The sequence below is a fragment of the Nocardioides daejeonensis genome (assembly GCF_003194585.1).
Classification (GTDB): Bacteria; Actinomycetota; Actinomycetes; order Propionibacteriales; family Nocardioidaceae; genus Nocardioides; species Nocardioides daejeonensis.
The window spans coordinates 1-56,335 of sequence record NZ_QHKZ01000005.1; the positions used below are offsets into that span (position 1 = coordinate 1).

53 protein-coding genes and 1 pseudogene (1 of these 54 cut by a window edge) are annotated in these 56,335 nt (G+C 69.1%); 30 read left to right on the top strand and 24 right to left on the bottom strand.

Annotated features, from left to right (window positions below):
* The 3 genes and pseudogenes from DNK54_RS13530 to DNK54_RS13540 form a co-directional block, all read right to left on the bottom strand.
* Positions 1-266: pseudogene (locus DNK54_RS13530) on the bottom strand (2-oxoacid:ferredoxin oxidoreductase subunit beta); the annotation flags it as partial.
* Positions 266-583 carry a ferredoxin gene (fdxA, locus tag DNK54_RS13535; RefSeq protein ID WP_110207541.1) on the bottom strand — a complete coding sequence of 106 codons (318 nt, stop codon included), beginning with the start codon at positions 581-583 and terminating at the stop codon, positions 266-268. The pseudogene DNK54_RS13530 and the gene fdxA, both read right to left, overlap by 1 nt.
* Positions 580-2,499 carry a 2-oxoacid:acceptor oxidoreductase subunit alpha gene (locus DNK54_RS13540; protein WP_420846381.1) on the bottom strand — a complete coding sequence of 640 codons (1,920 nt, stop codon included), beginning with the start codon at positions 2,497-2,499 and terminating at the stop codon, positions 580-582. Before DNK54_RS13540 ends, fdxA begins: the two co-directional genes overlap by 4 nt.
* 48 nt (positions 2,500-2,547) lie before the next feature.
* On the opposite strand from DNK54_RS13540, the gene DNK54_RS13545 reads away from it, so the two are divergent.
* Entirely contained in the window at positions 2,548-3,324 is a 777-nt protein-coding gene (locus tag DNK54_RS13545; protein ID WP_110207543.1) for an SDR family oxidoreductase, read from the top strand.
* A 164-nt stretch (positions 3,325-3,488) separates the two neighbouring features.
* Here DNK54_RS13545 and DNK54_RS13550 read toward each other — a convergent pair whose 3' ends face one another.
* Positions 3,489-5,447 carry an oxidoreductase gene (locus tag DNK54_RS13550; RefSeq protein WP_204164601.1) on the bottom strand — a complete coding sequence of 653 codons (1,959 nt, stop codon included), beginning with the start codon at positions 5,445-5,447 and terminating at the stop codon, positions 3,489-3,491.
* 94 nt (positions 5,448-5,541) lie between these two features.
* On the opposite strand from DNK54_RS13550, the gene DNK54_RS13555 reads away from it, so the two are divergent.
* Entirely contained in the window at positions 5,542-7,632 is a 2,091-nt protein-coding gene (locus DNK54_RS13555; RefSeq protein ID WP_110207544.1) for an acyl-CoA dehydrogenase family protein, read from the top strand.
* A 40-nt stretch (positions 7,633-7,672) separates the two neighbouring features.
* Positions 7,673-8,509: an SDR family NAD(P)-dependent oxidoreductase gene (locus tag DNK54_RS13560; RefSeq protein ID WP_110207545.1), complete on the top strand. Its 837-nt coding sequence runs from the start codon at positions 7,673-7,675 to the stop codon at positions 8,507-8,509.
* Positions 8,510-8,564: 55 nt separating this feature from the next.
* On the opposite strand, the gene DNK54_RS13565 is transcribed toward DNK54_RS13560, so the two are convergent.
* Both DNK54_RS13565 and DNK54_RS13570 read right to left on the bottom strand, forming a co-directional pair.
* Positions 8,565-9,545 (bottom strand): NADPH:quinone oxidoreductase family protein, encoded by a 981-nt coding sequence (locus DNK54_RS13565; protein ID WP_110207546.1) that lies wholly within the window; start codon positions 9,543-9,545, stop codon positions 8,565-8,567.
* Entirely contained in the window at positions 9,542-11,242 is a 1,701-nt protein-coding gene (locus tag DNK54_RS13570) for an AMP-binding protein (RefSeq protein WP_110207547.1), read from the bottom strand. The genes DNK54_RS13565 and DNK54_RS13570 overlap by 4 nt, the downstream gene beginning before the upstream one ends.
* A 104-nt stretch (positions 11,243-11,346) precedes the next feature.
* Here DNK54_RS13570 and DNK54_RS13575 point away from each other — a divergent pair, with 104 nt between their 5' ends.
* The gene (locus DNK54_RS13575) at positions 11,347-12,360 is read left to right on the top strand and encodes an LLM class flavin-dependent oxidoreductase (RefSeq protein ID WP_110207548.1); all 1,014 of its coding nucleotides are present in this window, start codon (positions 11,347-11,349) and stop codon (positions 12,358-12,360) included.
* A gap of 165 nt (positions 12,361-12,525) precedes the next feature.
* Here DNK54_RS13575 and DNK54_RS13580 read toward each other — a convergent pair whose 3' ends face one another.
* Positions 12,526-12,984 (bottom strand): nuclear transport factor 2 family protein, encoded by a 459-nt coding sequence (locus DNK54_RS13580; protein WP_110207549.1) that lies wholly within the window; start codon positions 12,982-12,984, stop codon positions 12,526-12,528.
* A 14-nt stretch (positions 12,985-12,998) separates the two neighbouring features.
* The gene (locus DNK54_RS13585; RefSeq protein ID WP_110207550.1) at positions 12,999-14,228 is read right to left on the bottom strand and encodes an NAD(P)/FAD-dependent oxidoreductase; all 1,230 of its coding nucleotides are present in this window, start codon (positions 14,226-14,228) and stop codon (positions 12,999-13,001) included.
* Between the two features lie 122 nt (positions 14,229-14,350).
* Between DNK54_RS13585 and DNK54_RS13590 the strand changes: the two genes are divergently transcribed.
* The 17 genes from DNK54_RS13590 (at position 14,351) to DNK54_RS13670 (ending at position 30,374) form a co-directional block, all read left to right on the top strand.
* Positions 14,351-15,826 carry an aldehyde dehydrogenase gene (locus tag DNK54_RS13590; RefSeq protein ID WP_239460098.1) on the top strand — a complete coding sequence of 492 codons (1,476 nt, stop codon included), beginning with the start codon at positions 14,351-14,353 and terminating at the stop codon, positions 15,824-15,826.
* Complete coding sequence (locus DNK54_RS13595; RefSeq protein ID WP_110207551.1) at positions 15,823-16,692, top strand: SDR family oxidoreductase; 870 nt, start codon at positions 15,823-15,825, stop codon at positions 16,690-16,692. Before DNK54_RS13590 ends, DNK54_RS13595 begins: the two co-directional genes overlap by 4 nt.
* Positions 16,693-18,813: an acetate--CoA ligase family protein gene (locus DNK54_RS13600; RefSeq protein ID WP_110207552.1), complete on the top strand. Its 2,121-nt coding sequence runs from the start codon at positions 16,693-16,695 to the stop codon at positions 18,811-18,813.
* Positions 18,814-18,824: 11 nt separating this feature from the next.
* On the top strand, positions 18,825-19,013 hold the full coding sequence (locus DNK54_RS13605; RefSeq protein WP_162602460.1) for a hypothetical protein: 189 nt from the start codon (positions 18,825-18,827) through the stop codon (positions 19,011-19,013).
* Positions 18,992-19,777: an SDR family NAD(P)-dependent oxidoreductase gene (locus DNK54_RS13610; protein WP_110207554.1), complete on the top strand. Its 786-nt coding sequence runs from the start codon at positions 18,992-18,994 to the stop codon at positions 19,775-19,777. Before DNK54_RS13605 ends, DNK54_RS13610 begins: the two co-directional genes overlap by 22 nt.
* A 237-nt stretch (positions 19,778-20,014) precedes the next feature.
* Entirely contained in the window at positions 20,015-21,298 is a 1,284-nt protein-coding gene (gene dctP / locus DNK54_RS13615) for a TRAP transporter substrate-binding protein DctP (RefSeq protein WP_110207555.1), read from the top strand.
* 79 nt (positions 21,299-21,377) lie between these two features.
* Complete coding sequence (locus DNK54_RS13620; RefSeq protein ID WP_110207556.1) at positions 21,378-21,998, top strand: TRAP transporter small permease; 621 nt, start codon at positions 21,378-21,380, stop codon at positions 21,996-21,998.
* Positions 21,995-23,500 carry a TRAP transporter large permease gene (locus DNK54_RS13625; protein WP_110207557.1) on the top strand — a complete coding sequence of 502 codons (1,506 nt, stop codon included), beginning with the start codon at positions 21,995-21,997 and terminating at the stop codon, positions 23,498-23,500. The genes DNK54_RS13620 and DNK54_RS13625 overlap by 4 nt, the downstream gene beginning before the upstream one ends.
* A gap of 24 nt (positions 23,501-23,524) precedes the next feature.
* On the top strand, positions 23,525-24,730 hold the full coding sequence (locus tag DNK54_RS13630; protein ID WP_110207558.1) for a cytochrome P450: 1,206 nt from the start codon (positions 23,525-23,527) through the stop codon (positions 24,728-24,730).
* A gap of 3 nt (positions 24,731-24,733) precedes the next feature.
* Complete coding sequence (locus DNK54_RS13635; protein WP_110207559.1) at positions 24,734-24,949, top strand: ferredoxin; 216 nt, start codon at positions 24,734-24,736, stop codon at positions 24,947-24,949.
* A complete protein-coding gene (locus DNK54_RS13640) occupies positions 24,942-26,183 on the top strand; it encodes a CoA transferase (RefSeq protein WP_110207560.1) in 1,242 nt (413 codons plus the stop codon). Before DNK54_RS13635 ends, DNK54_RS13640 begins: the two co-directional genes overlap by 8 nt.
* Entirely contained in the window at positions 26,180-27,430 is a 1,251-nt protein-coding gene (locus DNK54_RS13645; protein WP_110207561.1) for a CaiB/BaiF CoA transferase family protein, read from the top strand. Before DNK54_RS13640 ends, DNK54_RS13645 begins: the two co-directional genes overlap by 4 nt.
* Positions 27,427-28,050: an FAS1-like dehydratase domain-containing protein gene (locus DNK54_RS13650; RefSeq protein WP_110207562.1), complete on the top strand. Its 624-nt coding sequence runs from the start codon at positions 27,427-27,429 to the stop codon at positions 28,048-28,050. Before DNK54_RS13645 ends, DNK54_RS13650 begins: the two co-directional genes overlap by 4 nt.
* Positions 28,047-28,535 carry a hotdog family protein gene (locus DNK54_RS13655; RefSeq protein ID WP_110207563.1) on the top strand — a complete coding sequence of 163 codons (489 nt, stop codon included), beginning with the start codon at positions 28,047-28,049 and terminating at the stop codon, positions 28,533-28,535. Before DNK54_RS13650 ends, DNK54_RS13655 begins: the two co-directional genes overlap by 4 nt.
* Positions 28,532-29,707 carry a thiolase C-terminal domain-containing protein gene (locus DNK54_RS13660; protein WP_204164602.1) on the top strand — a complete coding sequence of 392 codons (1,176 nt, stop codon included), beginning with the start codon at positions 28,532-28,534 and terminating at the stop codon, positions 29,705-29,707. Before DNK54_RS13655 ends, DNK54_RS13660 begins: the two co-directional genes overlap by 4 nt.
* A 5-nt stretch (positions 29,708-29,712) precedes the next feature.
* The gene (locus tag DNK54_RS13665) at positions 29,713-30,108 is read left to right on the top strand and encodes a Zn-ribbon domain-containing OB-fold protein (protein ID WP_110207564.1); all 396 of its coding nucleotides are present in this window, start codon (positions 29,713-29,715) and stop codon (positions 30,106-30,108) included.
* A gap of 32 nt (positions 30,109-30,140) precedes the next feature.
* On the top strand, positions 30,141-30,374 hold the full coding sequence (locus DNK54_RS13670) for a hypothetical protein (protein WP_110207565.1): 234 nt from the start codon (positions 30,141-30,143) through the stop codon (positions 30,372-30,374).
* Here DNK54_RS13670 and DNK54_RS13675 read toward each other — a convergent pair.
* On the bottom strand, positions 30,364-31,443 hold the full coding sequence (locus DNK54_RS13675) for a Zn-dependent alcohol dehydrogenase (RefSeq protein ID WP_110207566.1): 1,080 nt from the start codon (positions 31,441-31,443) through the stop codon (positions 30,364-30,366). The two genes, DNK54_RS13670 and DNK54_RS13675, sit on opposite strands and share 11 nt — an antisense overlap.
* A 112-nt stretch (positions 31,444-31,555) precedes the next feature.
* Here DNK54_RS13675 and DNK54_RS13680 point away from each other — a divergent pair, with 112 nt between their 5' ends.
* From DNK54_RS13680 to DNK54_RS13690, 3 genes are read left to right on the top strand one after another with little or no spacing between them, the layout of a single operon-like run.
* Positions 31,556-32,338 carry an enoyl-CoA hydratase/isomerase family protein gene (locus tag DNK54_RS13680; protein WP_110207567.1) on the top strand — a complete coding sequence of 261 codons (783 nt, stop codon included), beginning with the start codon at positions 31,556-31,558 and terminating at the stop codon, positions 32,336-32,338.
* A 13-nt stretch (positions 32,339-32,351) separates the two neighbouring features.
* Entirely contained in the window at positions 32,352-34,019 is a 1,668-nt protein-coding gene (locus tag DNK54_RS13685; RefSeq protein ID WP_110207568.1) for an AMP-binding protein, read from the top strand.
* A gap of 3 nt (positions 34,020-34,022) precedes the next feature.
* Positions 34,023-34,910, top strand: coding sequence for an HpcH/HpaI aldolase/citrate lyase family protein (locus DNK54_RS13690; protein WP_110207569.1), 888 nt, complete (start codon positions 34,023-34,025; stop codon positions 34,908-34,910).
* Between the two features lie 151 nt (positions 34,911-35,061).
* Here the strand turns inward: DNK54_RS13690 and DNK54_RS13695 are convergent, their stop codons facing one another.
* Genes DNK54_RS13695 through DNK54_RS13705 form a run of 3 tightly spaced genes read right to left on the bottom strand, consistent with a single transcriptional unit; the run spans position 35,062 to position 37,867 of the window.
* Positions 35,062-35,832, bottom strand: coding sequence for a crotonase/enoyl-CoA hydratase family protein (locus tag DNK54_RS13695; protein ID WP_110207876.1), 771 nt, complete (start codon positions 35,830-35,832; stop codon positions 35,062-35,064).
* Positions 35,833-35,882: 50 nt separating this feature from the next.
* Complete coding sequence (locus DNK54_RS13700) at positions 35,883-36,641, bottom strand: SDR family NAD(P)-dependent oxidoreductase (protein WP_110207570.1); 759 nt, start codon at positions 36,639-36,641, stop codon at positions 35,883-35,885.
* A 35-nt stretch (positions 36,642-36,676) separates the two neighbouring features.
* Positions 36,677-37,867 (bottom strand): thiolase family protein, encoded by a 1,191-nt coding sequence (locus DNK54_RS13705; protein WP_204164604.1) that lies wholly within the window; start codon positions 37,865-37,867, stop codon positions 36,677-36,679.
* Between the two features lie 130 nt (positions 37,868-37,997).
* On the opposite strand from DNK54_RS13705, the gene DNK54_RS13710 reads away from it, so the two are divergent.
* From DNK54_RS13710 to DNK54_RS13725, 4 genes are read left to right on the top strand one after another with little or no spacing between them, the layout of a single operon-like run.
* The gene (locus DNK54_RS13710; protein WP_110207572.1) at positions 37,998-39,149 is read left to right on the top strand and encodes an acyl-CoA dehydrogenase family protein; all 1,152 of its coding nucleotides are present in this window, start codon (positions 37,998-38,000) and stop codon (positions 39,147-39,149) included.
* A 25-nt stretch (positions 39,150-39,174) separates the two neighbouring features.
* Positions 39,175-40,302 (top strand): acyl-CoA dehydrogenase family protein, encoded by a 1,128-nt coding sequence (locus DNK54_RS13715; RefSeq protein WP_110207573.1) that lies wholly within the window; start codon positions 39,175-39,177, stop codon positions 40,300-40,302.
* Positions 40,302-41,051, top strand: a complete 750-nt coding sequence (locus DNK54_RS13720; RefSeq protein ID WP_110207574.1) for an SDR family NAD(P)-dependent oxidoreductase — start codon at positions 40,302-40,304, stop codon at positions 41,049-41,051. Before DNK54_RS13715 ends, DNK54_RS13720 begins: the two co-directional genes overlap by 1 nt.
* 23 nt (positions 41,052-41,074) lie before the next feature.
* Positions 41,075-41,881 carry an amidohydrolase family protein gene (locus DNK54_RS13725; protein WP_110207575.1) on the top strand — a complete coding sequence of 269 codons (807 nt, stop codon included), beginning with the start codon at positions 41,075-41,077 and terminating at the stop codon, positions 41,879-41,881.
* A 158-nt stretch (positions 41,882-42,039) separates the two neighbouring features.
* Here DNK54_RS13725 and DNK54_RS13730 read toward each other — a convergent pair whose 3' ends face one another.
* The 6 genes from DNK54_RS13730 to DNK54_RS13755 form a co-directional block, all read right to left on the bottom strand.
* Positions 42,040-42,780 (bottom strand): FadR/GntR family transcriptional regulator, encoded by a 741-nt coding sequence (locus tag DNK54_RS13730; protein WP_204164605.1) that lies wholly within the window; start codon positions 42,778-42,780, stop codon positions 42,040-42,042.
* Between the two features lie 51 nt (positions 42,781-42,831).
* Positions 42,832-43,764: an alpha/beta hydrolase gene (locus DNK54_RS13735; protein ID WP_204164606.1), complete on the bottom strand. Its 933-nt coding sequence runs from the start codon at positions 43,762-43,764 to the stop codon at positions 42,832-42,834.
* A complete protein-coding gene (locus tag DNK54_RS13740; RefSeq protein WP_110207576.1) occupies positions 43,757-44,953 on the bottom strand; it encodes a CaiB/BaiF CoA transferase family protein in 1,197 nt (398 codons plus the stop codon). Before DNK54_RS13740 ends, DNK54_RS13735 begins: the two co-directional genes overlap by 8 nt.
* On the bottom strand, positions 44,950-46,575 hold the full coding sequence (locus DNK54_RS13745; RefSeq protein WP_110207577.1) for a flavin-containing monooxygenase: 1,626 nt from the start codon (positions 46,573-46,575) through the stop codon (positions 44,950-44,952). Before DNK54_RS13745 ends, DNK54_RS13740 begins: the two co-directional genes overlap by 4 nt.
* 62 nt (positions 46,576-46,637) lie before the next feature.
* Positions 46,638-47,069 (bottom strand): hypothetical protein, encoded by a 432-nt coding sequence (locus DNK54_RS13750; RefSeq protein WP_110207578.1) that lies wholly within the window; start codon positions 47,067-47,069, stop codon positions 46,638-46,640.
* Between the two features lie 34 nt (positions 47,070-47,103).
* Entirely contained in the window at positions 47,104-47,496 is a 393-nt protein-coding gene (locus DNK54_RS13755) for a hypothetical protein (RefSeq protein WP_110207579.1), read from the bottom strand.
* A gap of 23 nt (positions 47,497-47,519) precedes the next feature.
* Between DNK54_RS13755 and DNK54_RS13760 the strand changes: the two genes are divergently transcribed.
* The gene (locus tag DNK54_RS13760; protein ID WP_162602461.1) at positions 47,520-48,173 is read left to right on the top strand and encodes a DUF3592 domain-containing protein; all 654 of its coding nucleotides are present in this window, start codon (positions 47,520-47,522) and stop codon (positions 48,171-48,173) included.
* A 1-nt stretch (position 48,174) separates the two neighbouring features.
* Here DNK54_RS13760 and DNK54_RS13765 read toward each other — a convergent pair whose 3' ends face one another.
* The 3 genes from DNK54_RS13765 to DNK54_RS13775 form a co-directional block, all read right to left on the bottom strand.
* Complete coding sequence (locus DNK54_RS13765; RefSeq protein WP_110207581.1) at positions 48,175-48,960, bottom strand: NYN domain-containing protein; 786 nt, start codon at positions 48,958-48,960, stop codon at positions 48,175-48,177.
* A 66-nt stretch (positions 48,961-49,026) separates the two neighbouring features.
* Positions 49,027-51,387: an MMPL family transporter gene (locus DNK54_RS13770; RefSeq protein WP_110207582.1), complete on the bottom strand. Its 2,361-nt coding sequence runs from the start codon at positions 51,385-51,387 to the stop codon at positions 49,027-49,029.
* Positions 51,388-51,426: 39 nt separating this feature from the next.
* Positions 51,427-52,014 carry a TetR/AcrR family transcriptional regulator gene (locus DNK54_RS13775; RefSeq protein ID WP_162602462.1) on the bottom strand — a complete coding sequence of 196 codons (588 nt, stop codon included), beginning with the start codon at positions 52,012-52,014 and terminating at the stop codon, positions 51,427-51,429.
* A 107-nt stretch (positions 52,015-52,121) separates the two neighbouring features.
* Between DNK54_RS13775 and DNK54_RS13780 the strand changes: the two genes are divergently transcribed.
* Positions 52,122-53,513, top strand: a complete 1,392-nt coding sequence (locus DNK54_RS13780; protein WP_110207584.1) for an NAD-dependent malic enzyme — start codon at positions 52,122-52,124, stop codon at positions 53,511-53,513.
* A 76-nt stretch (positions 53,514-53,589) separates the two neighbouring features.
* Here DNK54_RS13780 and DNK54_RS13785 read toward each other — a convergent pair whose 3' ends face one another.
* From DNK54_RS13785 to DNK54_RS13795, 3 genes are all read right to left on the bottom strand, one after another.
* The gene (locus DNK54_RS13785) at positions 53,590-55,212 is read right to left on the bottom strand and encodes a TolB family protein (RefSeq protein ID WP_110207585.1); all 1,623 of its coding nucleotides are present in this window, start codon (positions 55,210-55,212) and stop codon (positions 53,590-53,592) included.
* A gap of 64 nt (positions 55,213-55,276) precedes the next feature.
* Positions 55,277-56,062, bottom strand: a complete 786-nt coding sequence (locus tag DNK54_RS13790; protein WP_110207586.1) for a protein phosphatase 2C domain-containing protein — start codon at positions 56,060-56,062, stop codon at positions 55,277-55,279.
* 16 nt (positions 56,063-56,078) lie between these two features.
* Positions 56,079-56,335 carry the end of a vWA domain-containing protein gene (locus tag DNK54_RS13795; protein ID WP_110207587.1) on the bottom strand. It continues 436 nt past the right edge of the window, so only the last 257 of its 693 coding nucleotides appear in the window; its start codon lies off the right edge, out of view; the stop codon is at positions 56,079-56,081.

Here is a 56,335-nt window from a genome sequence, read left to right on the forward strand (position 1 = left end):
ATGGAGTGCATGCCGTAGGTGTCGAGGTAGTAGGGGAACCTCGAGGAGCAGCCGATGCCGGAGATGAAGACGACGTTCTCGCGGCGGATGTTGAGTTCGGGGAGGAAGCCTTGGACGGCTTTGAGGACGGCGTAGTCGCCGCAGCCGGGGCACCAGCGGACTTCTTGGTCGCTGGTGAAGTCCTTGCCGGTGAGTTTCTCGCCCTCGGCCAGTGTGGGGACACCGTCGGTGCCCAGGGCGGGCAGGCCCAGATCGATGGTCGTCATCAGTTCGCCTCCTCGAGCGTGCTGACAGCAGGGTGGTCGTCGGTCAGCAGACCGTGCGCACCCGCGCCGCCGGGCGAGCCGATGGAGGCGAACACCTCGGCGTTGATGGCGAGATATCCGGTGCTGTCCTCGGGCAGGTCGTCCTCGTAGAAGATCGCCTCCTGCGGGCATACCGGCTCGCAGGCGCCGCAGTCGACGCACTCGTCGGGCTGGATGTAGAGCATCCGTGGGCCTTCGTAGATGCAGTCGACGGGACACTCGTCTACGCAGGCACGGTCCTTCACGTCCACGCAGTCCTGGTTGATGACGTAGGTCATGCCCGGGCTCCTTCGACATAGGTGAGCAGGTCGGCACAGAGGGCTTCGGCACCGAAGGGCAGTCCGCGGACACTGGTCAGGGACTGCACGTCGACCAGGTATTCCGCGCGCAGCATCCGGGAGAGCTGGCCCAGGTTCATCTCGGGGCAGACCACGCGGCTGTAACGGCGCAGGATCTCGCCGAGGTCATTGGGCAGCGGGTTGAGATGCCGCAGGTGCACCTGAGCGATCGAGTGGCCGGCCTTGCGTACGCGCCGGCAGGCGGCACCGATCGGACCGTACGTCGACCCCCACCCGATCACCAGCACCTCGGCGTCGCCGGTCGGGTCGTCGACCTCCAGCGGGGGCAGCGACGTGGCGATCGCGTCGACCTTGGCCTGACGGGTGCGGACCATGAGGTCGTGGTTGGCCGGGTCGTAGGAGATGTTGCCGTGGCCGTCGCCCTTCTCCAGCCCGCCGATGCGGTGCTCGAGACCCGGCGTACCGGGAATCGCCCAGGGGCGGGCCAGGGTCTCGGGGTCGCGAAGGTAGGGCCAGAACTCGTCCGGCTCGCCGGTGGTCGAGCCTGCCGAGACTCGGTTCGGTCCGGTCGCGAAGTCGGGCTCGATCTGCGGCAGGCTGCTCACGTCGGGGATCCGCCACGGCTCGGAGCCGTTGGCCAGGTAGCCGTCACTGAGCAGCATGACCGGCGTTCGGTAGGTGATCGCGATCCTGGATGCCTCGATCGCGGCGTCGAAGCAGTCGGAGGGGGACTGGGCGGCGATGACCGGGATCGGAGCCTCGCCGTTGCGTCCGTACATCGCTTGCATGAGGTCGGACTGCTCGGTCTTGGTGGGAAGTCCGGTGGAGGGTCCGCCGCGCTGGACATCGATGACCAGGAGCGGGAGCTCGGTCATCACGGCGAGGCCGATCGCCTCCGACTTCAATGCGACACCCGGCCCAGAGGTGGCCGTGACCGCCAATGAGCCGGCGAACGAGGCACCGACGGCAGCTCCCACTGCGGCGATCTCGTCCTCGGCCTGGAAGGTGGTGACGTCGAAGTCCTTGTGCTTGCTCAGCTCGTGCAGGATGTCGCTCGCCGGGGTGATCGGATAGGCACCGAGTAGCACCGGAAGGCCGGAGAGACGCCCCGCCGCCACGATGCCGTAGGAGAGCGCGGTGTTGCCGGTGATGTTCCGGTACCGGCCGGCAGGGGCAGCAGCGGGCTTCACGACGTAGGAGACGGCGAAGGTCTCGGTGGTCTCGCCGAAGTTCCAGCCGGCGCGCAAAGCCGCGACGTTGGCGTCGCGGATGGTGGGTTTGGTGCCGAACTTCTCGGCGAGGTACGACTCGGTGCCTGCCACCTCCCGGCCGTAGAGCCAGGAGACCAGGCCGAGCGCGAACATGTTCTTGCAGCGCGCGGCGTCCTTGCGCGAGAGCTCGAACTCCTTGACCGCCTCGACCGTCATGCCGGTCAGGTCGATCGCGTGCATCGCGAACTCGCCCAGCTCGGAACCCGGCTCGTCCAGCGTGGCCAGGGGGTCGGTGTCATAGCCGACCTTGGTCAGGTTGCGCTTGGTGAACTCGTGGGTGTCGACGATGACGGTCGCGCCCTTCGGCAGATCGCCCACGTTGGCCTTCAGTGCTGCCGGGTTCATCGCCACCAGCACGTCTGGTCGGTCGCCAGGGGTGAGGATGTCGTAGCTGGCGAAGTGCAGTTGGAAACTGCTCACGCCGGGGATCGTGCCCTGGGGCGCCCGGATCTCCGCGGGGAAGTTGGGCAGCGTGGACAGGTCGTTGCCGAAGACCGCCGCCTCCTGGGTGAACCGGTCACCCGTCAGCTGCATGCCGTCGCCGGAGTCGCCGGCGAAGCGGATCACGACCCGATCGAGCTCATTCACGGTGCGGGACACGGTGCTCCTATCTCTGATAATGATACTACGGTAAAGTCGTGCGCGGCGGAGTGTCAATGGAGGAGGTCCGGAATGGCACGGCAGGTCTCATCCGCGCTCGTGACCGGGGGAGCACGCGGTATAGGTGCCGCGATCGCCGAGGGGGTGATTGCTGGCGGCGGACGCGTCGTCGTGGCTGACGTCGACGACGAGGCGGGTCTGGCGCTGGTTGGCCGGCTCGGAGCCGCCGCGCGGTTCATCCACTGCGATGTGACCTCGGAGAGCCAGGTCGCGGCAGCCGTGGACCTCGCCGCCGAGGCAGCGCCGGTCGACGCCGTCTTCGCCAACGCGGGTGCGGTGGGCACCATCGGACGGATCGAGGAGCATGCGCTCGAGGACTACCGCCGCACCATGGACCTGCTGCTCACCAGCGTCTTCCTCACCGTCAAGCATGCCGTGCGGGTCATGCGTCCGCACGGAGCCGGCGCGATCGTCTGCACCGGCAGCGTCGCCTCGCTCCGTGGTGGTCTCGGCCCACACGTCTACACAGCCGCGAAGCATGCCGTGAAAGGACTGGTGGAGTCGGTCGCCGTCGACATCGTGCGTGACGGACTGACGATCAACGCCATCGCGCCCGGTGGCGCGGTCACCTCGCTGGCTGCGGGACTGATGGGCGACCGCGACGATCTCGAGACGCCGTACCGCCGGCTGGCGGAGGCCTCGGCCAGTGGCGTGCCCACGACCGCCGCCGACGTCGCCGACGCCGCCCTCTTCCTCGCCGGCGCTTCGCGGATCAACGGTGCCTGCCTGGTCGTCGACGGCGGCGACAGTGTCCTCGGCAACGCCGGGCGCGCCAGCTACTACGTCTGACTCGGAGGCTTAGCGCACTCCCCGCAGATCGAGACCGGTGCTGCGGGGTGGCTCCTCGGGGGTCGAGCTTGTCGAGACCGGTGTTGCGGGGGTGGCTCCTCGGGGGTCGAGCTTGTCGAGACCTGTTGCGGTAGGTGGTCGACAAGCTCGATCACCGGAGTCGACTACAGGGTCAGGGCGAGTTCCCGGGCCTGCTTGGTAGCGAAGACCATGCGGCGCGGCGCGTAGGCGTCGCCGAGGAGGTCGGCGCGGACGCCCTGCTCACGGAGCTGGTCGTGCAGGGCGGAGTGGGGCACCGCGCCGCAGGAGAGCACGACCGAGTCCACAGGGCTGAGCGTCCGCTCGGCACCGGAGTACACGTGACGCAACGTGACCTGGCCAGACTCGATCAGCGTGGGCTGCAGGGAGCCGTGCAGGGCGACACCGCCCCGGTCCAGGCGAGCCAGGATCGAGCCCAGCAGGTAACGGCTCACGAGGGGTGCGGGACCCGGCGTACCCTGCACCAGGGTGACCCGGTGGCCGCGTTCGGCGAGGAAGTCCGCGACCGAGAGAGGTGGCAGGTGGTCGTCCTGCGCCACTACGAGCACGTGCTCGCCAAGCTCGTCGGCCGCAACCTCTCCGGTGAGCACGGCTACGGAGGTGTGCACGTGCGGCAGCTCGACCCCGGTGATCTCGGGTCGGCGCGGCGTGGCGCCGGTGGCGACCACGACCCGGTCGGCGCCGAAGGCCAGGACTGCGTCGACAGTCGCCGTACGGCTCTTCTCCACGGTCACCCCGGCGCGTCGCAACCTGTGCTCCTGCCACTCCAGGAAGGAGAGGTAGTCCTCGTGCCGCGGCGCCTGCGCGGCACTCCGGAGCTGGCCGCCGAGCGTCTCGCTCTGCTCCCAGAGGGTGACCCGGTGGCCGCGCTCGGCCGCGATCCCGGCCACTTCCATGCCGGCAGGTCCGCCGCCCACCACCAGCACGGTGCCAGGGTGCTTCGCCGGCTGCTGGGCGTGATCAGCCTCCCTGCCTGCCTCGGGGTTCACTGCGCACGAGAAGGGGGTGCCGTCGACGATTCGGCGGCTGATGCATTCGTTTCCGCCCACGCACGGGCGGATCTCCTCGGGCCGTCCCTCCTGTGCCTTCACCAGCAGCTTGCCGTCGGCAATCACGGCGCGCGCCATGCCCACGAAGTCCACGTGCCCGGCGGCGAGCAGCTCCTCAGCCACGGCTGGTCCGGTCACCCGGCCGGTGTAGCCAACCGGGATGGAGACGGCGGCGGTCACGGGAGCGGCGAGGTCGGACCACTCGGCAGGGCGGTGGTGCTGCGACTGGATGTAGCTCGGGTCGCCCCACGGGCTTCCGATCGCACAGCTGAGGTAGTCGACGTAGCCGCTCGCCTCCAGGGCGCGGGCGATCTCGACGGCGCCGCCGGCTCCCTCGACGTCGTACCCACCGGGCTCCTCCTCGCGCAGGTTCAGGCGTACGCCGACGATCCGGTCGGGGCCCATCGCCCGGCGCAGCTCGGCGAGGATCCGCAGCGGGAAGCGGAGGCGGCCGTCGAGGTTGCCGCCGTACTCGTCCTCGCGCCGGTTGGTCAGCGGGGAGAGGAAGTACTCGAGCATGTCGTCGTGGTTGAGGTGGAGCTCGACGCCGTCCGCGCCGGCGAGCGCGATCTGCTCTGCGCCGTGGGCGTACTCGGCGACGAACCAGTCGATCTCCTCGCGGGTCAGCGTGTGCGGCACTTGGTTGACGACGGGTCCGCTGAGCACGGACGAGGCGCCGTGCGGCATGCCGCCCTGCAGGATCATCTGGACGGTGAGAATGGTGTCGTCGCGATGCAGTACCTCGGCCAGCCGCCCGACCCGGTCGAGGAAGTAGGGCTGCCGGAAGTGCCCGTCGGACTGAGCGCCCACGCCAGTGGGCTCGAAGCCGGGAACCAGGCTGTTGCGGACATGGGCGGAGACGCCGTCGACCCATCCCGCGGAGGTGCGCTCGGCCCAGTAGCCGATATGCCGTTCCGCCTCGAGGTCAGTGCCCCACAAGGTGGAGACGACGTGGGCGTGCGGCGGCAGCATGACGCGGTTCTTCACCGTGCGGGAGCCGATCTGGAGGGGGCGGAACAGGTGCGGGAACGTCAAGGCGGACTCCTCTCCCGGGCACCACACACTGTGGCGCCGATCATGAATATGGTATTCATGAATAGTCCGATGTTGGCAAGGAACGGGTGACGAGATGACAGACAGTGGCTCCGAGGTCGAGGACTTCCGTCGTGCGGTCGCCGGCGTGCTCGAGGGACTGTGGCCTACGGCGGTCGAGGCGGGTGAGGCCGACGCCGCGAAGCTGACCGAGGCCGCGGTGCAGCAGGGCTGGTACCAGCTCGGCGAGGCAGGCGCGATCGACTACCTGATCGGTGCCGTCCGCGTGCTGGGGCAGCGTGCCTGCCCGCTTCCGCTCGCCGACGCGTACGTCGCTGCTCGCCTCTTCTCCGAGCAGGCAGAGGCGATCGGATTCGGCGAGCTCCGGCCGGTTGTCGTGGCACGTGAGGCCGGTGCGCTGGTCGACGATCTCGGCACCGCCACCCACCTGCTGGTGCTGGACGACGCGACGCGGACGGCGACACTGCGGCCGGTGGCCTCCGCGGAGCCGCGCGAGGGCCTCGCCGTCCCGGCGCTCACCGCGGTGACGGGCGGTGAGTCGATCGCCGCCACTGAAGTCGACGCCTCCGAATGGTCCCGGACGGTCGCGGTACTGCGGCTGGCGGTAGCCGCCCGGGCGGTCGCGGCTGCCGGTCGTGCCCACGAGCTGGCCGTCGAGCATGCGCAGGTCCGGGAGCAGTTCGGCAAGGTCATCGGCGGGTTCGGCGCCGTGCAGCAGCGGGTCGCGTCCTGCCACATCGAGCTCTCCGCGAGCGGGGCGCTCCTCGACGAGGCCGTCGGCGCCCTTCTGGCCGAGCGGAAGGACGCCCCGCTGGCCGCGGCACTGGCCGCCCGTCACGCGCGCACGGCGGCCCAGCGGATCATTGCCGGTGCCCAGCACACGCTCGGCGCCGTTGGCTTCTTCGAGGAGCACGAGGCCTCCTGGCTCTTCCGCCGGGTCCACGCCGACGTCTCCCACCTCGGCGCCGCCCTCCTGGACGACCGACGGTCCGACGGGGTTGCCGGCCGGCTGCTGGACGGTGAGTCCCTGCCGCACTTCCATCTCGGTGGACAGGCCGAGCGCTTCCGCGAGGAGGTGCGCGCGTTGCTCGCTCGCCATCGACGCGCCGATGCGGACCCGGCAGGCGGCGTGCTTGCGGAGTACGACGCCGAGGCCCTACGCACCGAGATGGACGAGCAGGCACTCTTCGCCCTCAACTGGCCCGAGGAGCACGGGGGACGCGTCGTCTCGGTCGAGGAGCAGGTCGTGCTCCATGAGGAGATGAAGTACGCCGGCGGTCCGGTCGACCGCTCGATGAGCGCGACGATGCTGATCGGACACTCGCTGTTGCGCCACGGCACCGCCGACCAGAAGGCGCAGTTCCTGCCGCTGCTGCATGCGGGGCAGATGGCTTTCTGCCTCGGCTACTCCGAGCCGGAGGCCGGCTCCGACCTGGCCTCGTTGCGCACCCGGGCCGTGCGCGACGGCGACGAGTGGGTGATCGACGGCCAGAAGCTGTGGACCACCCGCGGGCACACGGCCTCCCACGTGTGGCTCGCCGTACGTACCGATCCGGCGGCGACCCCGCGGCACGCGGGCATCACCATCTTCCTGGTGCCGATGGACACGCCCGGGATCACCGTGCAGCAGCACGTCGCCCTGTCGGGGGAGATCTCCTGCACCGTCTTCTACGACCGGGTGCGGGTGCCCGACTCGTGTCGCGTCGGCGAGGTCAACGGCGGCTGGAAGGTCATCACCGATGCGCTCACCGCCGAGCGCGTCGTGATGGGTGGCGTCGCCGCGACGCTGCGTCGCCACTTTGACGAGACGGTGGCGCTGTTGCGTGACCGGGTCGCCGGCGGCGGCGAGGTGGACGCCCTCGATCGCGACCGGATCGGCTGGGCCGCCTCCCGGCTTCAGGCCGCTCGTGCGTTGGTGTTGCGGGCGACCCGTTCGATGGATGGGGGAGGGGACGCGCGGATCGCTGGCCCGATGGCCGCGGTGCTCAGTGGCGATCTCGCCGAGGAGTTGGGCCGCACCTGCCTCGACGTACTCGGTCCGGTAGCCATGCTCGCGGGTCGATATGAGGCTGCGCTCCGGGTGGCTCCTATGTATGTCATCGGAGGCGGCACCAACGACATCCAGCGCGGAATCATCGCCCGCGGTCTGGGCCTGCCCCGCGAGTGAGCTGGGTGTGAGCCCACCTGTCGATTGAGAAGGAGCAACGATGCTGGGAGAGAAGCGGATCCTGGTCACCGGCGCGGCCCGTGGCATGGGCCGCGAGATCGCGGTGGAGGCCGCCCGTCAGGGCGCGACCCATGTGGGAGTGACCGACGTCGACTCCGGTGGCCTGGAGGAGTCGGCCGCCCTGGTCCGTGACGCGGGTGCCGAGGCACTGCCGGTCGTCGCCGACCTGCGCTCAGGGCCGGCGATCAGGGCCATGGTCGACCAGGTGGCCGCCTGGGCGGGTGGGCTCGATGTGCTGGTCAACAATGCCGGGGTGCTCGACCAGGTCTTCACCGCGTCGGATCAGGTTGCCGTCGACACCCTCAGCGAAGACGCGTGGGACGCGGTCAACGACATCAACCTCAAGGCGGTCTGGCTGGCCACCAAGTACGCCGCGCCTCACCTGCGCGCGTCCGAGCGCGGCCCGAGCATCGTCAACGCCGCCTCGGTGTCGGGGATGACCGGCGCCGGCATGGCCGCCTACGCAGTCACCAAGGCAGCGGTCATTCAGCTCACCCGCACCACCGCCATCAACCTCGCTCCGCACGTGCGCGCCAACTGCTACTCACCCGGTGCGATCAAGACCCCGATGGGTGACTCCCATCTCGCGGTCGCCATCGACCGCCTCGAACGCGCCCGCGCGATGTACGGCGCCCACCTGATCCCGCGTCGCGGCACCGTCAACGAGATCGCCCAGGTCGTCTGCTTCCTCGCCAGTGACGCCGCCTCGTTCCTCACCGGCGTCAACGTCCCCGTCGACGGCGGGACCATGGCCTGGCGCGGCCTCCAGGATGTCGAGCTCGACGTCGACCCCGCTGACCTGGACGCCCTCCGCTGACCGACCCAGCGCATCAGTCTCCCCGCCCGGGCGGGGAGACCACAGGGCCGCTTGCTCAAGCGAAGGAGAGGGTGATCTTGCCGGTGGCGCGCCGGTCCTCGAGCAGACGCAGGGCGTCGGCGGCGTTCGCAGGGGCGAAGGTGGGGCCGTCGATGGGACGGATGTGGCCCGCGTCGTACCAGCTGAGCAGGTCCTCCCACTGTTGGCGCGGATAGCCCGGTTCGTCCTCGATCAGACTGCCCCAGGCGACCCCGCGCACGTCGACGTTCTTCAGCAGCAGCCGGTTGGCGGCCACCGTGGGGATGCCGTCGGCGAAGCCGAGCACCAGCAGCCGACCCTCCTTGGCCAGTGATCGGACCGAGTCCAGGAACCGCCCACCTCCGACGGTGTCGGCGACCAGGTCGACGCCCCTCGGTGCGAGCGCGCGCACGGCGCTCAGCCAGTCGTCGGTCAGCACCGTCTCGTGTGCTCCCGCGGCGCGGGCCAGGTCTGCCTTGGCCTCGGTGGAGACGACGCCGATCACCCGCGCCCCCAGCGCCCTGCCGGCCTGGAGCAGTGCCGCGCCGAGGCCACCTGCGGCGCCGTGCACCAGCAGCGTCTCGCCCGGACGCAAGGCCCCACGTCGGGTCAGCGACAGGTGGGCGGTGAGGTAGTTCATCGGCAGACCGGCGCCGCTGCGGAAGGAGAGGCCGTCCGGCAGCGGGAAGGTCAGCTCCGGTCGTACGGCGACTCGTGCGGCCCAGCCGCCGACCCGCACGAACCCGGCCACTCTGTCTCCCGCGCGGAAGGAGCTGTCGGCCGGGGCGGAGCGCACCAGGCCGGCCACCTCGACCCCGGGGACGAACGGCACCGGGGGCTTGCGCTGATAGCGGCCGTGGCTCATCAACAGGTCCGGGAAGCTGACCCCCGCGGCATGGACGTCGACGATCACCGAGATCGCGGTCTGCTCCGCGGTCGGGCCGGGCAGCCTCACCACTCGGAGACCGGCGGGTCCGTCGAGGCTTGCCACCTGCACCGCGGTGACGTGCTCGCTCATCCGTCGGCACCGGGTTGGGCTCCACCACTGGCTGGGTGGCCGGGTTGGGCCCGGTTGTCGAGAGCTTCCCGGTCGTGGACGTCGGTCGCGGTCGCGGCCTCCTCGCGCAGCACGTTGCGCCGGATCTTCTCCGATGGGGTCATCGGGAGGTCGTCGCGGAACCGGACGTAGCGCGGGATCGCGAACGCGGGGACCTTGCCGACGCAGTGGTCCCACACCTCATCGGCGGTCAGGTCGCCGTCGCGCACGATCACGGTCATCACCTCGTCCTCGCCGGCCTCGGAGTCAGCGGGCACCCCGATCACCGCGCACTCGGCGATCGCGGGATGCGAGAGCAGCGCCTGCTCCACCTCATAGGAGCTGATGTTCTCGCCACGTCGGCGAATCGCGTCCTTGATGCGGTCGACGAAGTAATACCAGCCTTCCTCGTCGCGACGCACGGCATCACCGGTGTGGAACCACATGTTGCGCCAGACCTCGGTGGTCTTCTCCGGCATGTTGAAGTAGCCCAGACTGGAGATCCACGGGTGCCTGGGGCGTACGCAGAACTCGCCGACCTCGCCGATAGGCACCTCGATGTCGGTCTCCGGGTCCACGATGATCACGTCGAACCACTTGCCGGCGTTGAGTCCGGCAGCACCCGCCGGACGGTCCTCGCCGTACGGGCTGAGGATCGGGGTGGTGGTCTCGGTGGTGCCGTAGACCTCGACGAACGCCTCGATCCCGAACCGCTCCTTGAAGTCCGCCAGGATCGAGGAGGCGGTGGGGGCGGCGAAGACGCAGCGCAGCGGGTTGTCGGTGTCGTCGGGCCGCGCTGGCTGCTTCCAGACGAAGTCCATCATCACGCCGAGGAAGTTGGTCACTGTGACGTCGTGCTCGCGTAGCTGGTCGACCCACCGGCTGGCGCTGAACCGTGATCGGATCACGGCGCGGCCGCCGGCGATCAACGCCGGGTAGACCGCCATGTATTGCGCGTTGCCGTGGAAGAGCGGGGTCACCGACAGCCAGGTGTCCTCCTCGGTGAAGCGGGTCAGGCAGCGCGTCAGCTCGGAGAAGAAGCTCATCTGCGCGTTCGGCATCGCGACGCCCTTGGAGAGCCCTGTGGTGCCGGAGGTGAAGAAGACCGCCGTGAGGTCACGGGCATCCGGCTCCGGCCCGCGGTACGGCGTCGCTTGCCGGAGCGCGTCCCAGGCCGCGGCCTGCCAGCCGGCGGCGCGCAACCGCTCCGCGGCTGCCTCACCGTCTCCGGAGCTGTCGATCACCCAGAACGCCTCGATCCCGCTCAGTTGCTCACGCAGTGCCACGAACCGGTCGGCTAGGTCGTCGTCCACGATCACCCAGCGGGCGTCGACGAGCTGCACCTGGTGGCGGAGGAACTCGCCCTCGTAGGCGGTGTTGACGGGCGCCTCGACCAGGTCCCCGATCGCGGTGCCGAACCAGCTCAGCACGAAGCGGCTCGAGTTCTTCGCCATGATCACCACGCGATCGCCAGACGCGGCGCCTGCGCCACGGAGGCCTCCAGCCACTCGCTCGGAGAGATCGAGCAGCTCGGCATAGCTGATCTCGACCTCCTCTTCCGGCGCAATGAGGAAGGTCTGCTCGCCGCGCTCGACCGCCTGGCGGCGCAGAACATGGGCGGCGGTCCACCGTGTCCAATCCGGGTCGGTGGGCTCGAGCTCCTCGTAGCTGCGGGTCATGGGCGGCTCCCTCGTCGTCGCGGATGTCCTGCTCCGGACCCTAGCCACGATTCGTGAATATGAATAGTATGTATTCGTCCGGCCCGCGACTCTTGGAGGAACCCATGGCGCTGACCTTCGGTCTTGCCCTGCAGAACGACTTCCCGCCCCACATCTCGCCGTCGTCGCGAGTGGGGGAACTGCGGGAGCAGGCGCGGGCGGCCCGCGACAGCGGCATCTCGTCGGCGTGGATGCTCAACCACTATCTGGGCAACATGCAGACGCTGCAGCCGTTGGTCGGCCTCGCCGCCATCGCCGAGCACACCGGCGACATGCGGATCGGCACCAACATGTTCATCCTGCCGCTGCGGCACCCGATCGACGTCGCAGAGGAGTTCGCCACCCTCGACCAGATCAGCAACGGTCACGCCGTCGCCGGCCTCGGCATGGGTTACCGCAGCAACGAGTACGACGCCTTCGGCATCGCGATGGACGACCGCGTCAAGCGCTACGAGGAGAGCGTCGAGCTGCTGCGCCGGCTCTGGAGCAACGAGCAGGTCGACTTCGCCGGTGAGCACTTCACGGTGAGCGGCGAGTCGATCGGCATCCCGGCCGTCCAGGCGGGGGGCCCGCCGATCTGGGTTGGCGCAGGCGTCCACAAGACCGGGGCGCGCCGCGCCGCCGCACTGGGCGACGCCTGGATCGTGCCGCCGCACGCCGAGCCGGAGAAGTTGCGCAGCATCCTCGCCTTCTATGCCGAAGAGCGGGACCGGCTGGGTCGTGGCCCGGCGCAGGAGGTCGTCGTACGACGGGAGATGGTGCTCGACGACGACCCCGAGCGCGCCATGGAGACCGGCCTGCACTACCGGGGCGAGAACACCCGGATGTACGCCGAGTTCGAGGCCCCGGACAAGACCGACAGCTACCGCCACCTCAAGGGTGACGCTGGCTTGAAGTCGGTCGCCGACAAGTCCTACCTCTTCACCGACCCGGCCACTGCGATCGCCCAGCTCAAGGAGCTAGAGGAGCTCGGCATCACCCACGTGATCCTGCGGATGCAGTGGTACGACCTGCCCCAGGACCGGATGCTCGCCACCCTTGAGAAGTTCAAGAACGAGGTGCTTCCCGCCTTCCGCTGAGCGCCGAGCCAAGCACTCGGTGATCAAGCCTGTCCCTCGGTGATCGAGCTTGTCCCTCGGTGATCGAGCTTGTCGAGATCACTCCCCGCGTCCGGTCTCGACAGGCTCGACCTCCGGGTGGTGCGGTCTCGACCCCCGCTGTACGGCCCTTGCGGCCAACGCACTTCAGTGCGCGGGCCAGCCCCGCACCAGGTCGGTGTTGACGTGCGGAGTGATGGTCTTGCGTCGGAAGAGTGCCGTGCCGTCGGCCACCTCGATGACGTCGAGATAGGTGCCCCAGCCCAGGCCGGAGGCGTCGGCCTCGCGGGCGGTGAAGACGAAGTACGACGCCACCTCCACCAAGCCCGGCTCCAGGGGGCGGGTGCGCACGTTCGTCAGGAAGTGCCGCTTCTCGGAAGCTCCGGGGCCGAGGCGGTCGCGATAGAAGGCGATGATCCCCTCGCGTCCGACGAAGTCGCCGGCCGGCACCGACAGCACGCCGTCCTCGGTGAAGAGAGCGGCGACCTCCTCCGGTGTCGGGTCGTCGAGAATCTCGGCGTAGGCGTGCAGCAGGTTGCGGGCCAGTTCCGCATCCTCCAGCCGTGCCACGCGCTCTAACAGGGCTTCCAGTGGACTCTCGCTCATCTCGCTCCTCGAACTCATGCGGTCTTCCTCCGCTCCCACGGTGCTGCCGTCTTCAACGCGTCGACCGGCACGCTGTCGGCGACCGCGGCGCGGCAGCGCATCAACGCGGCCGGCATGCCGGCGCCCACGACAGCGCGGACGCGGCCCTCGGACGTGAGGGCCACCAGGAAGACCCCCTCGTCCAGTGACCCGGCCAACACCACCGGGGTGTCCTCGGGCCGCGGTAGGCCGAGGCACTGCACCTTGACGTCGTACTGGTCACTCCACATGTAGGGGAGTTCGGCGTGCGCCTTCTCGTTCCCCAGTCCCTGGGCGGCGAGGAGGTTGGTAGCGACGGTCGCGGCGAGGTCGCCGGCGGCGGTCCAGTGCTCGAGTCGCACCCGGCCCTCCCCGCGGGGATCCGCCACCGCGGCCACGTCGCCCACGGCCCACACGTCACGTGCGGAGGCTGCGCCTCGGCTGTCGACCACGACGCCGCCGTCGAGTGCGAGGCCGGAGGAGTCGAGCCATCCGGTGTCGGGCACTCCGCCGACCGCCGTGACGACCACGTCGGTCTCCCATCGCGTGTCGTCATCGAGACGTACGCCGCGCGCCCGGCCGCCCGCTGTCTCCAGTTCTGCGACGGTGCGACCCAGGTGGAGCGCGACGCCGCGGTCGCGGTGCAGGCGAGCCACGAAGCTGCCGACCTGCTCGCCGACGACGCGACACAGCGGTTGGGGCAGCGGATCCACCAGGGCGACCTCCAGGCCACGCGTGCGCAGCGTCGCGGCGATCTCGCTACCGAGCACGCCCGCGCCGACGACCGTCGCGTGCCGCGCCTCGGCGGCAGCGCGGCGGATAGCCAGGCAGTCGTCGAAGCTGCGCAGCACGTGCACGCCGCCGATCGCCTCCCAGCCGGGAACGGTGCGGGGCGTCAGTCCGGTCGCGAGCACCAGCTGGTCGTAGCTCAGGACGGTGCCGTCATCGAGGGAGACGAGATGGGCACCGGCGTCCAGCGCGGTCGCGCGTACGCCGAGTCGCAGGTCCAGGTCGAGCTCGTGCAGACGATCCGCATTGCGGAGCACCGGGATCGCGGGCTCCTCAGTCGCTGCGAGTACCGCCTTGGAGAGTGGCGGCCGGTCGTAGGGCGGGTGCTCCTCGGCGCCGATCATCGTCAGGGAGCCGTCGTACCCTCCTCGACGGAGCCGTTCGGCGGTGCGGAGGCCGGCGAGACCGGCTCCGACGATGACGACACGTGGGGACATGACTCTCTCCTGAGGTGTGGCTGGCGTCACCCGGAACCATACGTTATGTTTCATTATCAGCAATAGTGCTGAGAACGATCTCATCACCCGCGTGGCGACGACGTTCGCCGGAGGGAGGCATCATGTCGCAGCCGGTCGAGCTGCCCGGTTCCATGGCCGAGCGGCCCCAGCTCTTCGTCGGAGGCAGGTGGCAGGATCCGCAGGGCGACGAGGTCGTCGAGGTGCGCAACCCAGCGACCGGTCAGCGTGTCGGATCGGCAGCGCTGGCCTCTGCGGACGACATCGACGCGGCTGTGGCAGCGGCGCGTTCATCGTTCGACTCCGGTGTCTGGTCGCGCGCCACGCCCGAGGAGCGCTCCGCGGTGCTCCGCAAGGCCGCCGACCACTTGGAAAAGCGCGCACCGGAGCTCGCTGTCAGCATCACCTCCGAGCTCGGCTGCCCGCTGTGGTTCAGCGAGATGGCCCATGTGCCCAACCCGATCCGGCACACCCGCTACTACGCCGACCTGGCTCGCGACTTCGCCTACGACGAGACGCGTAGCGACGGAGCCAACACGAGCCTCGTCACCCAGGAGCCGGTCGGTGTGGTCGGCGCCATCACCCCGTGGAACGGGCCCCTCAGCACGCCGTCGCTCAAGATCACGCCCGCGCTGGCTGCCGGCTGCTCGGTCATCCTGAAGCCCCCGCCGGAGACTCCGCTCACCGTCCAGGCCTTCGCCGACGCCTTCCTCGACGCCGGTCTGCCCGAGGGGGTGCTCAGCATTCTGCCCGGTGATCGTGAGGCTGGCGCACACCTGGTCGCCCATCCGGAGGTCGACAAGGTCGCCTTCACCGGGAGCAGCCTCGCAGGCAAGGCGATCATGGCCTCGGCCGCCGAGCGGATCGCCCGCGTGACCCTGGAGCTCGGCGGCAAGTCGGCAGCGATCATGCTGGACGACGCAGACGTGGACGTGGTGGTCCCCGCGTTGTTGCCGATGGCGATGATGGTCAACGGCCAGGCCTGCATCGCGCAGACCCGGATCCTGGTGCCCCGCCACCGCGAGGCAGAGTTCGTCGACGCGCTCGCCGCGGCGCTACGCGCCCAGACGGTCGGCGACCCGATGCTTCCGGACACCAAGATCGGCCCGATGGTCAGCGAGCGGCAGCGCGACCGGGTCGCCGGTTACATCCGGCTCGGCCGAGACGAAGGCGCCCGAGTCGTCACCGGAGGCGAGGCCCTGACCCTCCCGCCGGAGCTGGAGGGTGGCTGGTTCGTGCCGCCGACCCTGCTGGCGGGCGTCGACAACGGCATGCGCGTGGCGCAGGAGGAGATCTTCGGTCCGGTCGTCGCCGTCATCGCCTACGACGACGAGGAAGCCGCGATCCGGATCGCCAACGACTCCGTCTACGGCCTCTCCGGTTCGGTGTGGAGCCCCGACGTCGACCGTGCCCTGGGCGTAGCCCGGCGGATCCGCACGGGCATGGTCAGCATCAACGGCCGACCGCAGGCCTACGGCTCTCCGTTCGGCGGCTACAAGCAGTCCGGGTTGGGGCGCGAGATGGGCCCGGAGGGCTTCAAGGCATTCCTGGAGACCAAGTCGATCGCGATGCCCTCATGACCGGGCCGGGCCGGCTCGCAGGAAAGGTCGCCGTCGTGACCGGTGGTGCCAGCGGCATCGGTGCCGGCACGGTGCGGCTCTTCCATGCCGAGGGCGCGAAGGTGGTGATCGCCGACCTGCAGGCTGACGCGGGCGAGGCACTGGCCGTCGAGCTTGGTGCGGGAGCCGTCTTCCGGCGTACCGATGTCACCGACGAGGCGTCGATCGCGGCGGCCGTCGATGCCGCGGTCACGGAGTTCGGCCGGCTCGACGTCATGTTCAACAACGCCGGGATCATCGGTGCGGTCGGTCCGATCGATCGCACCCGCACGGAGGATGCCGACCTGACCATCGCGGTCAACTTGCGTGGCGTCCTGCTGGGCATGAAGCACGCGGCACGGGTGATGAAAGTCCAGCGCTCCGGCGTGATCATCTCGACCTCCAGTCCGGCGGGCGTGATGGGCGGCGTCGGCGCACACGTCTACAGTGCGGTCAAGGCCGGCATCATCGGGCTCTCGAACTCCGTAGCGGCCGAGCTGCGCGCGTTCGGCGTGCGCGCGAACGTGATCATCCCGGGCGCGGTCGTCTCGCAGATGACCGCGGATCTGGTGGCGGGCGGCGCCGACGACCTCGCCGGCGCACAGGAGGCCCTTGACCGCTCCCGCTACATGAGCCGCCCCTTGCAGCCGGCCGACGTCGCAGCAGGCGTGCTCTACCTGGCCAGTGACGAGGCGGCCTTCGTGACCGGCATCGTGCTGCCGGTCGACGCGGGCATGACCGGTGCCGGCGGCCCCTCGCCGATGGCCGACGAGAAGTACGCCGACCAGGCGGGCCGCCGTGAGGCCGGCCGTCGTGTCGGCGCCGACGACACCCCGAAGGAGTTCTGAGTGCTCGCTCGCGAGTCGATCGACGCCCTGCTCAACCCGCGTTCGTTCGCGCTGATCGGCGCCAGCGACAAGTCCACGTTCTCCACCCTTCTCCACGCGAACCTGGTGGCGGCGGGGCTCGGGGAGCAGACCTTCCTGGTCAACCCCCGGCGTAGGGAGGTGCACGGAAGAGCGACCCATCCCAGCTGTGTCGCGATCGGTCGGCCGATCGACCTGGTCCACGTCATGGTGCCGGCGGCGGCCGCCGCGGACGCGCTGCGGGACGCGGCCGAGGCCGGGGCGAAAGCTGCGATCGTGCTCAGCTCGGGCTGGTCCGAGATCGGCCCGGAGGGCCGCCGCCGCCAGGAGGAGCTGGTGGAGCTGGCCGACGAGCTCGGCATCGCCATGCTCGGGCCCAATGTGCTGGGCATGGTCAACGTGGCGGAGGGGATCCCGGCGATGGCGCTCTCCGATCCTCCTACCGAGGCCGGTCCGGTCGCCCTGATCTCCCAGAGCGGCGCCAGCTGCGGGGCGATGAAGGAGTTCGCGGCCATGGCCGGCGTGGGCCTGTCGCACGTGCTCACGGTCGGCAACGAGGCGATGGTGACGGTCGGTCACCTGGTCGATGTGCTCGTCGACAGTGACGACGTTCGCGCGGTCGCCATCTTCATGGAGAGCGTGAAGGAGCCGCAGGTCTTCACCGCCGCAGCGCGGCGCGCGGCGGCGGCTGGCAAAGCGGTCGTCGTGCTCAAGGCTGGGCGCAGTGAGCTCGCCGCCCGTGCTGCGGCCTCTCACACGGGGGCGTTGGTCGGCGACGACCGGGTCATCGACGCGATGTTCGCCGATGCCGGCGTCATTCGCGTCGACACCATCGAGGAGATGCTGGTGACGGCCGGCATCGCGGCGTACACCGGCCCCTTGGCCCGGCCCGGTCTTGGCGTCGTCTCGATCTCCGGAGGCGCCTGCGACATCGTCGCCGACCTTGCCGATGCCATCGGCGCCGAGCTTCCGGAGCTGTCGGCGGCGAGCACTGCGACGCTCGCGGAGAAGATGCCCGACTTCGGCCACGCGCACAACCCGCTCGACATCACCGGAGCCGCGATCATCGACCCGACCCTGTGGACCACCTCGGTCCGGGCAGTCGGCAACGACCCGTCCGTCGGTGCGGTGCTGGTGGTCAACAGCCTGCCCTGGCGGGAGGACGGGCTCCCCTTCTACGGGCAGAAGTACGTCGACGCGATCGGTGCTGGCAGCGCAGCTGCCCAGGTGCCTGTCCTGTACGTGACGCAGACGAGCCAGCCGATCGGTCCGCAGACCCGCGAAGTGCTGCGAACCGGCGGCGTTCAGCACGTCGTACCCGGTCTGCGGCTTGCCGTCGACGGGGTGGCCCGGATCGCCGACTGGTCCCGGCGCCGGCTCCATGCTCGACCGCAGCCGAGCCCGGCCGAGATTCCGACGGTGGCCGCAGAGCCGCTGTCGGAGGCCGCGGCCCGCGAGTTGCTCGTCGCCGCTGGCGTCCCGGTCGTGCCCTCCTGGCACGTGCGTTCCGCGCAGGAGGCGGAGAAGGCTGCCGTCGAGGCGGGGATGCCGGTCGCCATGAAGATCGTCTCCGCGGACATCGGGCACAAGAGCGACATCGGTGGTGTCCGGCTCGGCGTTGAGTCCAGTGCCGCCGCAGCGACCTACGATGCGATCGTGACTGACTGCGCTGCCGCTCGGCCGGAGGCGCGGCTCGACGGGGTGCTGGTCTCCCCGATGCGCAACCCGGCAACCGAGTTGCTCGTCGGAGTCACCCGCGACGACGACTGGGGTCTGCTGCTCGCCGTCGGTCTCGGCGGAGTTCTGGTCGAAGTGCTCGACGACGTGTCGCTGGCGCCACTCCCGGTCGACGAAGCGGTCGTCGGCCGCATGCTGGAGCGGCTGCGCGGAAGCGCGTTGCTCGATGGTGTCCGTGGCAGGCCTGCGGCGGATCGGCAGGTGCTGGCTACGGCCATCACCGGCATCTGTCGTCTCGCGGAGGCTCTCGACACCCACCACGGCCGTGCCTTCGACGGGCTCGAGGTCAACCCGCTCCGGGTGGACGGTGCCGTCGTCGAGGCGCTGGACGCACTCGTCACCTGGCGTTCCGAGGCGCCCCAGTGATCGGCCCTTCGGTGATCGAGCGCCACCCGGTGATCGAGCGCCACCCGGTGATCGAGCGCCACCCGGTGATCGAGCTTGTCGAGATCATCACCCCGGCCGGTCTCGACCCTTCGACAGGCTCAGGACGGCGCGGGCTCGACCTCCGGGGCGGCGTTGATCGTTCGAGGAGAGGTGCAGCATGGATGACAAGCGAGTTCTGATCACCGGGGCGGCCCAGGGGATGGGGCGCCAGATCGCGGTGGAGATGGCACGGCAGGGAGCGGCGTACGTCTCGGTGGCGGACATTGCGACCGAGGGTGCGGAGGAGACGCTGGCGCTCGTGGAGGCGGCCGGTGGGCGTGGGCAGGTGGTCCGTGTCGACCTGACCGACTCCGCCGACGTGCGAACCATGGTGGAGACCGCGGTCCGGGGCGGGGGCGGGTTGGACACGCTGGTCAACAATGCCGGCGTCATCGACTCGGCTTTCGCGCCTGAGCTGGCCACGGTCGACCGGCTCCCCGAGGAGGTGTGGGACCGGGTGTTCGACATCAACGTGAAGGCCGTCTACCTCGCCACGCAGGCAGCGAGCGCTGCCTTGCGAGCCTCGGCCAACGGGCCGTCGATCGTCAACGCGGCGTCAGTGGCCGGCCTGACGGGATACGCGACGCCCGCGTACGTCGCCAGCAAGGGCGCGGTCGTCCAGCTCACCAAGGCGACCGCCATCGGACTCTCGCCCGAGGTGCGTTGCAACGCGTTCGCGCCCGGCTCGATCGAGACACCGATGGCACGGGAGCGGATCGCCTCCGCGGACGATCCGGTGCGCCAGGAGTGGCTGATGACGGGTGCACACCTGATCCCGCGCTTCGGTCGTGCCGAGGAGGTCGCCGAGGTGGTCTGCTTCCTCGCCTCCGACCGTGCCTCCTTCCTGACCGGCGTCACTGTTCCCGTCGACGGCGGCTTGATGGCCTGGCGGGGACTGCGCTGAGCCAGCCGGTGCTACCGCGGGCGCGACGGACGGGGTCGGGATCGGTCGCACCGACGTACTGCTGGGGGTGGAAGGGTGGTCGTGCGACGCCGCTGCGGAGCATGGGAGCCGGGTGTCCGCAAAGCCCTTAAAATTCATGCGCATGATCTCTTGACGACGTGCGAATCTAGGTTAATGATTATGCAAGTCGTGACGCGGGTCACGAGCAAGGCAGAGTAGGGACGGAGAGTCAGACTCATGACTGGAGTACTGGGTTCGCGGCGGGTCGGTGTGCTCGCTGCCGTGATGGTGGTCGGGGCCGGCGCCCTGTCCGCGTGCGCCGAGGAAGGCGCTGGCAACCAGGCGGGTGGCGAGGGCATCGAGGCCGGCGCCTCGATGGAGGACTACCAGAAGGCCTTCGAGGACATCAACCAGATCACCCTGCTGACCCAGACTCCCGCGCCCAAGGGCTCGGTGACGGGCCTCCCGCAGGAGAAGTACTACGAGGCGGTCGAGGAGTGGTCGGGCGGCAAGATCAAGTTCGACATCGCGTACTCGAACGCGGTTGCCGAGCCGGCCGAGATCGACGACGCGCTCGTCGACGGCCGTCTCGACATCGCCTCCACCCTGCCGATCTACGAGCCGAGCGAGTACCCGGCGAACGCGGCGCTGATCGAGGCGGGCTTCATCTCGGACCACAGCGCGCTCGAAGGAGCGTTGAGCTCCAACGCATGGCCGAACCAGGTCGCCTTCGGCAATGACGACATCCTCAAGGAGTTCGACGACCACGGGCTCGTCCCGCTGGTGCCGCTCTTCAACTCGGGCGCCAACGCACTCTTCTGCTCGCAGAAGCGCACCAGCCTCTCCGACCTCAAGGGCACCTCGGTGGGTGCCGGCGGTCAGGCCCAGTCCGCCGAGGTCGAGGCGATCGGTGGCTCCCCGGCGTCCATCCCCTACACCGAGCTCTACGAGAGCCTGCAGCGCGGCGTCGTCGACTGCACCGTCTCCAGCCCCACGGTGGCCGTCCTCGGTGGCTTCTTGGAGACCGCTCCGTTCGTGACCATCGACCCGCAGGCGGGCTTCTCCCTGGCGCCGGGCACCTTCTCCTTCAGCAAGACCACCTGGGACACGCTGCCGCTGGTCGCCCAGCAGCTCCTCTGGGACCGGCTTGACGTCTTCGTCGCGGCCAACATCGAGGAGAAGATCTTCTTCAACAACGCCGCCATGGCCGACTCGGTGGCCAAGTTCAAGGGCGCGATCAATGTCTTCGACGAGGACGCCCGGGCGGCACTGCAGAAGAAGAACGACGAGCTCCTGAACAAGCTCTCCGGGACCAAGGCCGTTAGTGACGGCAAGGCCTTCGTCGAGTCGCTCCAGGCTGCCAACACCGACTGGCAGGAGAAGGTCGGCGGGCTCGGGCTCGATGACGTCAGCTACGCCGACTTCGGCGCCTGGTGGGCCCAGAACAAGGACTCGGTCGACCTGAGTTCCTTCACGACGCTGTTCCAAGAGGAGATCCTCGCGGAGCACCGCCCCTCCTGATCCCCCGGATCAGAACCGTGTTCGAGTTGGTGGCCCGGACTCCCTCCGGGCCACCAGCCATCCTCCTGATGGAGACCAGATGAGCAACGCAGAGCGCCGGCGGCCAACGTGGCTGCGGCCCGAGCTGTTGATCGAGATCCCGGCCGTGATCGTGACCTTCGTGATGATGTTCCACATCACCGCGAACGCCCTGTTGCGGACCTTCAAGGACGACCCGATCGACAACACCCTTGAGATCACCCAGTACTGGTACCTGCCGATCATCGCGTTCCTCGGCTTCATCGCCGCTCAGGCGCGTGGGCAGCACATTGCTGCCGACCTGATCTATGAGCGGCTGCCGGAGGTCTCCAAGCGCTACGTACTGGCGATCCTCTCGGTGCTCGCGGCCGTGGTCTGCGCGGGATTCGCCAAGTACGGCTGGGGCGAGGCGGTGCATGCGCACGAGATCGAGAAGACCGCCGGCGTGAGCGACCTCCCGGCCTGGCAGCCCTACTACCTGGTACCTCTCGCGTTCGGAGTCATGACGCTCCAACTGCTCTGGGCCGCCGGGCGCGCCCTGGTCAAGGGCGACAGCCACCACATCGTCACCGACCCCGATGACCTCCTGCTTCTCGAAGAGCTCGAGGAGATGGAGGCGCGAGAGGCCGCCGAGCGGCTCTCCGCAGACAACGCAGCCAACCCGAAGGAGGAGTCGCGATGAGCAGCAGCACCGCGACCGCAGACGCCGCCGACGGTGTCGAGACGCCGCCTGGACCTCCCGCGACCGGCTCGCGCGGCTCGCTCGGCTCCTGGCTGACCCTCGGAATCACCCTCACCCTGGTGGTCGGCTCGACGATCGCCATGTTCCTTCCCCTCATTCCCGAGGCGATCGGCCTGGCGGCGATCGTGCTCATGCTCTGCCTGACCTTCCTCCGACTCCCGGTCGCCCTGGCGATGATCGTGCCGGCGTTCCTGGGCATGTACGCCCTGCGTGGCGAACTGCTCGTGGAGAGCATGTTCAAGACGCTCCCCTATGGCCAGGTCGCGGAGTGGACGCTCAGCGTCGTGCCGATGTTCATCCTGATGGGCCTGCTGCTGTGGCGCGCGGGACTGACGGAGAGCCTCTATGCAGCTGGCCGGAAGTGGCTCGGCTGGATGCCCGGCGGCCTGGCTGTCGGGACGAACCTCGCCGGCGCGGGTCTCGCCTCGGTGAGCGGCTCGTCCGTCGGGACGGCGTACGCGCTGGCCCGGATCGGCATCCCCGAGATGCTCAAGGCCGGCTACGACAAGCGGCTGGCGATCGGCGCGGTCATCGTGGCCGGGTTGCCCGGCCAGCTCATCCCGCCGAGCATCATGCTGGTGATCTACGCGGGGATCGCTGAGGTGCCGATCGGGCCTCAGTTGCTCGCCGGAATCGGCCCCGGAGTCCTGGTCGCGATCCTCTTCACGGTGATGATCGTGATCTTCGCCAAGCGTTGGGCGCCGACGGTCGCGGAGGAGCAGCAGCTCCACGAGCAGGTCACCTGGGGCGACCGCTTCGCCAGCCTCGCCAAGATCTGGCCGGTGCCGCTGCTCATCGCAGTCATCGTCTGGGGGATGTTCTCCGGCACCTTCACCGCCACCGAGGCGGGTGCCGCCGCGGCGGTCATCTCCCTGCTCATCACGGTGATCTGGAAGTGGGGCGACGGTCCGCTCCGCGCCATCGCGGACGCTTCGGTGGCGACTGTCAGCAGCGTGGGCGGCATCTTCTTCATGCTGGTCGGCGTCGAGGCGCTCTCCCGGATGTTCACGTTGACCGGCATCAGCACCGGGTTCGCCGAGTTGGTCGAGTCGATGGACCTCAACCGGGTCAGCTTCCTGCTGGTGATGATGGTGGTCTACATCGTGCTCGGCACCTTCATGGAGCCGTTGCCGATGATGGTGCTCACCATCCCGATCCTGATGCCCACGCTGATCTCCCTGGACATCTCGCTGCTCTGGTACGGCGCCTTCGCTGTGCTCATGGGCGAGCTCGCCGTGGTCACCCCGCCCGTTGGGATCCTCGCCTTCATCATCCACCAGATCACGAAGGAGCCCGAGGTCAACCAGGGACAGAACATCCGGCTCAACGACGTCTTCAACGCGTGCTGGTGGTTCATGCCGATGGCCATTCTCGTGACCGTGATCCTGATCTTCTTCCCGGAGATCAGCACCTGGCTGCCCGACATGGCCTCCGGCAACTGAGCTCGCGACTAGGAAAGGACGACCATGACCGAGACGACACACCGCGGATGCCCGGTCGCGCACACCGACTTCACCGGCACCGCCCCGCTCTACGAGCACTACAAGATGCTCGACAACGACCGGGAGCAGGCCCGCTTCCTCTTCAACGACACGACCGACCGTGGCTTCTTCATGCTCCAGCGGTACGACGACGTGCGCGACGGGTTCCAGCAGCACGACACCTGGACCACCGCGGTGCGGTCGGCGCTGCGCCCGAACACGGCCAGCGACCCCCTGCTCCCGCAGGACCTCAACGGTCAGGAGCACGTGAAGCTGCGCCGGATCCTCAACCAGTTCTTCGCCCCAGCGGCGGTGCGCCGGATGGAGCCGATGGCTCAACAGCGTTGCATCGAGTTGATCGAGGAGCTGAAGCCGGCCGGCTCGTGCGACTTCGTCGCCGAGTTCGCCATCCGGTACCCGACCGACATGTTCCTGGCTCTGCTCGGCCTGCCGGTCAGTGACGGCGAGCAGTTCCTGGAGTGGTCCGACGAGTACTTCAGCGCCTTGCTGGCCGGCGACCCTGCCGGTGCGACGACCGCCAAGGCCAGCATCATGAACTACTTCGACGAGGCGGTGAACGAGCGTCGCGCCAACCCGCGCGACCCGAAGGAGGACATGGTCACCCGCCTGGTGCAGGCGCGGATCGACGACGTGCCGCTGACCCAGGACGAGATCCTCACGATCTGCCTCACCCTGATGCTGGCCGGACTGGACACCACCCGCAGTGCGCTCGGCTTCATCTACACGCACCTGGCCCAGCATGACGCCGACCGGCAGGCGATCATCGACGACCCCACGTTGATCCCCAAGGCGGTGGAGGAGTTCCTTCGTCTGTACCCGCTTGTCTTCCAGGCCGGCCGAGAGGTGCAGGAGCCGCAGGAGTTCAACGGGGTGGAGTTGGAGAAGGGCGACGTCGTCTGGCTCGGGATCGCCCAGGCCAACCGCGACCCCCGCAAGTTCGACAACCCGGACGAGTTCGACGTCAACCGGCCGAACGTCAACCAGCACATCGCATTCGGCGGCGGCCCGCACCGCTGCCTGGGGATGCACCTCGCTCGCCTGGAACTGAAGATCGTGCTGGAGGAGTGGCACAAGAGGATCCCGGAGTACCGCATCACGCCGGGTACCGAGCTGCGGGAGCGCGGTGTGCAGCTGAGCATGGCCGCGCTGCCGCTCGAGTGGGAGGTGTAGGAGTTGTTCATCTCGATCGACGCCGACAAGTGCATGGGGCACGGTCGTTGCTACGCGGTCGCGCCTGACCTGCTGAGCGACGACGACGAGGGCTTCGTCGCGCAGCGCGGGCAGTGCTGGGAGATCCCGGAGGGTTTGCTCGGCCAAGCCGAAGAGGCCGCCGATGCGTGCCCCGAGGGTGCCATCGCCGTACTGGAGACCGCGCCCAGCAATGCCTAGCGGACTTCTCGAGCACCTGCGTGTCCTCGACCTGACCGACGAGCGGGGCCTGCTCTGTGGGCGACTCTTCGCCGATCTCGGCGCTGACGTCGTGCAGGTCGAGCCGCTCGGCGGGTCGACCGCCCGGCAGGCACCGCCGGTCGCCGAGCAGACCGGGGTCTCCCTCTACTGGGAGACGTACGCCGCCGGCAAGCGAGGCGTCAGTGTCGACCTCGACGACGATGCCTCCGTGGAGCGGATCCGCGCCCTCGCCCGGGTGTCCGACGTGGTGATCACCTCCTGGCCGCGGGCACTGGTCGAGCGGCTGGGCCTCGACCCACTTGCGGTGCACGAGGACAACCCCCGCGCGATCTACACCGTCATCTCCGGCTTCGGCTGGGACGGCCCCAAGGCGGAGTACGCCGACACCGACCTGGTGGTCTGGGCGGCGGGCGGACCGCTCGCCCCGCATCGTGACGGCGACCGTCCGCCACTGCGCATCTCGGTCCCCCAGGCCTACCTCCATGCCTCGGCCGATGCGGCCGCCGGTGCCCTGATCGCCGTGTTGGCTCGTGCTCAGCACGACTGTGGCCAGGTCGTCGACGTCTCCGCGCAGGCGGCCATCGGGGTAGCCACGCTGGCGAGGGTTCTGGCGACCGCGGTCGGTGACGATCACCCGGAGTGGCAGACGACACCCGGGCGCCCGACCGGCGGACGCACCGACCAGAGTGGTTCGGGAGCCGCGACGCCCAACAGCCTGAAGAAGTGGTACTGCCGCGACGGCATGGTCGAGCTGCACCTCTCGATGGGCCCCGCTGCCGGCGCCTTCACCAACAACCTCTTCCGGTGGATCGCCGAGGAGGGCGGGGTCGACGAGCCCATTGCTTCCTGGGACTGGCGGGTCGTTCCCGACCAGCTGGTCTCCGGGGAGCTCAGCCACGACCAACTCGACGAGGCGAGGGCCGCCGTACGCGCCTTCTTGCTCGGCAAGACGAAGGCCGAGGTGCTCGAGGGGGCGATCGAGCGCCGGTTGCTGTGCATGGCGATCTTCGACATGTCCGACATCGCGGGTAGCCCGCACCTTGCCTATCGCGACTTCTGGGGCGCCGTACCGATGCCCGGAGCGGACGCTCCGGTCGCTGTCCCCGGACGGATCGCTCAGGTGCGCGGCCCGGCCGGCCCGATGGTCGCCGGAGCGGCGCCCGCGATCGGGGAGCACGACGACGTCGTATTCAAGGAGTGGCTGGCGCGATGACGAACGAGACGACGAACCGGGGAACCACGCCCCACGCGCTCGCCGGGCTGAAGGTCCTCGACCTCTCCTGGGTGGTTGCGGGGCCGCTCATCGGCCGTGCCCTGGCGGACTTCGGTGCCGAGGTGGTGCGCGTCGAGTCGAGTGTGCGGGTGGAGACCGCTCGTCTCATGCAGCCCTTCCACGGCGGTGTGCAGGACAAGGAGGGCTCCGCGCTCTTCGGCAACTGCAACGCCGGGAAGCGCGGCCTCACCCTCGACCTCAAGAGCGCCGAGGGGCAACAGGTCGTCCGCGACCTGGTCGGCTGGGCCGACGTGGTCGTGGAGTCGTTCTCGCCGGGACAGCTGAAGAAGTGGGACCTCGACTACGACGCGCTGCGCGTCATCAAGCCCGATCTGGTCATGCTCAGCACCTCGATCGCCGGTCAGGACGGTCCGTGGGCCACGCTTGCAGGCTTTGGCAACGTGGGCTCGTCGCTGAGCGGCTTCCAGCACCTGGTCGGCTACGACGACCGGCTGCCGATGGGCACTTTCGGCCCCTACACCGACTACGTCGGGCCGCGGCTGGCGCTGGTGACGTTGTTGGCGGCGTTGGAGAACCGGCGCCGGACCGGAGAGGGCGCCTACATCGACGTCGCCCAGGTCGAAGCAGGCATCTTCTTCCTCTCCCCGCAGGTCGCCCACTATGGGTACGACGGCACGATCGCCGAGAGGCACGGCAACCGCGATCCCCACCTGGTGCCACATGGCGTCTTCCCGGCTCGGGCCGTCGACGGCAAGGAGCGGTTCGTCGCGATCGCGGTCCGGGACCGGGCCGAGTGGATCGCCCTGGCTCGCGCGATGGGCCGTGAGGACCTGGCCGAACGGGACGACCTGGCGAGCGCCGACGGGCGGCGTGCGGCCGAGGGCGAACTGGAGCAGCTGATCGCCACGTGGACCGCGGAGCGGCCGGCTGTCGAGGTCGAGACGCTCCTGCAGGCCGCCGGCGTGCCGGCTCACGCCGCCGTCACCAGCGACGACTATCAGCATGAGCCGCAGCTGGCCCATCGCGGGCACCTCGTGGAGCTTCCGCACGCTCGTCATGGGCGAACGTTCGTGGAGGCGCCGCGCTACCGGCTCTCTGCCACCCCGGGCGCCCCGCGACGTGCGGCTCCGGCGTTGGGCCAGGACAACGACTCGGTGCTTCGGGAACTGCTCGACTACGACGCTGCGCGCATCGCCGCGCTGCGAGAAGGAGGGATCCTGCGATGACCGCTGTCGACACGGGAAGCCCGGACTGGACCGAGCAGTGGCAGGAGGTGATCGACGCCGTCGGACGCGACTTCCTCGAGGGTGAGACCACCTGGGGTGGCGACCCCGTGGAGCGTGGCGCGATCCGGCGCTACCTCGAGCCGCTGGAGCTCGACTGCGCACTGCACACCGACCCGGCAGCGGCCCGTGCGGCCGGCTACGACGACGTGGTGATGCCGGCTACCGGTGTGATCGCCTGGACCATCCCGGCCGCCTGGCGCCCCGGTGAGGTGCTCTTCGACTCCGAGGACCGCAACGCGCAGCCAGTGCACACCGCGATCAACAACACCGATCTCGGTATGGGACCGAAGACGACTGGCTTCTTCGGCACCGACATCGAGCTGGACTTCGACCGTGAGGTGGTCGCCGGCGAGCAGCTCGGCCGCCGCGGCAAGCGGCTGGTTGCCTGCAAGCCGAAGGAGACAGGTGTCGGCCGCGGTGCCTTCATGACCTGGGAGAGCGAGATTGTCGCTCGACCTGGTCACGTCGCCGACGCCGAGCCCGAGGTCGTCGGACGGATCCGCATCGGCACCTACGCCTACGTGCCGCACCCGAAGAAGGATGAGGAGGCTGCGCGATGAGCACGGTCCCGAACGCACTGACCGGCCGCAGGTTCGACGAGGTCACCGTCGGTGAGCAGCTGCCGGACGTAGCGCTGCCCTTGACCGTCTACCGCCTGGTGATGGCCGCAGGCAGCAATCGTGACTTCAACTCGATCCACCACAACACGGAGTACGCCCGTTCGACCGGAGCCGAGGAGATGTATGCCAACACCTCGTTCCTGATGAGTTCCTGGGAGCGGCTGGTCCGTGATTGGTGCGGCGAGGCCGGCCGGATCCGTGCGATCCGCGGCTTCCGAATGCGCTCCTTCAACTACGTCGGCACCACCATGCGGGTGCTCGGCGAGGTCACCGGTACCCGAGTCGAGGAGGGTCCGCAGGGTGCGGTCGGCGTCGTCGAGGTGGCCGTTCGCTGTGAAGGACCCCAGGGCATCACCGTCGGCCCTGGCACGGTCGAGGTGCTGCTGCCCGTCGACGCGTCGTACAACGAGGAGAACACCCCATGAGCATCGACTCCCCCCGGACCGCGATCGTCGGCCTGGGCATCACCGAGATGGGCAAGGTCTACGGCCGGTCCGCCACAGACTTCGCTGTCGAGGCGATCACCAGTGCTGTCGCTGATGCCGGGCTGAGCCTGTCGGACGTCGACGGACTCTACGTGAACCCCGGCATCAAGAACGACACCGACATGCGTCTGCAGTCCACGCTCGGGATGCGCGACACCCGTGTCCTGGCGACGATCCAGGGTTTCGGCTCCTCGGCCGGGCAGATGGTGCAGTACGCCTCCCTGGCGATCGAGGCCGGGATGGCTGACGTCGTCGTGTGCGTCTACGCCGACGCTCCCCTCAAGGAGGGAAAGCGCGCTGGCGCCGCCTATCCCGGGCAGGCTCGCGCCATGGTCGGTGTGGGTTCCCTGCCGTTCGCCGCCGGCCTCAAGGCCGCTCCGGAGCGCTATGCCGTGGGCGCTCGCCGCCACATGCACGCCTACGGGACGACGTCGGAGCAGTTCGGCGCCGTCGCCGTGGCCGCGCGTCAGTGGGCGCAGCTGAACCCGCACGCGCAGATGCGCGAGCCGATGACGCTCGAGGACCATCAGGCCTCCCGGATGATCGCCGACCCGTTGCGTCTGCTCGACTGCTGCCTGGTCAGCAACGGAGCGGTGGCCGTGGTGGTCACCAGCGCCGAGCGGGCCGCCACCCTCAAGCAGCCGCCGGTGCACATCTGGGGCTGGGGGCAGGCGCACCCGGGCTACGTCAACCGGCGTGACAGCGAGTTCGGCCTGGTGACCGGCGCTGCGCAGTCCGGCCCCGCTGCCCTGAAGATGGCCGGTGTCGGGGTGGAGGAGATCGACATCCGCGAGATCTACGACTGCTTCACCTACACCACGCTCGTCACCCTCGAGGACTACGGCTTCTGTGCGAAGGGCGAAGGCGGCGAGTTCGTCGCCAGCGGCGCGATCGCACCGGGCGGGACGCACCCGACCAACACCGGCGGCGGCGAGCTCTCCTCCTACTACATGTGGGGCATGACGCCGCTCTCCGAAGCGGTCATCCAAGCCCGCGGCCAGGCCGGTGAACGCCAGGTCGGCAAGCACGACCTGGTGATGGTCAGCGGCAACGGCGGCGTCCTCGACTTCCACTCCACCCTGATCCTCAGCCCCCATCCGAAGGGACGGTGAGTGCGATGGCACTGGCACCCGTAGTCCGTGACGACTTCTCCGCGCCGTTCTTCGAGGGCACGGCGGCCGGCAAGCTGCTGCTGCGCTACTCGCCCAGCAGCGGGGAGTGGTCGGAGCCTGCTGCTCGGTTCTGCTCGGTTACCCAGGCAGACGACCTGGAGTGGCGCGAGTCCTCCGGTGCCGGGACGTTGGTGAGCTGGACGATCAAGCCCGGCCGCACCAAGGACGAGGTCACCACTCCCGACGTGGTCATCGGCATCGTCGAGCTCGCCGAGGGCCCGTGGCTGTCGCTGTGGCTCCCCGAGGTCGACCAGTCGGCGCTGGCGATCGGTGCCGGCGTACGCGTCGACTTCCTCCGTCCCGAGGGCAGCGAGCACCTCCCCGTCGCCCGCCTGTCCTAGCCCCTCTCGGTCTCGACCCTTTGACCCACCCGGTGATCGGGCGCAACCCGGTGATCGAGCCCAACCCGGTGATCGAGCCCAACCCGGTGATCGAGCCCAACCCGGTGATCGAGCCCAACCCGGTGATCGAGCTTGTCGAGATCATGTCCCGCAAGGGTCTCGACAGGCTCGACCTCCGGGCGTCAGGTCTCGACCTCCGGGCGTCCGGTCTGGACAGGCTCGACGTCGCGGTCCCTGGAGTGCGGTCCGAGTGGCTCAGAAGGTGACGACGGTGCGCGCCACGGTGGCGTGGTGCAGCTCGTCCAGCGCTTCGCCGACGTCGGCGAGGTCGATGGCGCGACCCATCAGCGGGTCCAGGTCGAGGCGACCGGCCAGGTACATCTCCGCATACAACGGTACGTCGACCCGCAGCTGGGTGCCACCCAGCCGGGAGCCCTGGATCCGCTTCTCGCTCAAGAAGGCGGTGGTCGGCAGTTCGACGGTGTCGCCGGCTCGAGCCAGCCCGACGACGGTGGCCGTGCCGCGGGTGCCGAGCATCGCGAAGGCTTGGGAGATGGTCGCGGGCAGGCCGACCACCTCGATGGCGTGGTCGACGCCGCCGGTCAGGTCCAAGACGGCGGTGACGGGGTCGTCGGTCGACGCGTCGATGAGATCGGTGGCGCCGAAGTGGCGCGCGGTCTCGAGCTTGGCTCCGACGCGGTCGATGGCGACGATCCGTGAGGCGCCAGCGAGGACCGCGCCCTGGATGGCGCTGAGGCCGACGCCGCCGCAGCCGATCACCGCAACCGTCTCCCCGATCCGGACGCCGGCCGTGTGCCGGATCGCTCCCAGGCCGGTGATCACCGCGCAGCCGAGGAGCGCTGCCTTGTCGAGCGGCATCCGCGCCGGCACCTTGGCGACGCTGGACTCGCGTACCAGCATCTCCTCAGCGAAGCTGCCGATGCCTACGAACTGCGTGACCGGGCGGTCGTCGAGATTGAGGCGGGAGCCCTGGCCCTCGGGGCGTACCCGCGCCAGGTTGGTGCAGTGCTGCGGCAGCCCCCGACTGCACCACGAGCAGGTTCCGCAGGAGCCGGCCGGCGCCACCACCACGTGATCGCCGGGTCGCACCGAGCTGACTCCGCTGCCCACCTCGAGCACTACGCCGGCTGCCTCGTGGCCGAGGACGACCGGCAGGCCGAGGGCGGGATTCCCTCCCGTCTGGCCGTGCCGGTCGGAGTGGCAGATACCGGTCGCCGCCGTCCGGATGCGGACCTCCTGCGGCAGGATGGCCCCGAGGTCGACGTCCATCAGCTCGGGACGCTGGTCGAAAGCGGTCAGGACGGCAGCACGCATCTGGGTCGGCCCTCTCTCTTGCCTGTGAGCCTCACCCTATCGTAGATTGCTGATCATCAACACCATGAATTAGTCGGCGGCCAGCCGACGGTGGCGACGAAGCGGAGGACGCATGTCTGCGATCGAGATCGAACGCCGAGGGACGGCGTTGTGGATCACCATTAACCGGCCGGACCGGCTCAATGCCTTCGACCTGGAGATGGGCCGAACCATGACGGCAGCCTTCGAGCAGGAGGGCGCATCGGCCGACGCCGTCGTCCTCACCGGCGCCGGTGGCGCGTTCTGCGCGGGTGGCGCGCTGGACCAGCTGGGCACACCGGACCCCGACCAGCTGCGGGCGCTCTTCACCGGTTCGCTGCGACTCGTCGAGGCGATCCGCGCCTGCCCGCGGCCGGTGATCGCGGCTGTCGACGGTGCGGCAGCTGGTGGCGGCAACGAGTTGGTCGTCGCGTGTGACTTCGCCATCGCCACCGAGCGCTCGACCTTCGGCCAGACCGGTCCCAAGGTCGGCTCCGCGCCCGTGCTCGGCGCCACCAACCTGATGTCGGTGCAGATCGGCGAGAAGCGCGCCAAGGAGATGGCGATGCTGTGTCGTCGCTACTCCGCCACGCAGGCTCTGGAACTCGGGCTGATCAACGAGGTCGTTCCTGACGGAGGTCTCGACGAGGCGGTCGACCGCTGGCTCGGCGAGATCGGGCGGCTCAGCCCGCGCTACCTGGAGATCGCCAAGATCAGCTCCAACGTGTGGTGGAACCTCGGCAAGGACAACATGTCCTCCGGCCTCGGCATGCTCATCCAGGCGATCGGCAGCGAGGACATGGTGGAGGGCGCCAACGCCTTCCTCGAGAAGCGCAAGCCAGACTTCCGCGGCGCCCGCCGCACCGACCAGAACTGAGACTGAGGACCCCGTGAGCTTCCGTTACTACCGCGACCTCGAACCGACCTTCGCCGACCGGGCGCAGTGGGCGTTGCCCACGGTGCTGCGGCACCATGCGAGCGAGCGACCTGACGCTGTGTGGCTGGACTGCCCGGAGGAGGGGCGGACCTGGACCTTCGCCGAGATGCTGACGGCAGCCGAGCGGGTAGGTCGCAGCCTCCTCGTCGCCGGAGCCGAGCGCGGTGACCGGATCGTCCTGGTCGCTCAGAACTCCTCGCAGTTCGTGCGCACCTGGATCGGTACGGCGGTCGCCGGATTGGTCGAGGTGCCGATCAACACCGCCTACGAACACGACTTCCTGGCTCATCAGGTGAGCACCGTCGAAGCCACGCTCGCGGTCGTCGACGACGTGTACGCCGCCCGGTTCGTCGCGATCCCCGAAGCTGCCAAGTCGATCCGCAAGTTCTGGGTCATCGACACCGGCTCGCGCGAGGAGGCGATGGCGACCTTGCGCGACGCGGGGTGGGAGGCCGCGCCGTTCGAGGAGCTCGACGAGGACGCTATGGCCCGTGAGGTGGTCGACGGCTCGCTCCCGCTGCCTGAGGTCGGCCCACATGACCTCGCCTCGGTGCTGTTCACCTCAGGTACGACGGGTCCGAGCAAGGGCGTGGCGATGCCGCATGCCCAGATGTACTTCTTCGCCGACGAGTGTGTCTCCCTGGTGCGCCTGACGCCAGCGGATGCCTGGATGTCGGTGACCCCGCTCTTCCACGGCAACGCTCAGTTCATGGCCGCCTACCCGACCCTGGTCGCGGGCGCTCGGTTCGTCACGCGGAGCCGGTTCTCCGCGAGCCGCTGGGTCGACCAGCTCCGCGAGAGCCGGGTGACGGTGACGAACTTCATCGGCGTGATGATGGACTTCATCTCCAAGCAGGAGCCCCGCGACGACGACGCCGACAACCCGCTGCGCGTGGTCTTCGCCGCTCCGACGGCGGCGACGCTGGTGGCACCGCTGAAGGAGCGCTACGGGATCGAGGCGTTCGTCGAGGTGTTCGGGCTGACGGAGACCTCTGCGCCGATCATCTCGCCGTACGGTGAGGAGCGTCCGGCTGGCGCCGCGGGGCTGGCGGCCGACGAGTGGTTCGACGTCAAGTTGGTCGACCCCGAGAACGACGAGGAGGTCGCGGTCGGAGAGATCGGCGAACTCGTCGTCCGGCCGAAGGTGCCCTTCATCTGCTCGATGGGCTACTTCAACATGCCCGACAAGACTGTGGAGGCGTGGCGGAACCTGTGGTTCCACACGGGTGATGCGCTGCGGCGCGACGAGGACGGATGGTTCTACTTCGTCGACCGGTTCAAGGACGCGCTGCGACGCCGCGGTGAGAACATCAGCTCCTATGAGATCGAAACCTCGATCCTCGCCCACCCCGCCGTCCTGGAGTGCGCCGTGATCGCGGTTCCGGCCTCCAGCGAGGCCGGTGAGGACGAGGTGATGGCCTACGTCATCACCGGTGGCGACGCTGCGGCACCCAGCCCGCAGGAACTGTGGGAGCACTGCGACGGCCGGATCCCGTCGTTCGCGGTCCCGCGCTACCTCCGCTTCGTCGAGGAACTGCCGAAGACGCCGTCGCAACGGGTGCAGAAGGCCAAGTTGCGTGCCCTTGGCGTCACCGCCGACACCCACGACAGGGAGGCCTGAGCCGTGCACCCCTACCGCACCGTCCTGTTCGTGCCTGCGCACAAGCCGGCATGGGCCGACAAGGCCATCGCCAGCGGTGCCGACTGCGTGGTCCTGGACCTCGAGGACTCGGTGCCGGGTCCGCTGAAGGCCCAGGCGCGTACGACGGTCCGCGAGACCCTGACGCGGTTGCGTGCCGCGCATCCCCGGGTGGGCCTGTTCGTCCGCGCCAACGCACTCGCAACCAAGGAGGCGGGCGCGGACCTGGAGGCCGTCGTCTGTCCCGAGCTGGATGGCATCTTCGCGCCGAAGATCAAGGACGCCACCGACGTACTCCGTTGGGAGACCCTCATCGACTGGTTCGAGGCGCGCAACGGTGCCTCTGGCTTGGAGATGATCGTGCCGGTGGAGATGGTCGACGCCATCACCAACTGCTTCGAGATCGCCGCTGCCTCGCCGCGGGTGGGCGCGATGATCGGCCCGACCTCCGAGCACGCCGACATCGCCCGCGCGGTCGGTTTCCGGCAGTCGCGTGAGGGCTCGGAGACGCTCTACCTGCGCAGCCGGATTCTGCTCGCCTGCCGTCAGTACGGTCTGCACCCGCTCACCGCGCTGTGGGAGGACCTGGCCGACCTCGACGGCCTGCGGCAGTTCGCCGACTACGGCTTCCAGCTCGGCTTCCGCGGCATGATCGCGATCCACCCGAGCCATGTGCCGGTGATCAACGACGTCTTCACGCCGAGCGACGATGAGGTGGCCTACTACGAGGAGTTGGTCGCTACCGTCGACGCCGCCGTGGCACGCGGAGACGGCGCGGTCCGCTTCCGCGGCCAACACGTCGACCTCGCCCACGCCGACAAGGCCCGCGACTGGCTGACCCACGCCCACCTCGTCCGCAGGGAACAGAGCTGACCCACCCCGGAGGGTGATCTCGACGGGCTCGATCAGCGGAAGTTGTCGGAGGTCGAGCTTGTCGAGACCGGTTGTGGAGGGTGATCTCGACCCCCGACAGGCACAGGACGGCGCAGGGCTCGACCAGCGGAGACTGCTCGACCAGCGGGGCTCAGCGGCCGGTCCACTCCGGCGTGCGCTTCTCGACGAAGGCGGCGGCGCCCTCCTTGGCATCGGCAGACTCCCGCACGGGGTTGACGTACTCCTCCTGGCGGTCGAACTTCTCCGCCAGTGGCCAGTCGGCGGAGCGCACCAGCACCTGCTTGGAAGCGGCCAGGGCCAGCGGAGCGTTGGCGGCGACCTCGTCAGCCAGGGCCAGCGCGGTGTCCAGTGCAGCGCCTGGATCGGCGAGTCGATTCACCAGATGCACGCCGGCAGCCTCCTCGGCCGGCCACATGCGGCCGGTCAGCACCAGGTCCATGGCCAAGTGGTAGGGGATACGGGTCTGGAGACGGAGCAGGCCGCCGGCTGCCGCGGTCAGGCCGCGCTTCACCTCGGGCAGGCCGAACTTGGCTTCGCGCGACGCGACGACCAGGTCGCAGGAGAGGACGATCTCGAAGCCACCCGCGAGCGCGTAGCCCTCGACGGCTGCGATGAGCGGCTTGCGTGGCGGCTGTTTCACCAAGCCCGCGAACCCGCGCCCCTCGACGACAGGCCGCTCGCCGCGGGCGAAGCCCTTGAGGTCCATTCCGGCGCAGAACGTCCCGCCCGCTCCGGTGATGACACCGACGCTCAGGTCATCGCGGGCGTCCAGCATCTCCAGAGCGTCGGCGATCTGGTGGGCCATCGCCATCGACATGGCGTTGCGGGCCTGCGGCCGGTCCATGGTGAGGACCAGGACGCGGCCCCGCTCCTCCACCTTGAGTTCGGGCTGCTCGGACACGGTGGTCTCCTCCTGCGTAGTCGGGGTCGTCGGGGTGCTCCGGCTGTCGGTCACCGGGGGCTCATCCGGATGGCGCCGTCCAGTCGGATCGTCTCGCCGTTCAGGTAGGGGTTCTCGATGATCTGCTGGGCGAGCATCGCGAACTCGTCGGGCTGTCCGAGTCGGGCCGGGTTGGGCACCTGGGCGCCGAGGCCGTCGCGGATCTCCTGGGAGAAGCGCGACAGGATCGGTGTGTCGAAGACACCGGGGGCGATCGAGTTGACCCTGATGGACTTCGTGGCGAGGTCGCGTGCCGCGACCAGCGTCATGCCCACGACGCCGGCCTTGGCCGAGGCGTAGGGAATCTGGCCGACCTGGCCCTCCCAGGCGGCGACGGAGGCGGTGAGCACGCAGACGCCGCGCTCGCCGTCGGCCGGATCGTTGGCGGCCATCCGTGTCGCGGCCAGGCGCAAGGTGTTGAAGGTGCCGACCAGGTTGATGTTGATCAGTTGCTGGTAGAGCTCCAGGTCACCGGGCGAGCCGTCGCGGTTGACCAACCGGACGGTGCCGCCCTTTCCAGCGCAGTGCACCAAGGCCCGCAGCGGGCCGTGCTCCTCGGCGAGGTCGAGGGCAGCATCGACAGCAGCGGGGTCGGTGACATCGCCGCGCGAGAACGAGCCGCCGATCTCCTCGGCGAACGCGGCGCCGAGCTCGGTGTTGAGGTCGAGTACGACGACATGGGCACCGGCGGCCGCCAACCTGCGGGACGTCGCGGCGCCGAGTCCGGAGGCGCCGCCGGTGACGAGAGCCGAGGCTCCGTTGAGCTTCACGATGGGTCTTCTCCTTGGTCGGTGGGTGGCTCCGGTCAGAGCCGCTCGATGATGGTGGCGTTGGCCATGCCGCCGGCCTCGCACATCAGCTGCAGGCCGAACTGCTGGTCGTTGTCTTCCAGCGCGTGAAGCATGGTGGTCATCAGCCGGGCGCCGGAGGCGCCGAGCGCGTGGCCGAGCGCGATGGCACCGCCGCGCGGGTTGACGGTGGCCGGGTCGACGTCGAACTCGGCCAGCCAGGCCAGGGGAACCGGCGCGAACGCCTCGTTGAGTTCGACGTGACCGATGTCGGAGAGCGCAAGTCCCGAGCGCTCCAGCACCTTGTGGGTCGCCGGGATCGGCCCGGTCAGCATGAGCAGCGGGTCGTCCCCGACGACCGCCATCGAGTGGATCCGAGCTCGTGGCGTGAGGCCGAGCTCGTCGCAGCGCCGACGCGACATGATCAGCAGCGCGCTCGCGGCATCGGTGATCTGGGAGGAGTTGCCGGCGGTGATCGACCAGCCGACCTCGGGGAAGCGCGCGCTGAGCGCGTCATTCTCGAAGACCGGCTTCAAGCCGGCCAGCTTCTCCGCGGTGGTGCCGCGGCGGATCGTCTCATCGACGGCGACCGGGCCAGCGGGGGCCTCGATCGCGATGATCTCGCGGGCGAAGGCGCCGGAGTCAGAAGCGGCCGCGGCCAGGTCGTGAGAACGGGCGGAGTACTCATCGAGCTGTGTGCGGCTCAGTCCCCACTTGGCGGTGACCAGCTCCGCGGCAACACCCTGGGAGACCAGTCCCGGAGCGAACCGCTCGGCGATCCGAGCGCCGTACGGGTCGGCGCCCATGCGCGCGGAGCCCATCACGACGCGACTCATCGACTCCACGCCGCCGGCGACGACGACGTCGTACTCGCCGGAGCGGATCCCCTGGGCGGCGAAGTGGACTGCCTGCTGGCTGGAGCCACACTTGCGGTCGATGGTGGTCGCCGGCACGTGGGATGGGTAGCCCGCACCGAGCCAGGCGAGGCGGCCGGGGGTCGCCGACTGCTCACCGACCTGGGAGACACAGCCGACGATCACGTCGTCGACGGAGCCCGGGTCCACTGCGGGGGAGCGCTCGAGGAGGGTCTGAACCGTCTGCGACAGCAGGTCCACGGGGTGCACTTCGGCGAATGCGCCGCCGGCCTTGCCTCGCCCGCTGGGCGTACGCACGGCGTCGACGATCACGACATCAGTAGCGGTAGTCACCCCTAACCATTATCATGATATGCATCGTGTGTCACGAGGGTGACTCGCGGCTGACTCGGGACGGCGGAGCACTTGACAGACCGCCACCTCCCAAATCTAGGATAATGATTACAACCAAGGAGGTGGATTGATGGTCGACGAGTTCGCCGAGATCCGAGAGCTGGCCGCCCGTGTGGCACGCGACGTCTACGGACCCATCGCGGAGACGATGGACGTCAACCGCACGCCGGTCACGCTGGAGCAGCGCAAGCAGCTCGGTGAGCTCGGATTCCTCGGAATTGCGCACCCGGAGGAGTACGGCGGCTCTGGCGCGCCGCTCGCCCAGGCGCTGGCAGTGGTGGAGGAGTTCGCCAAGGTCTGCCGGCCGGCTGCGTTCCAGATCTTCGAGTCCAACACCGGCCCGGCCCAGGTGATCAACCATCTGGGCACCCCCGAACAGAAGCAGCGCTGGCTGCCGTCGATCATCTCGGGCGAGAAGACGATGGCGGTCGGCATCTCCGAGCCGGACGCCGGCTCGGCTGCCACCGACATGCGCACCACGGCGAAGGTCACCGACGGCACTGTGGTCGTCAACGGCAGCAAGCGGTGGATCTCCAACGGCGGTGAGGCAGACCTCTACGTCGTCTACTCGCGGCTCTCCGACGCCCCCGGCTCCAAGGGCATCGGTGCCGTGGTGGTGGAGAAGGGCACGCCAGGCTTCAGTTTCGGCGCCAGCGAGCGCCTGATGGGCTTCCGTGGCATTCCCTCTGCCGATCTCTACTTCGACGGTGTCGAGGTTCCGGAGGAGAACATCGTCGTGCCCGCCGGCGGCTTCGGGAAGCTCTTCGGGATCTTCTCGATCGAACGGCTCGGCAACACCACCATGAGCCTGGCGATCGGCCAGGAAGCACTGACCCGTACCCTGAAGTACGTCGAGGAGCGCGAGCAGTTCGGCAAGCCGCTCATCGAGTTCCAGAGCATCCAGGTGCTGGTCGCCGACATGGTGCTGGCCGTGGAGGCCGCCCGCTTGCTGCGCGACGAGGCCGCGGCCTCGGTGGGCGCCGATGGGCTGCCGGACCCTCTGAAGGTGTCGCTGGCCAAGTGCACCGCCAACGAGATGGCCAAGCGGGTGACCGACCTGGCCATGCAGATCCACGGTGGCAACGGCTACACGGAGGAGTACGGTCTCGAGCGCCTGCACCGCGACGCCCACGGGTGGGCGATCGCCGGGGGTACGCCCACCATGCAGCGGGTCCGGATTGTCTCCGAGGTGCTCGGCCGGAAGTTCGACCAGCGCCGCTGAGCGCCGGTCAGGAGAGGATGAGGTCATGTTCGACCTGAGCGAGGAACACCGCCAGATCCAGGCCCGCGCGCGCGAGCTCGCCGCGGCCGTGGAGCCCTTCGCCGACGAGGCCGACGAGTATGTCGAGGTGCACCCGAAGACCCGCGAGTTGTTGGCGGCCAGCGGGCTCGCGCGCCACGTCGTCCAGGCGGCGTACGGCGGCGCGTCGGATCAGCTCGACCCGCTGACGATCGCGGTGATCCGGGAGGCGCTCATGTACTCCTCGGCCCACTTGGACTCGATGTTCGGCATGCAGGGCGTCGGCAGCTACTCACTCTCGGTCGGCGGCTCCGAGGAGCTCAAGCAGGAGTGGCTGCCGAAGGTGGCCTCACTCGAGGCGATCGCGGGACTGGCACTCACCGAGCCGGACGTCGGCTCGGATCTGAGGGCCGTCACGACCACGATGACCGCCGAGGGCGACGAGCTGGTGATCAACGGCCGCAAGTCGTTCATCACCAACGGCGGAGCCGCGGCCTTCTACTGCACGCTCGTGCGGGAGGGCGACGGCTGGTCGATGGTGCTCGTCCCCGGCGACACCCCGGGGCTGACCATCGAGCGGGGTGCCGACCTGATCGCGCCGCACATCCTCGGCGAGCTGACCTTCGCCGACGTACGCGTGCCTGCGGGCAACCGACTCGGCGTCCCGGGCAAGGCGTTCTCGCTGATGCTCCAGACGCTGGCCGTCTTCCGCGTCACGGTGGCCGCCTCAGGGGTCGGCCTCGCCCAGGCCGCCCTCGACGAGGCGCGCGACCATGCCTTGGCCCGCGAGCAGTTCGGCAAGCCGCTGATCGAGCTGGGCGCGGTCTCCCAGAAGCTCGCTCAGTCGTGGACCGACGTGGAGGCGGCACGCTCCTTCGTCTACCGCGCGGCCGCGCTCGCCAAGAGCGACCCGCTGGCCAACCTCGACTTCTCCTCGATGGCGAAGGTTCACGCCACCGAGGCTGCGGCGGCCGTGGTCGACCGCTCCATGCAGACCATGGGTCGTTTCGGCCTGGTCCGCGGCTCCAAGATCGAGCGGCTCTACCGCAACGCCCGTCCGCTGCGGGTTTACGAGGGCGCGACCGAGGTGCTTCTCGACTCGCTGGCCCGGCGACTCGCGAAGGGCGCACGCTGATGGACCTGGGACTGAAGGACACCGTCGTTCTGGTCACCGGCGCGAGCCGGGGCCTTGGTGCGGCCATGGCTCTCGCGCTCGCTGCGGAGGGTGCGCAGGTGGTGGCGGCCGCACGCTCGAAGGACGCGCTCGCCGACGTCGCCGCGCAGGGTGAGGGCCGGATCACCGCGGTCGAGACCGACATGCGCGACGAGGCCTCCGTCCAGGCCCTGGTGCCCGAGGTGCTCGCCCGGCACGGTCGCATCGACGGCCTGATCAACAACGCCGGCATCGCGCCGGCCGGCAAGTTCGCCACCCAGGACCCCGCGATCTGGAAGGACGCGATGACGGTCAACGTCATCGCGCCGATGCTGCTGGCGCAGGCGGCCGGCGTACAGATGATCGAGCAGGGTGCAGGGCGGATCGTCAACATCGCCTCGACCACCGGCGTGCGTGGCAAGCCGTTCCTGGTGCCCTACTCCACGTCCAAGGGTGCGGTGGTGCGCTTCACCGAGGCGCTTGCCGCGGAGTGGGCCGCCAAGAACGTCCAGGTCAACTGCATCGCTCCCGGAGCCTTCGTGACCGAAGCACAGAAGGCGGTCACCGAGTCGGCAGAACTGCACGCCAAGCGGATCGCCAAGATCCCCGCCGGCCGGATGGCAGACCCCTCCGAGCTCGTGCCGCTCGCGTGCCTCCTCGTCTCTCCCCGCTCCTCGTTCACCACCGGCGCGATCTTCGTCGTCGACGGCGGCGAGTCCGGCAAGCTCTGACCCGACCAACCTCGGAGGATCTCGTGATCATCGACGCACACACCCACGTCTGGCCGGACCGGATCGCCGAGATCGCGCTCTCCTCCAGCGTGGACAAGCTCGACAACCTTGCGGCGCGCGGAGACGGAACCGTCGGCGGGTTGACGACCGACATGTCTGCCAGCGGGGTCGACCTGAGCTGTTGCCTGGGCATCGCCAACGAGGCTCGGCACGTCGACTCGGTGAACCGGTTCGTCGCCGGTCTCACCTCGGAGGTGCGCTTCGGCTTCGGCACGATCCATGTGGACCTGCCGGTCGAGGAGAACATCGCCAGCCTCAAGCGTCACGGCGTTCGGGGTGTGAAGATCCACCCGCTGTACCAGGGCTTCGCCCTCGACGACCCGCGGCTGTGGGAGATCCTCGAGGCCTTCGGTGACGAGTTCGCGGTGATCACGCATGTCGGCGAGGGCGGCACCCCCGAGGCCAACAAGCTGTCCAGCCCCAAGATGATCCGTGACATCGCCCGGCAGTTCCCCAAGCTCCGGCTGACCGCCTGCCACTTCGGTGGCTACAAGATCCTCGACGACGCCGAGGAGATGCTGGCAGGCGCAGACGTGGTGCTCGAGACCAGCTGGCCCCCGAGCCTCAAGACGCTGCGTCCCGAGCGGGTACGCGACCTCATCCGCAAGCACGGCGCCGAGCGGATCGTCTTCGGCTCGGACTGGCCGATGACCAGCCCTGCCGAGGAGATCGCCGCCATCGAGGCCCTTGGTCTCACCGATACCGAGACCAAGCTCGTCCTCGGCGGTACCCTCGCCCGCATCCTCGGCATCGACTCCCCCTGGTCCTGACCCGGGGCTGTCCGGAGGCCCGGAGGCCGAGCTTGTCGAGACCGGCTGCAGAAGTGCTCGACGGGCCTGGTCGCCGACGTGTTCCGGAGGTCGAGCTTGTCGAGACCGGCTGCAGAAGTGCTCGACCGGCCTGATCGCCGACGTGTTCCGGAGGCGCGCTAGTTGGAGGTGCCCCAGACGATGGGGGCGGCGAGAACGTCGGGGAACTTCTTCTCGGCGTACTTGAGGTACTGCGCGATGTGGTCGTTCATGGCGGACGCCGACTGCGCGGGATCCTTGGCGGCGATGGCCTCGTAGATGTCCAGGTGTGCCTTGTGGACGGCGACCCGGCGTACCTCGGGGTAGTCGATGCCGATTGCCGATCCGTCGAGGATGCCGAGGAGAGCATCGACGAGGTGACCGAACATCGCGTTGCCGGAGCCGTGGGCGATGACGTCGTGGAAGCGCTTGTTCTCCTCCAGGAAGATCTCCTGGTCGCCGAGGTTGTCGTACATCGTGTCGACGCTCGACTTCAGGTCGGCCAACTGTTCCTTGCTCATCCGCTCCGCCGCCAGTTGCGCCATCATCGGCTCCAGACCCGCGCGTGCCTCCGCGATCGTCCGGAAAGGTGCGTTCGAGAACTGCAGCAGGAGAGTCAGGGAGGTGGCGAGGCTGGCGGAGTCAGGCTTCTGCACGACCGGGCCGCCACCGGGCCCAGGCTTCAGCGAGATCACGCCTTGGAGCTCGAGGAACCGGAGGGACTCGCGCAGAGTGCCTCGGCCCACCTCGTACTCCTCCAGCATTACGCGCTCAGGAGGAAGCCGGTCGCCCACCGTGTTGCCGCGTCGGTTGATGTCAGCCACGATCCGCTGGGCCAGGAGCATCGCGGTCTTCTGCGGTCGCATGGGTACAGAACTCATCGCGTCTCCTCGGTCGGTGGGTGGGGCGGCACAAAGATCACTGAATGATAGTCATGGATTCAGTTGCCCGGAGGCATAAGGACGGCTTTGAGCGAGTCGACGCACGTCCTCGACGATCGCGTCTCGGGCCAGGCGAGCGGCTGCGGAAGCGCCCGTGAAGCGCAGGAACCCGTGACTCAGGTCAGGGTGGTCCCGCAGAGTCACCTGCGCACCGCTCTCCCGCAGTCGCTCTGCGTAGGCCACTCCTTCGTCGTGCAGGGGGTCGTGGCCTGCGACGACCAGATGGGTCGCCGGCATACCGCGCAGGTCGGTGGCGGCCAGCGGTGCCAGGTCTGCGCCGGCGCCCGCCCGCTCGGTGGCGGCGACGTAGTGGTCGAAGAACCAGTGCATGTCGGTCGCGCCGATCGGAAACGCGTCCGCGTTGGATACGTACGACGCGGTGTCGCCGGGCAGGCCGAGCACCGGATAGAGCAGCACCTGGAACGTCGGCGGTCGCTTGCTGCCCCGCAGTCGCAACGCCAGGGCCGCAGCCAGGTTGCCGCCGGCGGAGTCCCCGCCGATCGCGAGTGGGGCGGCGTACCGCTCGCTCGCCCATCGCCATGCTGCGGCGAGATCCTCCAACGGAGTGGGGAACGGATGCTCCGGGGCGAGCCGGTAGCCCACGCTCAGCACCTGCACGCCCGCCGCGGAGGCGAGGAAGCGACAGAGCTCGTCGGCGTAGTCGAGTCCGCCGGTCACCCATCCGCCCCCGTGCGCGTAGACGAGCGTCGTGCGCCCGTCGGCCTCGCCGTAGAGCCGCAGAGGCACCGGCGCTCCGCCCTCGGCGCCCGCGATGTCGCGCACGGGCACCTCTGGCCCGGCGGAGCAGAGCCGGTTGCCGGTCACGATCCGCTGTCGCACCTCCACGGGAGGAAGCTCCACCATCGGCACCCCACCCGCGGAGGCGTCGCGCAGGGCTGCCAGTCCAGGGTCGAGCTCAGCCACTGATCACCCCGGCCGTCGCCAGGCGAGCAAGCTCGTCGGTGCTGACGCCGGCGGCGGTGAGGATCTCGGTGGTGTGCTCGCCGACAGCCGGGACGCCGTCGTATCTCGGACCGTCGTAGCCGTTGACGTGCAGGATCGGTCCCGGCACCAGGGCTTCACCCAGGGCACTGTTGGTGAGGCTCGTCAGTGTGCGCTCACGGAAGTGCGGGTCGGCAACGATATCGGAGGAGTCGTTGACCGCGGCGGCCACGACCTCGTATTCGTCGAGGATGTTCAGCACCTCGTCACGCGGGCGCTGCTTCACCCAGTCGATGACGATCGCCTGCAGCGACTCGTTGTTCGCCATCCGGGCGACGTTGGTGGCATAGCGCTCGTCGGCCTTCAGGTCAGGGCGCTCCATCGCGTCGAAGAGGCGCATCGCGATCGCCTGGTTGGAGCCGGCGATCGACAGCCAGCCGCCGTCGGCGGCCTCGTAGATGCCGCGCGGTGACGCGGCGCCGGAGGCGTTGCCGTGGCGCTGCATGATCGTGCCGGAGGCGGTGTAGTTGAGTACGGCGTCACCGAGGATGAACATCAGCGGCTCGTAGAGCGCGACGTCGACCTCGCGTCCGGCTCCGGTGCGGCCGCGCTCGAAGAGCGCCATGGCGACGCCGTAGGCCGCGGAGATGCCGGCGATGGAGTCCGCGAAACCGAAGGGAGGTGCGGTCGGTGGGGTGTGCGGCCAGCCGTTGAGAAAGGCGTAGCCGCTGGCGGTCTCGGCGACGGTGCCGAAGCCAGGACGCTCGCGGTAGGGGCCGGTCTGGCCGAATCCGCTGACCCGCGCCATCACCAGACCGGGGTGGTCGGCGGCCAGTTCGGCGTACGACATCCCCCACTTCTCCATCCGGCCCGGCCGGAAGTTCTCGATCAGCACGTCGGCATCTGCGACCAGGCGCTTGAGCAGGTCGCGGCCCTCCGGGGCGCGCATGTCGATGCCCACCGAGCGCTTGCCGGAGTTGAGCCGTGCGAAGCCGATCGCCGTGCCTTCGTGGGCCGGCTGCCACTGCCGCGCGAAGTCGCCCTGGGCGGGGTCCTCGATCTTGATGACATCGGCACCGAAGTCGCGGAGCATTCGGCCGGCGGTGGGGGCGGCATACATCGATCCCGCTTCGATCACGCGCAGTCCGGCGAGGGGGCCCTGGGAAGTCATCGGTTGGTCTCTCCTCGAGTGAGTGTGAAGCCGGAGTAGCCGTCGGCGGCCACCTTGTCGCAGATCTCCCGGTAGTGACCCACTCCGCCGAGGTAGAGGGCGAAGACGCGGGGCTTCCCGGGCACGTTGGCGCCGAGGTACCAGGAGTTGCCTCTCATGAAGAGCGTCGGCGCGGCGACGTCGTAGACCTCCTGGGTCCACCGATCCTGGGCGTCTTCGTCGGCCTCCGCGCTGAGGATGCCGTGGCGGAACTGGTGGTCGACGAAGTCGGTGATCCACTCCACGTGCTGTTCGATGGAGATCAGCACGTTGGAGATGACCGACGGACTGCCGGCTCCGGCTACCACGTAGAGGTTCGGGAAGCCGTGTGTGCCGATGCCGAGGTAGGTGCGCGGACCGTCCTTCCAGGCCTCCGGCAAGGTGCGTCCGTTGACGCCGCGGATGTCGATGTCGAAGAGCGGGCCGGTCAGTGCGTCGAAGCCGGTTGCCGTGATGAGGATGTCGAGCTCGTGGCGGGCACCGCTCTCCAGCACGACGGCGCTGCCCTCGACGTGGCTGATCGGGTCGTCGTGGACGTCGATGAGCGAGACGTTGTCACGGTTGAACGTGGTGTAGTAGTCGATCTCGAGCACGAGGCGCTTGGAGCCGAACGGGTAGCCCTTGGGGCACAGCTTCTCGGCGGTCTCGGGGTCCTTGACGATCTCGCGGATGCGGTCCTTGACGAAGTCGCCCGCCTTCTCGGCGGCGCTCTCGTCGGTGCGGAAGTCGCGGTAGGCAGCGAGGATGTCCGGACCGCCCTTCTCCCAGTGGCTGTGGAAGTTCTCCTCGAGGGCGCCGGGGTCCACGTCGTGGGCCGATTCGGTGCCGATGTGGCGGTGGGTGCCGCCCGGATGGTGCCGGGCGATCTCCCGGTACTCCTGGAAGCGGCTCTTGAGGTCCGCGACATAGTCCGGATCGAGCGCGTGGTTGCGCGCCGGGATCGCATAGTGCGCAGTGCGCTGGAAGACCGAGACGTGGGCGGCCTGCTTGGCCACCTGGGGGATGGTCTGCACACCGGAGGAGCCGGTGCCGATGACCCCCACGCGCTTGCCGGTGAGCTCGACGCCGTTGCGCGGCCAGTCACCGGTGTGCAGCAGCTGCCCGGCGAACTCCTCGATGCCCTCGATCGCGGGGAACTGCGGCTTGGAGAGCTGGCCGCTGGCCATGATCACGTGCTGGGCGCTGATCCGGTCCCCTCGATCTGTGGTGACCGACCAGCGCGAGGTGTCGGCGTCCCAGTGCATCGCGGACACGCGCGTGTCGAAGGAGATGCCGGAGCGCAAGCCGAGGCGATCGGCGACGAAGTTGATGTAGCGCAGGATCTCCGGCTGCGCCGGGTAGCGCTCGGTCCAGGTCCACTCCTGCACGATCGAGTCGTCGAAGGAGTAGCAGTAGTCGACGCTCTCGATGTCGCAGCGCGCGCCGGGGTAGCGGTTGCGATACCAGACGCCCCCCAGGTCGTCGTCGGCCTCAACCAGGTGGACGGTGTGTCCGAGCGTGCGGAGACGATGCAGGCTGTAGAGACCGGAGAAGCCGGCACCGACGACCAGGACGTCGAGCTCGGACGGTGGGGTGACGCGCACAGGGACCCTCCTCAGAATCAATGCGTATGAATATTAGCATTGGGTGAGGGGGGTCACAAGAGTCAGCCGGTGGCACTCTCCGGGGCGGGACGTTCCCGGCGCCACAGCCACCAGAGCCCGATGAAGGGCAGGAGCAGCGGCACATAGCCGTAGCCGGCGCCGAACTCCGACCAGACCGTCGCGTCCGGAAAGAGACCGTCGTCGAGGACGGTGAGCAGGCCGACGCCGACCACGCCGACCGCCTCGATGAGGATCGCGGTGAGGGCGATCCGGAAGGCGCGCCGCCCCTCCCAGCGCAGTGCCGCCGTCGCGATCAGGTAGACGACCGCGGCGAACGCCGAGAGCAGATAGGCGACAGGGGCCTGGCTGAACTCCGTGGCGATCTGAACGGCGCTGCGGGCACCCGCAGCCACGGCGAAGACCGCATAGACGGCGATCAGCAGCTGCCGTCCGACGGAGCGTTGCGGGCTCGTTGTGCTCACCTTCTCGTTCACTCGCTCACCATGTTGGTTCGTCCGCTCCGATCGCTCACCAGGTCTGCTGGAGCCGGATCACCAGCACAGCTGTGGCGATGGCAGCGACCGCTACGACAGCGAGATGCGGCGGGTCAGCAGGCGGCACCTCGGCATCGGGGTTCTCGGGGTCCGGGCCGGGCTGATGCCGGGTCAACAACAGCACAGGTACGCCGACCGCGGCGACGGCGTACCCGGCGTGGGTCATGCCCTCCTCGGCCTTGTGGCCCTGCAGCAGGGTGATCACGTCCCAGAGCACGTAGCCGAGGACGAGCACCTGCCCGCCCTTCATCGCCCAGCGGACCGGACCCTCCAGGCGAGCCGCCGCGGGCGCGAAGCCGGCGGCCAGGGCGAGCGCGGCCACGACGAGGAGCAGCACGGCGATGATCAGAGCAACAGTCCACGACACGGGGAGAGGCTATCCTCGCGCCCGTGAGAGCGAGTCCCCGCTGGTGGATCCTGGCCGTGCTGCTGGCGGCGGTCCTCGTCAACCTCCCGCTGGCCCACAGCACGTGGACCAACCACCGTCTCGACGTCGACGGGTTGCAGACCAACGCCACCGTGACCGACGTGCGCGCTATCGAGAAGTCGGGTACGACGCGCTACTACGTCACCTGGCACTTCGAGGACGAGCGGGAGCCGGAGTACTCCACGGAGGTGACCCGGGCCGGCTATCAGCAGGCGCAGTCGACCGACGAGCTCACCGTCGAGTACCTCCCGGGCAATCGATCGGCGAACCGGCCCGCGGCGCACACCGGCAGCAGCGCCGTCGCGTGGATCATCACCGGAGTCGCCGACGCGATGATCGCCGTGATGGTGATCCTGATGCTCTGGGTACGCCGCCACCAGCGCTTCGAGATCATGGCGACCGCCGACGTCGTCCGATGCAAGCCGCCCGAGGTGGTGGAGGAGCTCGGCGGAGACATTGTCCTGGTGCGGGGTGAGGTGGTCGAGATCGAGGAGGGCCACCTGGTGCTGACCTGCCTGGGCCGCCGCATCGACGTCGACCTCGGCGACTATGCCAACCCCATCGGCCACCAGCAGTACGCCGAGGTACGCGGCCGGCGCGTGAAGAAGGCCCGCTGACCTAGGGTGCGGCGCCAGCCGTCTTGGCGGTTGACTTCTTCGTGGCCGTCTTCTTGGCCGGTGTGACCTGGCCCTTGAGCCCGACCCGAACACCGCTGCCGGAGCCGGTGGTGACCAAGTAGGGCTGCGCCTGGACCAGGGTGATCAGCTTCGGTGCGCCGTACAGCCGTGGGTCGAAGGAGGAGTCAGCCGAGCGAAGATACTTGCCGACAGCAGCGAGGTGCGACCAGCCGTCGTCGTCGGAGGTCGCGTTGACCGCCCGGCTGAGCAGGCTGTGCAGGCTGGGCAGGGGCGCGCTCGCCTCGTCGCGCTCAGGCCGCGGCTCCTCCTGGGTCGGTACGTCGCGCTGCAACACCTCCAGATAGATGAAGGTGTCGCATGCGGCGACCAGCGACTGCGGTGTCTTCCGCAAACCCAGGCCGTAGACGGTCTTCCCGGACTCGCGCAGCCGGGTGGCCAGCCTGGTGAAGTCGCTATCGCTGGACACCAGGGCGAACGCCTCCAGATTGCCGGAGTAGAGCAGGTCCATGGCGTCGATGATCAGTGCGGAGTCGGTCGCGTTCTTTCCGGTCGTGTAGGCGAACTGCTGCACCGGGACGATCGCGTGTCGGTTGAGCTCTGCCTTCCAGCCGCCCAGCTGCGGTGTTGTCCAATCGCCGTAGGCGCGCTTGACGGTTGCGACGCCGTAGGTCGCCATCTCCTCGAGGAGCGCGCTGACGTGTGCTGGTGAGGTGTTGTCAGCGTCGATGAGGACAGCGAGGCGTGCAGTGCTTGGCGTCGTGGTCATGCCTCATCATGACCGAGCGTGGCTCTGCCCCGCACGCGGTCCGTGCGGGGCAGAGCCAGGGGTTCGTCAGACGCCAGCCAGCTCGGGCTGGTCGTCGCGGTGCAGCGTCTCCATGTGGGGGCGGTGCAGGTTCTCGCCCTCGATGTCGACGTTCGGGAGCAGCTTGTCGAGCCACGCCGGCAGCCACCAGGCCTTCTCGCCCAACAGGTACATGAGGGCCGGGATGAGGGTCATCCGCACCACGAAGGCATCGAAGACGATCGCCGCAGCGAGGGCGAAGCCCATCATCTTGATGATCGGCTCGTCCTGCAGCATGAAGGCGGCGAAGACGGCGGTCATGATGACGGCGGCCGCAGCCACGACGCGGGCGCTGCCCCGGAAGCCGTCGATCACGGCCTCTCGGTAGTTGGCACCGTGCACGTGCGCCTCGCGGATCCGGGTCACCAGGAAGACCTGGTAGTCCATCGCCAGGCCGAAGACCACACCGATGAGGAAGAGCGGCATGAAGCTGACGATCGGCTGGCCGTCGAAGAGGCCGAACGCCTCCTCCTGGAAGATCGCCACCGTCGCGCCGAGGGTCGCCAGCACCGAGAGCAGGAAGCCCACGGTGGCAGTCAGCGGCACCAGCACCGAGCGGAAGACGATCATCAGCAAGATGAACGCGAGTCCGATGACGACCGCCAGATAGATCGGCAACGCGTCGGCGAGCCGCTCGGAGACGTCCACGGTGATGGCGGTCATGCCGGTGATGCCGGTGTCGGTTCCGGTCGCCTTCTCGATGTCGGACTGGCCGGCACGCAGGTCGGCGAGCAGGTTCTCGGTGGCCGTCGCGTTGGGCGAGGAGGAAGGCACGATGACGATCTGCGCACCGCTCTGGTCGTCGTTGACCGCGCCGATGCTCACCATGTCGATGCCGTCGTGGTCCTTCACCCAGTCGACGATGTCGCCGTACGCCGCCATCCGGTCACCCTCGGGCAGCTGGCTGCCGTCGGCCACCAGGGCCAGTGGGCCTTCGCGCCCTTCGCTGAACTCGGCGGCCAGCAGGTCCGACGCCTTGCGCTGCGTGGTGTCCGGGGACGAGGTCGCGTCGCTCGGGAAAGCGAGATGCATGTTCTTCATCGGGATCGCCAGCGCGCCGAGGACGACCACCACCAACAGCACCACTGCGGTCGGCTTCTTGCCGACGAGGCGCGCCCAGCGCACACCGTTGTTGAGGATCTTGCCGCCCTCGTCGCGAGTCGGGTTGTACTTGCGCACCCGGCCGCCGAACGACTTGCTCTTCAGCATGCCGAGTACGGCGGGCAGCAGCGTCAGCGCGACCATCACGGCCAAGAAGACGGTGCCGGCTGCCGCCAGGCCCATCGAGGTGAGGAACGGGATCTGGACCACGGCGAGCGCCGACAGGGCGATCAGCACGGTCAGGCCGGCGAAGACCACGGCAGAGCCTGCGGTGCCGACCGCGACTCCGACTGCCTCGGAGCGGTCGTCCGTGTGCTCGAGCTCGTTGCGGTAGCGCGCCAGGATGAAGAGGGCGTAGTCGATGCCCACGGCAAGGCCGAGCATGGTCGCCAGCATCGGGGTCGAGGTGCCGATGTCGGTGAAGGCGGTCATCGCCTCGATGCCGATCATGCCGAGGCCCACGCCGATGACGGCTGTGATGATGGGCAGGCCGGCGGCGACCAGGGAGCCGAAGGTGAGTACGAGCACGAGCAGGGCCAGCCCGATGCCGATCAGCTCGGAGGTGCCGCCCGGTGCCTCCATCGAGCTCATGCCCGAACCGTTCGCCTCCACGGTGAGCCCGGCGTCGCGGGCCTTCTCCATGGCGTCCTTGACCGCGTCCTGGCTGGCAGGCTTGACGTCCATGACGGTGTCGACGTCGTAGCTGAACGTGATGACGCCGGTCCGGCCGTCCTCGGTCAGCGAGAGCAGCGGCTTCATGTCACGCAGCTCGCTGATGACCTCGGCCTTGGCCTCGTCAGGGGTCTTCCCCTCTTCCACCTTGGCCTCGATCATCGCGGTGACCTGCTGCTCGCCCGCGGTGACCGGGTTGGCGGGCACTGGAGCGGGCGCACCGCTCTCCAGGGTGTCGCCGTCGGCGTACATCTGCGGCCCGTCCTTGAGGTCCGCGACGAGGTCGTCGACCGCCGCCATGTACTCGGGCTCGGCGAGGGTGTGGCCCTTCGGTGCCTGGACGACCATGTTGACGCTGGCCTCGTCGAAGGCGCTGCCGGAGCCGGGGAAGAGCTCGGACTGCAGGTCGGCGGCCTTCTCCGAGGGGATGCCGGGGATCGACATCGCGTCGGACTTCGGCTGGTGGATCGCGGTGGCCAGGCCGGCGAGGCCGACGATCACGACCAGCCAGCCGGCGAGGAACAGCGGCCAGCGCCGGTAGGCGGTCTTGCCGAGTCGGTAGAGCAGAGTTGCCATGGTGGTGGCTTCCTGTGTGTGGGGGTGTGGGGAAGGGGATCAGCGGAACAGGCTGCGAGCGGCCTGCTGGGCTTCGTCGTAGTGTTCGATGAAGGAGCGGTCGTCGGTGCCGGCGATGAAGCGGTCCAGCGCGACGTCGCAGAGCATCACCAAGACGCCGAGCGCGACCTTGGCGCGAACCTCGTCGTACCGGTCGGCCTCGCGTTCTCGGATGATTGCCAGGGCGCGCGCTGCCAGTGCTTCGAAACGGTCGTGACAGGCGGCGAAGATCCGAGGGTTGCGGATGACCTGGCGCATGGTCGCCAGCTGCTGGCGCTCCTGCGGCATCTGCGCGAAGTGGTCGTGAGCGACGTAGCCGAGGTCTTCGAAGAGCGAGCCGGTCGGCCCGCCCGCCCGGAACTCGGCGGTCTGCTCCTCGCCCAGCTCCGGCTCCGGTCCGAGGACGGCGTCGAGCTTGGAGTCGAAGTAGTTGAACAGCGTGCGCCGGGAGACACCGGCTGCCTCCGCAAGCTCTTCCATCGTGAACCCGTCGAAGCCATGCTCGGCAGTCAGGGCCTGGGCACACATCGAGATGCGGCGGGCGGCCTGCTCGCGCCGGCTGGCGCCGGAAGTTGCACTTTGGGTCACGGAGTGCAGTATTGCACTTCGATCCAAAGCAGTGCAAAAGATCTGGGCGTGACCTTCGCCGCACTTCCTACTTTGTGGTAGCCCCGAGGTGGGGCGAGCATGGGGTCATGTCCGCCACCGCGTCGTCGTACTCGATCACCATGCGCCTGCACACCAGCCCCGACCACGGGGTGGTCGGAGAGGTCGCCACCACGCTGGCCAAGGCGGGCGGGGTGGTCACGGCGATCGATGTCGCGGAGTCGAGCCACGACCGGCTGGTCGTCGACGTCACCTGCTCTGCGGTGGACGAGACGCACTCCAAAGCGTTGGTGCAGGTGGTCGACGGGCTCGCGGGCGTCGAGGTGCACAAGGTCTCCGACCGTACCTTCCTGATCCACCTGGGCGGCAAGATCGAGGTCACCTCGAAGGTGCCGCTCAAGACTCGCGACGACCTCTCCCTCGCCTACACGCCCGGTGTCGGCCGAGTCTCGTCGGCGATCGCCGCCCATCCCGAGGACGCGCGGCGGTTGACGGTGAAGGGGAACAGCGTCGCGGTGGTCACCGACGGCTCGGCGGTGCTCGGACTCGGCAACCTCGGGCCGGAAGCGGCGCTCCCGGTCATGGAGGGCAAGGCGGCCCTGTTCAAGAGGTTCGCCAACATCGACGCCTGGCCGATCTGCCTCGCCAGCCAGGACGTGGATGAGATCGTGCGCGCGGTCGAGATGATCGCGCCCGGCTTCGGGGGCATCAACCTCGAGGACATCGCCGCCCCCCGGTGCTTCGAGATCGAGGCGCGGCTGCGTGAGAGCCTCGACATCCCGGTCTTCCACGACGACCAGCACGGTACGGCGATCGTCGTCTTCGCGGCCCTGACCAACGCCCTGCGCGTGGTCGGCAAGTCGCTTCCGGAGTGCCGCATCGTGGTGGCCGGTGCTGGGGCTGCCGGGTCCGCGATCACCTCCCTGCTGATGGCGGGCGGCGCGGTCGATGTGACGGTCTGGGACCGTGAGGGCCTGTTGAGTCGCGACATGACGGGCCTGTCGCGCGCCAAGACGGAACTCGCGGCGCGGACCAACCCGAACCTGCGCACGGGCAGCCTGACCGACGGCTTGACCGGTGCCGATGTGTTCATCGGCGTATCAGGCCCCGGGGTGCTCAAGGTTGAGATGATCGATCAGATGGCGGAGGGGGCGATCGTGTTCGCGCTGGCCAACCCCGACCCGGAGATCGACCCAGCCGCGGCCGCCAAGCACGCGACCGTGGTCGCCTCGGGGCGTTCGGACTACCCGAACCAGATCAACAACGTGCTGGCCTTCCCCGGGGTGTTCCGCGGGCTGCTCGACGCGCGCGCCTCCCATGTCACCGATGAGATGCTCCTGAGCGCGGCCCGCGCGATCGCGCATGTCGTGACCGACGATGAGCTGCATCCGGCCTTCATCATCCCCAGCGTCTTCCACCCCGATGTGGCCAAGCGGGTAGCAGCCGCGATCCGGGAGAGTGCGCAGGCGGGCCTCGAGTAGCCGAACGCGTCAGCGGGCCCGCGGCCGAGCCCGCCGACGCCCGGGAGCGGTCAGCAGCGGTATCTGACAGGAGCAGTTACCTGGTGCGCACCACCTGCTTGCGCAGGACCAGGCCGGCGTAGCGGACGGTGACGGCGTACTTGCCGGCCTTGGGGCCGGTCTTCAGGGTGATCCTGTCGCCCTTCGTTGCGACGGCCGTGGTGATCTTCTTCTTGCCGGGGGTCTTGCCCTTGGCCTTCCACACCACGGTGAGCTTCTCGCCAGCGCCGATCCCCGACGTCTTGACCTTGATCTTCTTGGCCTTCTTCACCTGCTTGGGGAGCTTGCCGACCTTCGCGACCATGGCCGGCCAGGAGCCGCTCAGATCACGGACGAAGACCTGGCGCCAGGTGCCTGTCGGGTGCGGGGTGAGATCGCGGGCGTACGACTCGAAGACGACGTGGTGGCCGTCGCCGCTGATGGAGGGGAAGATGCCGCCGAGAGGTTCCTGGGCGCCGTTGCCGCGCACACTGACGCGGACGGTCTGGCCGGTGACCAGGTCGTGGCGGAAGACGTCGGCCTGGCCGTTGGTGTCGCCGGGGACGAGGTTGGTGGACTTGGACTCGAAGACCACGTAGCGACCGTCGCGACTGATGCCGCCGTACTTGCTCTCCACGTCACCGACGACTCCGGCCGACGACTTGCTGACCAGGGTGTGCTGGTCGGTAGCGAGGTCGACGACGAAGACGTCCGCGCGAGTGTTGGTGTCGGCAGGATCGATGTCCGGGTCCTTGGACTGGTAGACCACGTAGCGGCCGTCAGCGCTCATCGAGGCTCTGTCGGCGCCGGCCTGGTTGCCGGCAACCATCCGGGTGGTGTCGGTAGCGCGGTCGCGTAGGAACACGTCGACAGCCAGGTTGTGGGCGCCAGGGGCCACGTCAGCGTCGAGGGACTCGAACAGCACGCGCTGTCCGTCGTTGCTGACCGAGGTGCTCGTCAGGGCGGAACTGCCGATGCCGGAGGCCTTGACGCTGATCAACTCGGTGATGCCTGTGGTCGTGTCATGCAGATACGCCTGACTGACGTCGTCCGTGTCTCCGGGCGCCAGCCCGCCCGCATAGCTGATGAACGAGACGTAGCGGCCGTTGGCGCTCAGGGAAGCGGGGCCGGAGCTGCGGGTGGCGAGCCCGCCGTCGGCGCGGCGGCTGATGAGTGTCGTCGTGCCGGTCAGGGTGTCATGGCGGAAGACGTCGGTCTGCCCGTTCGTGTCGCCGGCGACGAGGTTGGTCGCCGCGGACTCGAAGACGATCCAGCGCCCGTTGGCGCTGATCGCCGGGTCGGTGCTCCTGCCGTTGGCCAACGCGCCGCTCTTGTTGCGCGAGACGGCCACCGTGGTGCCCAGCTTGCGATCCCGCACCATGATCTGCCAGTTCAACGGCACCTGGCCGCGCACGAACGGAGCGGACCCTTCGAACACCACGAAGCGGCCGTTGTCGCTGAGCAGTCGCCTCTCGGTTCCGCGGCCACCGCCGTTGTTTCCGCTTCCGGGGTGCTGCCCGCCGGTGGCCACACTGATCCGGTCGGTGAGCGGCGCCCTGCTTGCCGCTTGCGTGCTGGTGCTGGGCAGGCTGAGCAGGGCCGCGCCCGTGACGGCCGCCGCGGCGAGGGCGAGCGTGCGGGTGGCCGGCCGTGGGGAACGGGCTGCGAGAGAAGACTGCATGTGGGCGACTCCTGGGATGCGAGGTGGTGAACCTCGCACGCTAGGAGCGTGGCTTAAAGGGGGATTAAAGCTGGACCAGGACGGCCATCGTCGTGTCGTCGCCGCCGACGGTGGCCGGCTCCTCCATCCAGCCGGGAAGGCGTTCGGCCAGCCAGGCCACGCCGTGCTCCACGCTGCGCTCCGCCAGTTCCCGGCCGACCTGGCGCCACCAGCCGTCGTGGTCGAGCTGCGGCTTGCCGAATCCGTCGGTGCAGACGTAGCCGACCCGCACCTCGACGGCCGGCAGCACGGTGATGCGCAGTGACCCCAGGGGGTCCGGCTGGCACAGCGACGTCGTGCGCACGCCGTCCAGCAGCTCGTCCTCGGGCAGCGGTCGTTGGGACGTGCCGGCTCGGTCGACCACCACGGCCTCTCCGTCGCCGAGCTGGAGCACGGCGACGACGGTGTCGGTCGCGGCCAGCGCCACCACCGTGCAGCCGTAGCGCAGCCACGTCTCCTCGGTGCCGACAGGATCCTGCCCCTCCGGCCAGGGCTCAGCCACGGCGTCTGCCTCGACCGCAGCACGCCAAGCGCGCACCAGTTCGGGCCCGACGCGGTCGCGGAGCAGCTCGGCTGCGGTCGCCGGGTCGGTCAGCTCCGGCAGGGTCTCGGCGAGCAGGCCGAGGAGCACCTGCGTTGCCAGCGTGGCGCCGGTGCCGCTCCGGGGATGGGCGCGGTGCCCGTGTCCGTCGGCCACGACCGCGACCGCGCCGTACGCGTCGGTGTAGGCCACATGGGCGTCCTGGTTGGGACGGCCATCGCGCAGATGGGTGGAGCCGAGGTGGGAGGCCGAGAGGGCCGACCAGGTCATGGGAGCCGGTTCCGGGTCATGGCAGTGCGCTCCAGATCGGATCGCCGGTCGGAGCGGGGGGCGGCGGCGCGGTCGTCCCGAGGGCGGGCATCGATGCGCCACGGCTGGCGACCTTGGATGCCCAGACGATGTAGTCGACGAGCTGTTCGGGGCTGTCGGCACGGAGCAGCGGGATCTCCTCGTTGCCGATGAAGCGGCGGAGCGAGGAGAGGTCGGCGTCCCGGCCGACGCCGAGCGCGAGCCGGATCGCGGCGGCGCCCCAACGCTGCGACA

What these genes read in the sequence shown, in the direction of transcription:
- DNK54_RS13780 (WP_110207584.1), top strand. Translation starts at nt 52,122, where the DNA reads ATGTCCGCCACCGCGTCGTCGTACTCGATCACCATGCGCCTGCACACC.
- DNK54_RS13630 (WP_110207558.1), top strand. Translation starts at nt 23,525, where the DNA reads ATGACCGAGACGACACACCGCGGATGCCCGGTCGCGCACACCGACTTC.
- DNK54_RS13785 (WP_110207585.1), bottom strand. Translation starts at nt 55,212, where the DNA reads ATGCAGTCTTCTCTCGCAGCCCGTTCCCCACGGCCGGCCACCCGCACG.
- DNK54_RS13580 (WP_110207549.1), bottom strand. Translation starts at nt 12,984, where the DNA reads ATGAGCGAGAGTCCACTGGAAGCCCTGTTAGAGCGCGTGGCACGGCTG.
- DNK54_RS13625 (WP_110207557.1), top strand. Translation starts at nt 21,995, where the DNA reads ATGAGCAGCAGCACCGCGACCGCAGACGCCGCCGACGGTGTCGAGACG.
- DNK54_RS13765 (WP_110207581.1), bottom strand. Translation starts at nt 48,960, where the DNA reads ATGACCACGACGCCAAGCACTGCACGCCTCGCTGTCCTCATCGACGCT.
- DNK54_RS13610 (WP_110207554.1), top strand. Translation starts at nt 18,992, where the DNA reads ATGGATGACAAGCGAGTTCTGATCACCGGGGCGGCCCAGGGGATGGGG.
- DNK54_RS13715 (WP_110207573.1), top strand. Translation starts at nt 39,175, where the DNA reads ATGTTCGACCTGAGCGAGGAACACCGCCAGATCCAGGCCCGCGCGCGC.
- DNK54_RS13720 (WP_110207574.1), top strand. Translation starts at nt 40,302, where the DNA reads ATGGACCTGGGACTGAAGGACACCGTCGTTCTGGTCACCGGCGCGAGC.
- DNK54_RS13665 (WP_110207564.1), top strand. Translation starts at nt 29,713, where the DNA reads ATGGCACTGGCACCCGTAGTCCGTGACGACTTCTCCGCGCCGTTCTTC.
- DNK54_RS13565 (WP_110207546.1), bottom strand. Translation starts at nt 9,545, where the DNA reads ATGAGCGAGCACGTCACCGCGGTGCAGGTGGCAAGCCTCGACGGACCC.
- DNK54_RS13555 (WP_110207544.1), top strand. Translation starts at nt 5,542, where the DNA reads ATGACAGACAGTGGCTCCGAGGTCGAGGACTTCCGTCGTGCGGTCGCC.
- DNK54_RS13560 (WP_110207545.1), top strand. Translation starts at nt 7,673, where the DNA reads ATGCTGGGAGAGAAGCGGATCCTGGTCACCGGCGCGGCCCGTGGCATG.
- DNK54_RS13660 (WP_204164602.1), top strand. Translation starts at nt 28,532, where the DNA reads ATGAGCATCGACTCCCCCCGGACCGCGATCGTCGGCCTGGGCATCACC.
- DNK54_RS13655 (WP_110207563.1), top strand. Translation starts at nt 28,047, where the DNA reads ATGAGCACGGTCCCGAACGCACTGACCGGCCGCAGGTTCGACGAGGTC.
- DNK54_RS13595 (WP_110207551.1), top strand. Translation starts at nt 15,823, where the DNA reads ATGACCGGGCCGGGCCGGCTCGCAGGAAAGGTCGCCGTCGTGACCGGT.
- DNK54_RS13620 (WP_110207556.1), top strand. Translation starts at nt 21,378, where the DNA reads ATGAGCAACGCAGAGCGCCGGCGGCCAACGTGGCTGCGGCCCGAGCTG.
- DNK54_RS13590 (WP_239460098.1), top strand. Translation starts at nt 14,351, where the DNA reads ATGTCGCAGCCGGTCGAGCTGCCCGGTTCCATGGCCGAGCGGCCCCAG.
- DNK54_RS13790 (WP_110207586.1), bottom strand. Translation starts at nt 56,062, where the DNA reads ATGACCTGGTCGGCCCTCTCGGCCTCCCACCTCGGCTCCACCCATCTG.
- DNK54_RS13545 (WP_110207543.1), top strand. Translation starts at nt 2,548, where the DNA reads ATGGCACGGCAGGTCTCATCCGCGCTCGTGACCGGGGGAGCACGCGGT.
- dctP (WP_110207555.1), top strand. Translation starts at nt 20,015, where the DNA reads ATGACTGGAGTACTGGGTTCGCGGCGGGTCGGTGTGCTCGCTGCCGTG.
- DNK54_RS13650 (WP_110207562.1), top strand. Translation starts at nt 27,427, where the DNA reads ATGACCGCTGTCGACACGGGAAGCCCGGACTGGACCGAGCAGTGGCAG.
- DNK54_RS13710 (WP_110207572.1), top strand. Translation starts at nt 37,998, where the DNA reads ATGGTCGACGAGTTCGCCGAGATCCGAGAGCTGGCCGCCCGTGTGGCA.
- DNK54_RS13730 (WP_204164605.1), bottom strand. Translation starts at nt 42,780, where the DNA reads ATGAGTTCTGTACCCATGCGACCGCAGAAGACCGCGATGCTCCTGGCC.
- fdxA (WP_110207541.1), bottom strand. Translation starts at nt 583, where the DNA reads ATGACCTACGTCATCAACCAGGACTGCGTGGACGTGAAGGACCGTGCC.
- DNK54_RS13570 (WP_110207547.1), bottom strand. Translation starts at nt 11,242, where the DNA reads ATGACCCGCAGCTACGAGGAGCTCGAGCCCACCGACCCGGATTGGACA.
- DNK54_RS13675 (WP_110207566.1), bottom strand. Translation starts at nt 31,443, where the DNA reads ATGCGTGCTGCCGTCCTGACCGCTTTCGACCAGCGTCCCGAGCTGATG.
- DNK54_RS13770 (WP_110207582.1), bottom strand. Translation starts at nt 51,387, where the DNA reads ATGGCAACTCTGCTCTACCGACTCGGCAAGACCGCCTACCGGCGCTGG.
- DNK54_RS13575 (WP_110207548.1), top strand. Translation starts at nt 11,347, where the DNA reads ATGGCGCTGACCTTCGGTCTTGCCCTGCAGAACGACTTCCCGCCCCAC.
- DNK54_RS13680 (WP_110207567.1), top strand. Translation starts at nt 31,556, where the DNA reads ATGTCTGCGATCGAGATCGAACGCCGAGGGACGGCGTTGTGGATCACC.
- DNK54_RS13585 (WP_110207550.1), bottom strand. Translation starts at nt 14,228, where the DNA reads ATGTCCCCACGTGTCGTCATCGTCGGAGCCGGTCTCGCCGGCCTCCGC.
- DNK54_RS13640 (WP_110207560.1), top strand. Translation starts at nt 24,942, where the DNA reads ATGCCTAGCGGACTTCTCGAGCACCTGCGTGTCCTCGACCTGACCGAC.
- DNK54_RS13645 (WP_110207561.1), top strand. Translation starts at nt 26,180, where the DNA reads ATGACGAACGAGACGACGAACCGGGGAACCACGCCCCACGCGCTCGCC.
- DNK54_RS13740 (WP_110207576.1), bottom strand. Translation starts at nt 44,953, where the DNA reads ATGACTTCCCAGGGCCCCCTCGCCGGACTGCGCGTGATCGAAGCGGGA.